This is a genomic window from Streptomyces sp. NPDC006879 (assembly GCF_042869595.1).
In the GTDB taxonomy this organism is placed as follows: domain Bacteria; phylum Actinomycetota; class Actinomycetes; order Streptomycetales; family Streptomycetaceae; genus Streptomyces.
The window spans coordinates 1-55831 of record NZ_JBIAGC010000029.1 but is presented as its reverse complement, the minus strand read 5'-3'; the positions used below and the strand labels follow the sequence as shown (position 1 = coordinate 55831).

The 55831-nt window shown below is 69.7% G+C and carries 55 protein-coding genes (1 of these 55 cut by a window edge); 34 read left to right on the top strand and 21 right to left on the bottom strand.

Annotated features, from left to right (window positions below):
- The 16 genes from prfA to ACFYMC_RS20715 form a co-directional block, all read left to right on the top strand.
- Window positions 1–333, top strand: the 3' end of a protein-coding gene (gene prfA, locus ACFYMC_RS20790) for a peptide chain release factor 1 (RefSeq protein WP_388527282.1). Its footprint begins 747 nt before the window's first position; 333 of the gene's 1080 nt are visible here — the last part of the coding sequence; its start codon lies off the left edge, out of view; its stop codon occupies window positions 331–333.
- A gap of 37 nt (window positions 334–370) precedes the next feature.
- Window positions 371–1216, top strand: coding sequence for a peptide chain release factor N(5)-glutamine methyltransferase (gene prmC, locus ACFYMC_RS20785; protein ID WP_388527280.1), 846 nt, complete (start codon window positions 371–373; stop codon window positions 1214–1216).
- Between the two features lie 58 nt (window positions 1217–1274).
- Window positions 1275–1925, top strand: a complete 651-nt coding sequence (locus ACFYMC_RS20780) for an L-threonylcarbamoyladenylate synthase (RefSeq protein WP_388527277.1) — start codon at window positions 1275–1277, stop codon at window positions 1923–1925.
- A gap of 44 nt (window positions 1926–1969) precedes the next feature.
- Window positions 1970–2608, top strand: coding sequence for a protein-tyrosine-phosphatase (locus tag ACFYMC_RS20775; RefSeq protein ID WP_388527332.1), 639 nt, complete (start codon window positions 1970–1972; stop codon window positions 2606–2608).
- Window positions 2609–2749: 141 nt separating this feature from the next.
- Entirely contained in the window at window positions 2750–4006 is a 1257-nt protein-coding gene (gene glyA / locus ACFYMC_RS20770; RefSeq protein WP_388527274.1) for a serine hydroxymethyltransferase, read from the top strand.
- 133 nt (window positions 4007–4139) lie between these two features.
- Window positions 4140–5453 (top strand): MraY family glycosyltransferase, encoded by a 1314-nt coding sequence (locus ACFYMC_RS20765; RefSeq protein ID WP_388527271.1) that lies wholly within the window; start codon window positions 4140–4142, stop codon window positions 5451–5453.
- A 444-nt stretch (window positions 5454–5897) separates the two neighbouring features.
- The gene (locus ACFYMC_RS20760) at window positions 5898–6335 is read left to right on the top strand and encodes a hypothetical protein (RefSeq protein WP_388527268.1); all 438 of its coding nucleotides are present in this window, start codon (window positions 5898–5900) and stop codon (window positions 6333–6335) included.
- Window positions 6336–6548: 213 nt separating this feature from the next.
- The gene (gene atpB / locus ACFYMC_RS20755; protein WP_388527329.1) at window positions 6549–7385 is read left to right on the top strand and encodes a F0F1 ATP synthase subunit A; all 837 of its coding nucleotides are present in this window, start codon (window positions 6549–6551) and stop codon (window positions 7383–7385) included.
- Window positions 7386–7459: 74 nt separating this feature from the next.
- Window positions 7460–7702: a F0F1 ATP synthase subunit C gene (locus ACFYMC_RS20750; RefSeq protein ID WP_363148439.1), complete on the top strand. Its 243-nt coding sequence runs from the start codon at window positions 7460–7462 to the stop codon at window positions 7700–7702.
- Between the two features lie 42 nt (window positions 7703–7744).
- Complete coding sequence (locus ACFYMC_RS20745) at window positions 7745–8287, top strand: F0F1 ATP synthase subunit B (RefSeq protein WP_388527265.1); 543 nt, start codon at window positions 7745–7747, stop codon at window positions 8285–8287.
- Window positions 8284–9099 carry a F0F1 ATP synthase subunit delta gene (locus ACFYMC_RS20740; RefSeq protein ID WP_388527262.1) on the top strand — a complete coding sequence of 272 codons (816 nt, stop codon included), beginning with the start codon at window positions 8284–8286 and terminating at the stop codon, window positions 9097–9099. Before ACFYMC_RS20745 ends, ACFYMC_RS20740 begins: the two co-directional genes overlap by 4 nt.
- 151 nt (window positions 9100–9250) lie before the next feature.
- Window positions 9251–10843, top strand: a complete 1593-nt coding sequence (gene atpA / locus ACFYMC_RS20735) for a F0F1 ATP synthase subunit alpha (RefSeq protein WP_388527260.1) — start codon at window positions 9251–9253, stop codon at window positions 10841–10843.
- Window positions 10844–10863: 20 nt separating this feature from the next.
- The gene (locus tag ACFYMC_RS20730; protein ID WP_388527257.1) at window positions 10864–11781 is read left to right on the top strand and encodes a F0F1 ATP synthase subunit gamma; all 918 of its coding nucleotides are present in this window, start codon (window positions 10864–10866) and stop codon (window positions 11779–11781) included.
- Window positions 11781–13223 carry a F0F1 ATP synthase subunit beta gene (gene atpD / locus ACFYMC_RS20725; RefSeq protein WP_388527254.1) on the top strand — a complete coding sequence of 481 codons (1443 nt, stop codon included), beginning with the start codon at window positions 11781–11783 and terminating at the stop codon, window positions 13221–13223. The genes ACFYMC_RS20730 and atpD overlap by 1 nt, the downstream gene beginning before the upstream one ends.
- Window positions 13224–13367: 144 nt before the next feature.
- The gene (locus tag ACFYMC_RS20720; protein WP_388527251.1) at window positions 13368–13742 is read left to right on the top strand and encodes a F0F1 ATP synthase subunit epsilon; all 375 of its coding nucleotides are present in this window, start codon (window positions 13368–13370) and stop codon (window positions 13740–13742) included.
- 146 nt (window positions 13743–13888) lie between these two features.
- Window positions 13889–14332 (top strand): DUF2550 domain-containing protein, encoded by a 444-nt coding sequence (locus ACFYMC_RS20715; protein WP_388527326.1) that lies wholly within the window; start codon window positions 13889–13891, stop codon window positions 14330–14332.
- Between the two features lie 146 nt (window positions 14333–14478).
- On the opposite strand, the gene ACFYMC_RS20710 is transcribed toward ACFYMC_RS20715, so the two are convergent.
- The 3 genes from ACFYMC_RS20710 to ACFYMC_RS20700 form a co-directional block, all read right to left on the bottom strand.
- Window positions 14479–16335, bottom strand: coding sequence for a glycosyl hydrolase family 18 protein (locus ACFYMC_RS20710; RefSeq protein WP_388527249.1), 1857 nt, complete (start codon window positions 16333–16335; stop codon window positions 14479–14481).
- A gap of 171 nt (window positions 16336–16506) precedes the next feature.
- Window positions 16507–17166 carry a response regulator gene (locus tag ACFYMC_RS20705; RefSeq protein WP_388527246.1) on the bottom strand — a complete coding sequence of 220 codons (660 nt, stop codon included), beginning with the start codon at window positions 17164–17166 and terminating at the stop codon, window positions 16507–16509.
- Entirely contained in the window at window positions 17166–18347 is a 1182-nt protein-coding gene (locus tag ACFYMC_RS20700; protein WP_388527243.1) for a sensor histidine kinase, read from the bottom strand. The genes ACFYMC_RS20705 and ACFYMC_RS20700 overlap by 1 nt, the downstream gene beginning before the upstream one ends.
- 159 nt (window positions 18348–18506) lie before the next feature.
- Here ACFYMC_RS20700 and ACFYMC_RS20695 point away from each other — a divergent pair, with 159 nt between their 5' ends.
- Window positions 18507–19061 carry a hypothetical protein gene (locus ACFYMC_RS20695; RefSeq protein WP_388527241.1) on the top strand — a complete coding sequence of 185 codons (555 nt, stop codon included), beginning with the start codon at window positions 18507–18509 and terminating at the stop codon, window positions 19059–19061.
- 47 nt (window positions 19062–19108) lie between these two features.
- Here the strand turns inward: ACFYMC_RS20695 and ACFYMC_RS20690 are convergent, their stop codons facing one another.
- On the bottom strand, window positions 19109–19681 hold the full coding sequence (locus ACFYMC_RS20690; protein WP_388527238.1) for a cob(I)yrinic acid a,c-diamide adenosyltransferase: 573 nt from the start codon (window positions 19679–19681) through the stop codon (window positions 19109–19111).
- A 350-nt stretch (window positions 19682–20031) separates the two neighbouring features.
- Here ACFYMC_RS20690 and ACFYMC_RS20685 point away from each other — a divergent pair, with 350 nt between their 5' ends.
- The 3 genes from ACFYMC_RS20685 to ACFYMC_RS20675 all read left to right on the top strand — a co-directional run bounded on the left by ACFYMC_RS20685 (window position 20032) and on the right by ACFYMC_RS20675 (window position 24107).
- Window positions 20032–20880 (top strand): 3-hydroxyacyl-CoA dehydrogenase family protein, encoded by an 849-nt coding sequence (locus ACFYMC_RS20685; protein ID WP_388527235.1) that lies wholly within the window; start codon window positions 20032–20034, stop codon window positions 20878–20880.
- A 191-nt stretch (window positions 20881–21071) separates the two neighbouring features.
- A complete protein-coding gene (locus tag ACFYMC_RS20680; RefSeq protein ID WP_388527233.1) occupies window positions 21072–21395 on the top strand; it encodes an STAS domain-containing protein in 324 nt (107 codons plus the stop codon).
- A gap of 150 nt (window positions 21396–21545) precedes the next feature.
- Window positions 21546–24107 carry an ATP-binding protein gene (locus ACFYMC_RS20675; protein ID WP_388527230.1) on the top strand — a complete coding sequence of 854 codons (2562 nt, stop codon included), beginning with the start codon at window positions 21546–21548 and terminating at the stop codon, window positions 24105–24107.
- Between the two features lie 133 nt (window positions 24108–24240).
- Here ACFYMC_RS20675 and nucS read toward each other — a convergent pair whose 3' ends face one another.
- Window positions 24241–24912, bottom strand: coding sequence for an endonuclease NucS (nucS, locus tag ACFYMC_RS20670; RefSeq protein ID WP_388527228.1), 672 nt, complete (start codon window positions 24910–24912; stop codon window positions 24241–24243).
- Window positions 24913–25128: 216 nt separating this feature from the next.
- On the opposite strand from nucS, the gene ACFYMC_RS20665 reads away from it, so the two are divergent.
- A complete protein-coding gene (locus ACFYMC_RS20665) occupies window positions 25129–25521 on the top strand; it encodes an SCO5389 family protein (protein WP_388527225.1) in 393 nt (130 codons plus the stop codon).
- 255 nt (window positions 25522–25776) lie between these two features.
- Here the strand turns inward: ACFYMC_RS20665 and ACFYMC_RS20660 are convergent, their stop codons facing one another.
- The gene (locus tag ACFYMC_RS20660; RefSeq protein ID WP_388527222.1) at window positions 25777–26808 is read right to left on the bottom strand and encodes an LLM class flavin-dependent oxidoreductase; all 1032 of its coding nucleotides are present in this window, start codon (window positions 26806–26808) and stop codon (window positions 25777–25779) included.
- A gap of 233 nt (window positions 26809–27041) precedes the next feature.
- Here ACFYMC_RS20660 and ACFYMC_RS20655 point away from each other — a divergent pair, with 233 nt between their 5' ends.
- Window positions 27042–27368, top strand: coding sequence for an ATP/GTP-binding protein (locus ACFYMC_RS20655; protein ID WP_388527219.1), 327 nt, complete (start codon window positions 27042–27044; stop codon window positions 27366–27368).
- Between the two features lie 33 nt (window positions 27369–27401).
- Here ACFYMC_RS20655 and ACFYMC_RS20650 read toward each other — a convergent pair whose 3' ends face one another.
- From ACFYMC_RS20650 to mce, 7 genes are all read right to left on the bottom strand, one after another.
- Window positions 27402–28241, bottom strand: a complete 840-nt coding sequence (locus ACFYMC_RS20650) for an ABC transporter permease (protein WP_388527216.1) — start codon at window positions 28239–28241, stop codon at window positions 27402–27404.
- The gene (locus ACFYMC_RS20645; RefSeq protein WP_388527213.1) at window positions 28241–29356 is read right to left on the bottom strand and encodes an ABC transporter ATP-binding protein; all 1116 of its coding nucleotides are present in this window, start codon (window positions 29354–29356) and stop codon (window positions 28241–28243) included. Before ACFYMC_RS20645 ends, ACFYMC_RS20650 begins: the two co-directional genes overlap by 1 nt.
- Before the next feature lie 115 nt (window positions 29357–29471).
- Complete coding sequence (locus ACFYMC_RS20640; RefSeq protein WP_388527210.1) at window positions 29472–30251, bottom strand: ABC transporter permease; 780 nt, start codon at window positions 30249–30251, stop codon at window positions 29472–29474.
- Window positions 30248–31234 carry an ABC transporter ATP-binding protein gene (locus tag ACFYMC_RS20635; RefSeq protein ID WP_388527207.1) on the bottom strand — a complete coding sequence of 329 codons (987 nt, stop codon included), beginning with the start codon at window positions 31232–31234 and terminating at the stop codon, window positions 30248–30250. The genes ACFYMC_RS20640 and ACFYMC_RS20635 overlap by 4 nt, the downstream gene beginning before the upstream one ends.
- A gap of 92 nt (window positions 31235–31326) precedes the next feature.
- Window positions 31327–32265 (bottom strand): cellulose-binding protein, encoded by a 939-nt coding sequence (locus tag ACFYMC_RS20630; protein WP_388527205.1) that lies wholly within the window; start codon window positions 32263–32265, stop codon window positions 31327–31329.
- Window positions 32266–32380: 115 nt separating this feature from the next.
- Window positions 32381–36709 (bottom strand): polarized growth protein Scy, encoded by a 4329-nt coding sequence (gene scy / locus ACFYMC_RS20625; RefSeq protein ID WP_388527203.1) that lies wholly within the window; start codon window positions 36707–36709, stop codon window positions 32381–32383.
- Between the two features lie 188 nt (window positions 36710–36897).
- Window positions 36898–37362, bottom strand: coding sequence for a methylmalonyl-CoA epimerase (gene mce, locus ACFYMC_RS20620; protein WP_388527200.1), 465 nt, complete (start codon window positions 37360–37362; stop codon window positions 36898–36900).
- A 135-nt stretch (window positions 37363–37497) separates the two neighbouring features.
- Between mce and ACFYMC_RS20615 the strand changes: the two genes are divergently transcribed.
- Window positions 37498–38700, top strand: a complete 1203-nt coding sequence (locus ACFYMC_RS20615; protein WP_388527197.1) for an acetyl-CoA C-acetyltransferase — start codon at window positions 37498–37500, stop codon at window positions 38698–38700.
- Window positions 38701–38777: 77 nt separating this feature from the next.
- On the top strand, window positions 38778–39737 hold the full coding sequence (meaB, locus tag ACFYMC_RS20610) for a methylmalonyl Co-A mutase-associated GTPase MeaB (RefSeq protein ID WP_388527194.1): 960 nt from the start codon (window positions 38778–38780) through the stop codon (window positions 39735–39737).
- A gap of 89 nt (window positions 39738–39826) precedes the next feature.
- Here meaB and ACFYMC_RS20605 read toward each other — a convergent pair whose 3' ends face one another.
- The 4 genes from ACFYMC_RS20605 to ACFYMC_RS20590 form a co-directional block, all read right to left on the bottom strand.
- On the bottom strand, window positions 39827–40300 hold the full coding sequence (locus tag ACFYMC_RS20605; RefSeq protein WP_388527191.1) for a MarR family winged helix-turn-helix transcriptional regulator: 474 nt from the start codon (window positions 40298–40300) through the stop codon (window positions 39827–39829).
- A gap of 84 nt (window positions 40301–40384) precedes the next feature.
- Window positions 40385–41224 (bottom strand): AIM24 family protein, encoded by an 840-nt coding sequence (locus ACFYMC_RS20600; protein ID WP_388527188.1) that lies wholly within the window; start codon window positions 41222–41224, stop codon window positions 40385–40387.
- Window positions 41221–41871 carry an AIM24 family protein gene (locus tag ACFYMC_RS20595; protein ID WP_388527185.1) on the bottom strand — a complete coding sequence of 217 codons (651 nt, stop codon included), beginning with the start codon at window positions 41869–41871 and terminating at the stop codon, window positions 41221–41223. Before ACFYMC_RS20595 ends, ACFYMC_RS20600 begins: the two co-directional genes overlap by 4 nt.
- Window positions 41871–42509 (bottom strand): AIM24 family protein, encoded by a 639-nt coding sequence (locus ACFYMC_RS20590; protein WP_388527182.1) that lies wholly within the window; start codon window positions 42507–42509, stop codon window positions 41871–41873. The genes ACFYMC_RS20595 and ACFYMC_RS20590 overlap by 1 nt, the downstream gene beginning before the upstream one ends.
- A gap of 153 nt (window positions 42510–42662) precedes the next feature.
- Here ACFYMC_RS20590 and ACFYMC_RS20585 point away from each other — a divergent pair, with 153 nt between their 5' ends.
- Window positions 42663–43013, top strand: coding sequence for a DUF3817 domain-containing protein (locus tag ACFYMC_RS20585; protein WP_388527180.1), 351 nt, complete (start codon window positions 42663–42665; stop codon window positions 43011–43013).
- A 66-nt stretch (window positions 43014–43079) separates the two neighbouring features.
- Here the strand turns inward: ACFYMC_RS20585 and ACFYMC_RS20580 are convergent, their stop codons facing one another.
- Both ACFYMC_RS20580 and ACFYMC_RS20575 read right to left on the bottom strand, forming a co-directional pair.
- Window positions 43080–43610, bottom strand: coding sequence for a putative immunity protein (locus ACFYMC_RS20580; RefSeq protein ID WP_388527177.1), 531 nt, complete (start codon window positions 43608–43610; stop codon window positions 43080–43082).
- Between the two features lie 86 nt (window positions 43611–43696).
- A complete protein-coding gene (locus ACFYMC_RS20575) occupies window positions 43697–44686 on the bottom strand; it encodes a DUF5937 family protein (protein ID WP_388527174.1) in 990 nt (329 codons plus the stop codon).
- A gap of 160 nt (window positions 44687–44846) precedes the next feature.
- On the opposite strand from ACFYMC_RS20575, the gene ACFYMC_RS20570 reads away from it, so the two are divergent.
- The 4 genes from ACFYMC_RS20570 to ACFYMC_RS20555 all read left to right on the top strand — a co-directional run bounded on the left by ACFYMC_RS20570 (window position 44847) and on the right by ACFYMC_RS20555 (window position 47864).
- The gene (locus ACFYMC_RS20570; protein WP_388527171.1) at window positions 44847–45110 is read left to right on the top strand and encodes a hypothetical protein; all 264 of its coding nucleotides are present in this window, start codon (window positions 44847–44849) and stop codon (window positions 45108–45110) included.
- A gap of 21 nt (window positions 45111–45131) precedes the next feature.
- Window positions 45132–45641: a MarR family winged helix-turn-helix transcriptional regulator gene (locus tag ACFYMC_RS20565; RefSeq protein WP_388527168.1), complete on the top strand. Its 510-nt coding sequence runs from the start codon at window positions 45132–45134 to the stop codon at window positions 45639–45641.
- A gap of 101 nt (window positions 45642–45742) precedes the next feature.
- A complete protein-coding gene (locus ACFYMC_RS20560) occupies window positions 45743–46069 on the top strand; it encodes a DUF3817 domain-containing protein (protein ID WP_388527165.1) in 327 nt (108 codons plus the stop codon).
- Window positions 46070–46163: 94 nt separating this feature from the next.
- Window positions 46164–47864: a methylmalonyl-CoA mutase gene (locus tag ACFYMC_RS20555; protein ID WP_388527162.1), complete on the top strand. Its 1701-nt coding sequence runs from the start codon at window positions 46164–46166 to the stop codon at window positions 47862–47864.
- An 82-nt stretch (window positions 47865–47946) separates the two neighbouring features.
- On the opposite strand, the gene ACFYMC_RS20550 is transcribed toward ACFYMC_RS20555, so the two are convergent.
- Window positions 47947–48573: a TetR/AcrR family transcriptional regulator gene (locus tag ACFYMC_RS20550; protein ID WP_388527159.1), complete on the bottom strand. Its 627-nt coding sequence runs from the start codon at window positions 48571–48573 to the stop codon at window positions 47947–47949.
- Between the two features lie 260 nt (window positions 48574–48833).
- Between ACFYMC_RS20550 and ACFYMC_RS20545 the strand changes: the two genes are divergently transcribed.
- The 5 genes from ACFYMC_RS20545 (at window position 48834) to ACFYMC_RS20525 (ending at window position 54503) form a co-directional block, all read left to right on the top strand.
- Complete coding sequence (locus ACFYMC_RS20545) at window positions 48834–49814, top strand: tetratricopeptide repeat protein (protein WP_388527156.1); 981 nt, start codon at window positions 48834–48836, stop codon at window positions 49812–49814.
- 586 nt (window positions 49815–50400) lie between these two features.
- Window positions 50401–51036 (top strand): DUF6230 family protein, encoded by a 636-nt coding sequence (locus tag ACFYMC_RS20540; protein WP_388527153.1) that lies wholly within the window; start codon window positions 50401–50403, stop codon window positions 51034–51036.
- 193 nt (window positions 51037–51229) lie between these two features.
- On the top strand, window positions 51230–51787 hold the full coding sequence (locus ACFYMC_RS20535) for a DUF6114 domain-containing protein (protein WP_388527150.1): 558 nt from the start codon (window positions 51230–51232) through the stop codon (window positions 51785–51787).
- Window positions 51777–53210 carry a hypothetical protein gene (locus ACFYMC_RS20530; RefSeq protein WP_388527148.1) on the top strand — a complete coding sequence of 478 codons (1434 nt, stop codon included), beginning with the start codon at window positions 51777–51779 and terminating at the stop codon, window positions 53208–53210. Before ACFYMC_RS20535 ends, ACFYMC_RS20530 begins: the two co-directional genes overlap by 11 nt.
- 414 nt (window positions 53211–53624) lie before the next feature.
- Window positions 53625–54503, top strand: a complete 879-nt coding sequence (locus tag ACFYMC_RS20525; RefSeq protein WP_388527145.1) for a hypothetical protein — start codon at window positions 53625–53627, stop codon at window positions 54501–54503.
- A 111-nt stretch (window positions 54504–54614) separates the two neighbouring features.
- Here the strand turns inward: ACFYMC_RS20525 and ACFYMC_RS20520 are convergent, their stop codons facing one another.
- A complete protein-coding gene (locus ACFYMC_RS20520; protein WP_388527142.1) occupies window positions 54615–55571 on the bottom strand; it encodes a threonine/serine dehydratase in 957 nt (318 codons plus the stop codon).
- Between the last annotated feature and the right edge of the window lie 260 nt (window positions 55572–55831).

Genomic DNA, 55831 nt, shown 5'->3' with positions numbered 1-55831 from the left:
CACCTTCCCACCGGTGTCGTCGCCTCCTGCCAGAACGAGAAGAGCCAGCTCCAGAACAAGGAGCAGGCCATGCGCATCCTGCGGTCGCGACTGCTGGCCGCCGCCCAGGAGGCCGCCGAGCAGGAGGCCGCGGACGCCCGGCGCAGCCAGGTGCGGACCGTGGACCGTTCGGAGAAGATCCGTACGTACAACTTCCCGGAGAACCGGATCTCGGACCACCGGGTCGGCTTCAAGTCCTACAACCTCGACCAGGTCCTCGACGGGGAACTCGACGCGGTGATCCAGGCCTGCGTGGACGCGGACTCCGCCGCGAAGCTCGCCGCCGCGCAGTAACCCCCTCGTACGGATCGACGGACTCGCTGGAGGAAGCGTGAACCTGCTGCTTGCCGAGGTGGCCCAGGCCACCCAGCGGCTGGCCGCCGCCGGCGTGCCCTCACCGCGGTTCGACGCGGAGGAGCTCGCCGCGTTCGTGCACGGGGTCAAGCGCGGTGAGCTGCACAACGTCAAGGACGCCGACTTCGACGCGCGCTACTGGGAGGCGGTCGCCCGTCGCGAGGCCCGCGAGCCGCTCCAGCACATCACCGGCCGGACCTTCTTCCGCTACCTGGAGCTCCAGGTGGGACCCGGTGTCTTCGTGCCGCGTCCGGAGACCGAGTCCGTGGTCAGCTGGGCCATAGACGCCGTGCGCGCCATGGACGTCGTGGAGCCGCTCATCGTCGACCTGTGCACCGGCTCCGGAGCGATCGCGCTGGCGATGGCACAGGAGGTGCCGCGCTCTCGTGTGCACGCCGTGGAGCTCAGCGAGGACGCGTTGGTGTGGACGCGCAAGAACGCCGAGGGCTCCCGGGTCTGCGTGCACCAGGGTGACGCCCTCTCCGCCCTGCCCGAGCTCGACGGCCAGGTGGACCTGGTCATTTCCAATCCGCCCTACATCCCGCTCACCGAGTGGGAGTACGTGGCGCCCGAGGCCCGTGACCACGATCCGGAGATGGCCCTGTTCTCCGGCGAGGACGGTCTCGACACCATTCGCGGAATCGAGCGCACCGCACACCGGCTGCTGCGCCCCGGCGGCCTCGTGGTCATCGAGCACGCCGACACCCAGGGCGGGCAGGTGCCGTGGATCTTCGCCGAGGAGCGGGGCTGGGCCGACGCGGCAGACCATCCGGACCTGAACAACCGCCCGCGGTTCGCCACCGCCCGCAAGGCGACGCCGTGACCGGCTGGCAGCGCCCCGTAATCACCATGACCATGACCATGCACGAGGAGGCCCGCTGATGGCCCGGCGATACGACTGCAACGACGCGACGGACCGCAAGACGGGACTTCGTGAAGCCGCCGCCGCGGTTCGCCGTGGCGAACTGGTCGTGCTGCCCACCGATACCCTGTACGGCATCGGGGCGGACGCTTTCAGCTCCGAGGCCATCGGGGACCTGCTGCGCGCCAAGGGACGTGGCCGCAACATGCCCACCCCCGTGCTGATCGGGAGCCCGAACACACTGCACGGCCTGGTCACCGACTTCTCCGAGCATGCCTGGGAGCTGGTCGACGCGTTCTGGCCCGGCCCCCTGACCATCGTGGCCCGCCACCAGCCCTCGCTGGCCTGGGACCTTGGGGAGACCCGTGGCACCGTGGCACTGCGGATGCCGCTCCACCCGGTGGCCATCGAACTGCTCACCGAGGTCGGCCCGATGGGGGTTTCCTCGGCGAACCTGACCGGGCACCCGGCCCCGGAGGACTGCGACGCCGCGCAGGGGATGCTCGGCGACGCTGTTTCGGTCTACCTCGACGGTGGCCCCACCCCGGGCATCCAACCCTCCTCGATCGTCGACTGCACCGGGAAGGTACCGGTCCTGGTGCGCGAGGGTGCGCTCAGCGCCGCCCAGCTGCGTGAGGTCGTACCCGACCTCGTAGAGGTGGCTCCGTGAGCCCTGAGGGCCGTGGCATAGCGGAGCCCCTGCACGCCGGTCAGATGGGTTCCTCGGCCCTCACCGGCACGTTCCGCATCCTCCACGTGAGCACCGGCAACGTCTGCCGCTCGCCCATCACCGAGCGGCTGACCCGGCATGCCCTCAGGGACCGGCTGGGGGAGCGTCCACAGGCGTGGGGGACCCAGGGCCTGATCGTGGAGAGCGCGGGCACCTGGGGCCACGAGGGGGCGCCCATGGAGGCCAATGCGGCAGCCGTGCTTGCCGACTTCGGTGCCGACGCCTCCGGTTTCACCGGACGTGAGCTCCTCGACGAGCACGTGATCCGCGCCGACCTGGTCTTGACGGCCACCCGGGACCACCGGGCGCAGGTGATCTCCATGGGGCATTCGGCGGGGCTGCGCACCTTCACCCTCAAGGAGTTCACTCGACTGGTGCGCGCCATAGACCCGGCCACCCTGCCCGACCCGCTGGACGACGGCATGGTCGAGCGCGCCCGCGCGCTGGTGCGGGCCGCCGCGGCCCTGCGCGGGTGGCTGCTGGCGCCGAGCGCCGAGGCCGACGAGGTCTTCGACCCGTACGGGGCGCCGATCACCTTCTTCCGGTCCATCGGCGGTGAGATCCAGGCTGCCCTGGACCCGGTCGTGACCGCTCTGACGGGCATCCCCGCCCACCGCTCCTGAGGCCGCCACCGGCCCCGACCGTTTCCCGTGCAGGTCCCTCTGCGGGCCCGGGCGCGGAGGAGATCTGTTTTCTAACCGGCAGGTAGGGACAATCCGTCCTAGAGTGGCGGTACTCGCCCCCCTTCGCGCCGGAGTCGCGCCATGACGGTCACCCACTCACCGGCAATCGACGTCCAGCCCTGGCCCGCCGACTTCGAGGCGCTACAACGCCAGGATCCGCAGCTCGCGGACGTGCTGGCGGGCGAGACGGAGCGGGTCTCGACCACCCTGCAACTGGGCGCGGCGGAGAACTTCAGCTCGCCGGCCGTGTTGGCGGCGCTCGGGTCGGCGTTGGCGAACAAGTACGCGGAGGGATATCCGGGCGCCCGCCACCACGGCGGTTGCGGTTACGCGGACCTCGCCGAGGAGATCGCCGTGCAGCGGGCCGCGGCGCTGTTCGGCACCGAGCACGCCAACGTCCAACCGCATTCGGGCTCTTCTGCGGTCCTGGCAGCGTATGCGGCCCTGCTGCGCCCCGGGGACACGGTGCTGGCCATGGGGCTCGGCGTCGGCGGCCACCTCACGCATGGCTCGCCGGCCAACTTCTCCGGCCGCTGGTTCGAGTTCGTCGGCTACGGCGTCGAGGCCGAGAGCGGGCTCGTCGACTACGCGCAGGTTCGCGAGCTCGCCGACCGGCACCGGCCCAAGGCCATCGTGTGCGGGGCGATCTCGTATCCCCGCCACCTCGACTACGCGGCCTTCCGGGAGGTCGCCGACGAGTGCGGCGCATACCTGATCGCTGACGCCGCCCACCCGATCGGGCTGGTGGCGGGAGGTGCTGCGCCCAGTCCGGTGCCGTACGCCGACCTGGTCTGCGCCACCACGCACAAGGTGCTGCGCGGACCGCGTGGCGGGATGATCCTCTGTGGGGCGGAACTGGCCGAGCGGGTGGACCGGGCGGTCTTCCCGTTCACCCAGGGCGGTGCGCAGATGCATACCATCGCGGCCAAGGCGGTGGCCTTCGGCGAGGCCGCCGGGCCGGCCTTCACCGGCTATGCCCACCGGACCGTGGCCAACGCGCGGGCCCTCGCGGAGGGGCTGGCGGAGGAGGGACTCTCGGTCATCACCGGGGGGACGGACACCCATCTGATCGTCGCCGACCCGGCGCCGCTGGGAATCGACACGGCCACCGCCCGAGGGCGGCTGGCCGCTGCCGGGCTGGTGCTGGAAACCTGTGGGCTGCCCTACGGGACCGAGCGCGGCCTGCGCCTGGGCACCGCCGCGCTCAGTACCCAGGGGATGGGTCGGCCTGAAATGTCCAGGATCGCGGGGCTCTGTGCGGCGGCGCTCCGTGAGGAGCCCGGCGTTCGGCAGGCCGTCAGGGAACTGGCGGGTGACTTCCCGCCGTATCCCGGGTAGCGCGCCGGGGCCCCTCGCCGCGGCCCCGAAGCACCCTGGGAACCGCTGGGGGCTGCCGGTATGTCCTCAAGCACGAGCACATCGAAGCTAGTGTGTGGGGCTGAGATGGCCGGCGATACATCTGGGGCAGCCCGTGCGTGATTACCTGCTGACGCTTTGCGTCACGGTCGCGGTTACCTATCTGCTGACCGGACCGGTGAGGAAGTTCGCGATCGCGGCCGGCGCTACGCCGGAGATCCGCGCGCGTGACGTCCACCGGGAACCGACTCCGCGGTTGGGTGGCATCGCCATGTTCGGCGGTCTGTGCGCCGGGCTTCTGGTCGCCGATCACCTGCAGAACCTCAACGGGGTCTTCGAGTTGTCGAACGAGCCACGGGCGTTGCTCTCGGGAGCCGCCCTGATCTGGCTGATCGGCGTCCTTGACGACAAGTTCGAGATCGACGCGCTCATCAAGCTGGGCGCCCAGATGATCGCGGCGGCCGTGATGGTGATGCAGGGACTCACCATCCTGTGGCTGCCGATCCCGGGATTCGGGACGGTCTCGCTCACCCAGTGGCAGGGCAACCTACTCACCGTGGCCCTGGTGGTCGTCACCATCAACGCGGTGAACTTCGTGGACGGCCTGGACGGTCTGGCCGCCGGACTGGTCTGCATCGCCTCGGCGGCCTTCTTCCTCTACGCCTACCGGCTCTGGTTCGGCTACTCGATCGAGGAGGCGGCTCCGGCCACCCTCTTCGCCGCCATCTTGATGGGCATGTGTGTGGGCTTCCTCCCGCACAACATGCATCCGGCGCGCATCTTCATGGGCGACTCGGGTTCGATGCTGATCGGCCTGGTGCTGGCCGCCGCCGCCATTTCCATCACCGGTCAGGTGGACCCGGACGCGATGGAACTGTGGGCGGGTGGCGAGCGCAACGCCACCCATGCGATGTTGCCGGTCTTCATCCCGCTGGTGCTGCCGCTGACCATCATCGCCATCCCGGCCGCCGACCTGGTGCTGGCGATCGTGCGCCGTACCTGGAACGGGCAGTCGCCCTTCGCCGCCGACCGGGGTCACCTGCACCACCGGCTGTTGGAAATCGGCCACTCGCACAGTCGGGCCGTGTTGATCATGTACTTCTGGGCCGCCCTGATCGCCTTCGGTGCGCTGGCCTACTCGGTGCACTCGGCCTCGACCTGGATCGTGCTGATGATCATGGGTTTGAGTGCGGTCGGTCTGGTCCTCCTGCTGCTGCCACGGTTCAGCCCGCGGGCCCCGCGCTGGGCGCAGGCCCTGGTTCCGCCGCGCTACCGACACTCCACGCGTCAACTGGAGGGCGACGCTCCGGAGTTCGGGGAGCTGGAGGCGGAGCCCGTCACCGTCGGCGTCTCGGGCGTGAACGGTGCGACGGCGGTCGGGCCCCGTTCTCGGTTCCCGGACCGCAGGAAGGTCGACTCCGCGCGTTGACGGGCCGCCCCCAGAGGGGCGGTGCGGTGTCGTTCTCGCCAATCCCCGTCGGGGGGAGGCCCGTTGTGGCGCGGCCAGGACGTGCGCCGGGGTGTCAGCCGGACCGCTCCGCGGGTTTCGGCGGTGTCGGGCAGCGGGTGGCGTCAGCTTGAGGGCTTCACTGAGGGGCTTTTTCGGGTGTATCAATTCGGAGAAGCTGCCCCAATACCAGACATTCAGGAGTCCTGTCGCGCGCAAACGCGCAGGGTCACTCTCATGTGTGACAGTCAGCACACTCAGCAGGTAAAGACCTCATCAAATAGTTTGTGATACCGTTCACTAAACCCGGCGACAGAGCCGAAGGACCGTAGTGCGACGGTCCCTTGGCCCGAGGCTCGCTCTCGGACCGGGCTTACGCTCGTCCTTGACGAACCCCCGTGCCCCCACGACCCGCGGAGCTCCGCCATGCGGTCAGATGACACCCGTGCTCTCTTGCAAACCGCTGTACCCACCGCTGCCGCCGGCGCCATCGCCGCCGGAGTCAGCGCTGCGGTGGCCGGCGGCAAGGGGGCTGTTGGTGCCGTTGTCGCGACGTTGGTCGTGATCCTGTTCATGGGGATCGGGTTCGTCGTTCTGCAGCGCACGGCGAAATCGCTACCGCACCTGTTTCAAGCCATGGGGCTGATGCTCTATTCGGCCCAGATCCTGTTGCTCTTCGTCTTTGTCGCCGCTTTCAAGAACACCACGCTCTTTAACCCGAAGGCCTTCGCCATCACCTTGGTCGTGACGACCCTGGTGTGGATCGGGGCGCAGACCCGCGCGCACATGAAGGCCAAGATCCTTTACGTCGAGCCTGACTCCGCGAAGGGTGAGAAGCCCGAAAACACGGGGCCGAAGTCGTGAGGGGTAGGGGCGGGATAAGTGGGCGTTCGAGATCCTGCTATCGTCCGGTGCCAACTGCGGCATCGCGGGCGCGGGCATCTGAGCTGACGCCTGCACGATCGCGAGGCTCATTGCCTGACGACGGCCGCCCCCACATCCGTAACACCAGTCCCGTGCCGAACCGCGGCTGCGCGCCGCGCCGACACAACGAGGTTGCCGTACCTATGCGCCACGCTGAAGGAGCCCGCGGTGAGTGCTGACCCGACGCAGGTCCTCGCCTTCGAGACCGACTGTCACATCTTCGATGGGTGTGGCTTCCCGGCTCCGGGCCTGCACTCGTTCCTCTTCGAGCCGATCTTCGGTGACGCTGACAGCAGCCTGTACTTCAACAAGACGATGCTGCTCGCGTTCCTGGGCACGGTCATCATCGTCGGTTTCTTCTGGGCCGCCTTCCGTAAGCCGAAGGTCGTTCCGGGCAAGCTGCAGATGGTCGCCGAAGCCGGCTACGACTTCGTACGCCGCGGCATCGTCTACGAGACCCTCGGCAAGCGGGAGGGCGAGAAGTACGTGCCTCTCATGGTCTCGCTGTTCTTCTTCGTCTGGATGATGAACCTCTGGTCGATCATCCCGCTCGCCCAGTTCCCGGTGACCTCGATCATCGCGTACCCGGTCGGCCTCGCTCTGATCGTCTACGTGATCTGGATGAGCCTGACCTTCAAGAAGCACGGCTTCGTCGGCGGCTTCAAGAACCTCACCGGCTACGACAAGTCGCTCGGCCCGGTTCTCCCGATGGTCATGGTCATCGAGTTCTTCTCGAACGTCCTGGTCCGCCCCTTCACCCACGCGGTCCGACTCTTCGCGAACATGTTCGCGGGCCACACCCTGCTGTTGCTCTTCACGATCGCCAGCTGGTACCTGCTGAACGGCATCGGCATCGCCTACGCCGGCGTCTCCTTCGTGATGGTCCTCGCGATGACCGCCTTCGAGCTCTTCATCCAGGCTGTCCAGGCGTACGTCTTCGTCCTCCTGGCCTGCAGCTTCATCCAGGGCGCGCTCGCCGAGCACCACTGACCGCTCCCCCATTCCCCCTTTAGTCGTCCGGTGGCCAACCCCCACCGGTCCGTGAAAGAGAAGGAAGAACTGGCATGTCCGCTCTCCAGACCCTCGCCGCCGATGGCGTCACCGGCTCCCTCGGCTCCATCGGTTACGGTCTCGCCGCCATCGGCCCCGGCGTCGGCGTCGGCATCATCTTCGGTAACGGCACCCAGGCTCTTGCTCGTCAGCCCGAGGCGGCCGGTCTGATCCGCGCCAACCAGATCCTCGGCTTCGCCTTCTGTGAGGCGCTCGCCCTCATCGGTCTGGTCATGCCGTTCGTCTACGGCACGTGATCCTCGGATCCACGACCAGTCCACTAGACGAAAGGCACTGAAGTGAACCTCCTGGTTCTCGCGGCTGAGGGCGGGGAAAACCCCCTCATTCCGCCGATCCCCGAGCTTGTCATCGGTCTGATCGCCTTCGTCATCGTCTTCGGTTTCCTCGCCAAGAAGCTCCTCCCGAACATCAACAAGGTTCTGGAAGAGCGTCGCGAAGCCATCGAGGGCGGTATCGAGAAGGCCGAGGCCGCTCAGACCGAGGCCCAGAGCGTGCTGGAGCAGTACAAGGCCCAGCTCGCCGAGGCCCGCCACGAGGCCGCGCGCCTGCGCCAGGAGGCGCTGGAGCAGGGCACTGCGCTCAAGGAAGAACTGCGCGCAGAGAGCCAGCGGCAGCGTGAGGAGATCATCGCTGCCGGCCACGCCCAGATCGAGGCCGACCGCAAGGCCGCCTCGCAGGCGCTGCGTCAGGACGTGGGCAAGCTCGCCACCGACCTGGCCGGCAAGCTCGTCGGCGAGTCCCTTGAGGACCACGCCCGGCAGAGCCGCACCATCGACCGCTTCCTCGACGAGCTCGAGGAGAAGGCCGAGGCCGCGCGATGAACGGAGCGAGCCGCGAGGCGCTGGCCGCCGCACGTGAGCGTCTCGACGCGCTGACGGACTCCACGTCCGTCGACGTGGCGAAGCTCGCCGGCGAGCTGGCCGCCGTCACCGCTCTGCTCGACCGCGAGGTGTCGCTGCGTCGGGTCATCACCGACCCGGCGCAGGCTGGTGAGGCCAAGGCCGAACTGGCCGGACGCCTGCTGGGCGGTCAGGTCGGTGGGGAAACCCTCGACCTGGTGTCCGGCATGGTCCGCTCCCGCTGGTCGCAGTCGCGTGACCTGGTGGACGCGCTGGAGGAGCTGTCGGACACCGCCGACCTCACCGCCGCGCAGCAGGGCGCCACGCTCGACGACGTCGAGGACGAGCTGTTCCGCTTCGGACGGATCGTCGCCTCCGACACGGGGCTGCGCGCCGCACTGACCGACCGGTCGGCGACCGCCGCCGCCAAGAGCGAACTGCTGCGCAGTCTGCTCGGTGGCAAGGCGAACCCGGTCACCGAGCGTCTGGTCACGCGTCTCGTCACGCACCCGCGGGGACGTAGCCTGGAGTCGGGACTGGAGTCCCTGTCCAAGCTCGCCGCGGATCGTCGCAGCCGCATGGTCGCGACGGTCACCACCGCGGTGCCACTCAGCGACGCCCAGAAGCAGCGCCTCGGCGCCGTACTGGCCAAGCTGTACGGCCGCCCGATGCACCTGAACCTGGACGTGGACCCCTTGGTCCTCGGCGGGATCTCGGTGCGGGTCGGCGACGAGGTCATCGACGGCTCCGTTTCGGAGCGGCTGGCCGCGGCGTCGCGCCGTATGGCCGGCTGACCGGTCACCAATTCAACAAGCATTGCTAGCGGCCCGGTTGGGCCGTGCAGAGATTGCAGAAGTAACTGGGGGCCCGCGGCCAAGCCGCTAGGCGACACAGCCCCAGACCCCTAAGAAACTTCGGGCCCAACAAGGAGAGCAGGGAACCCAGATGGCGGAGCTCACGATCCGGCCGGAGGAGATCCGGGACGCGCTGGAGACCTTTGTCCAGTCGTACAAGCCGGACGCGGCCTCGCGCGAGGAGGTCGGAACGGTCAGCGTTGCCGGCGACGGCATCGCAAAGGTCGAGGGTCTGCCCTCGACCATGGCGAACGAGCTGCTGAAGTTCGAGGACGGCACCCTCGGTCTCGCCCTCAACCTTGAGGAGCGCGAGATCGGTGCGATCGTCCTCGGCGAGTTCAGCGGCATCGAGGAAGGCCAGCCGGTGCAGCGCACCGGTGAGGTTCTCTCCGTCGCCGTCGGCGAGGGGTACCTCGGCCGTGTTGTCGACCCGCTCGGCAACCCGATCGACGGTCTCGGCGAGATCGCGACCGACGGCCGCCGCGCCCTCGAACTGCAGGCCCCGGGCGTCATGGTCCGTAAGTCGGTGCACGAGCCGATGCAGACCGGCTACAAGGCCGTCGACGCCATGGTGCCGATCGGCCGCGGCCAGCGTCAGCTGATCATCGGCGACCGTCAGACGGGTAAGACCGCCCTGGCCGTCGACACGATCATCAACCAGCGCGACAACTGGCGCTCGGGCGACGTGAACAAGCAGGTGCGCTGCATCTACGTCGCCATCGGCCAGAAGGGCTCCACCATCGCCTCCGTGCGCGGTGCCCTGGAAGAGGCCGGCGCGCTGGAGTACACGACCATCGTCGCCGCCCCGGCGTCCGACCCGGCCGGCTTCAAGTACCTGGCGCCGTACACCGGTTCCGCCATCGGTCAGCACTGGATGTACCAGGGCAAGCACGTCCTGATCATCTTCGATGACCTGTCGAAGCAGGCCGACGCCTACCGCGCCGTGTCGCTGCTGCTGCGCCGCCCGCCGGGCCGTGAGGCCTACCCGGGTGACGTCTTCTACTTGCACTCGCGCCTGCTGGAGCGCTGCGCGAAGCTCTCCGACGACATGGGTGCCGGTTCGATGACCGGTCTGCCGATCGTCGAGACCAAGGCGAACGACGTGTCGGCGTTCATCCCGACCAACGTCATCTCGATCACCGACGGCCAGTGCTTCCTGGAGTCCGACCTGTTCAACGCGGGCCAGCGCCCGGCGCTGAACGTCGGCATCTCGGTCTCCCGTGTCGGTGGCTCCGCCCAGCACAAGGCCATGAAGCAGGTTTCCGGCCGTCTGCGCGTGGACCTCGCTCAGTACCGCGAGCTGGAGGCGTTCGCCGCCTTCGGTTCCGACCTGGACTCCGCCTCGAAGGCCGCGCTGGAGCGCGGCAAGCGCATGGTCGAGCTGCTCAAGCAGGGCCAGTACCAGCCGATGCCGGTCGAGGAGCAGGTCGTCTCCGTCTGGGCCGGTACCACCGGCAAGATGGACGACGTCCCGGTCGCGGACATCCGTCGCTTCGAGTCGGAGCTGCTGGAGCACCTGCGTCTGAACCGCAAGGAGCTCCTGACCTCGATCGTCGAGGGCGGCAAGATGTCGGACGACACCCTGCAGTCCATCGCGGACGCCATCGCCGGCTTCAAGAAGCAGTTCGAGACCTCGGACGGCAAGCTTCTGGGCGAAGACGCGCCGGTCAGCACCAGCAAGTGACGACGGAAGGGACCTGACTCATGGGAGCGCAGCTCCGGGTCTACAAGCGTCGCATCCGATCCGTCACCGCGACCAAGAAGATCACCAAGGCGATGGAGATGATCGCCGCCTCGCGCATCGTCAAGGCGCAGCGCCAGGTGGCCGCCTCCACGCCGTACGCGACCGAGCTCACCCGTGCGGTGACCGCGGTGGCGACCGGTTCCAACACCAAGCACCCGCTCACCACCGAGGCCGAGGTCTCGTCCCGTGCCGCTGTTCTGCTCGTCACGAGCGACCGCGGTCTGGCTGGTGGCTACTCCTCCAACGCCATCAAGGCGGCGGAGCGGCTGACGGAGCGGCTGCGCGGTGAGGGCAAGGAGGTCGACACGTACATCGTCGGCCGCAAGGGTGTCGCCTACTACGGCTTCCGCGAGCGCAAGGTCGTGGACAACTGGACCGGCTTCACCGACAGCCCGAGCTACGCGAACGCGAAGGCGGTCGCGGCGCCCCTGATCGAGGCCGTTTCGACGGAGACGGCCGAGGGTGGCGTCGACGAGCTGCACATCGTCTACACGGAGTTCGTGTCGATGATGACGCAGAATCCGGTGGACAGCCGGATGTTGCCGCTCAGCCTCGACCAGGCGAAGGAGGAGAGCAGTGCGAAGGGCGAGATCCTTCCGCTGTTCGACTTCGAGCCGTCGGCGGAGGACGTCCTCGACGCCCTGCTGCCGCGCTACGTCGAGAGCCGTGTCTACAACGCCCTGCTTCAGGCGGCTGCCTCTGAGCACGCCGCCCGTCGTCGAGCGATGAAGTCGGCTACCGACAACGCCGGTGAGCTCATCAAGAGCCTCTCCCGGCTTGCCAACGCGGCCCGCCAGGCCGAAATCACCCAGGAAATCAGCGAGATCGTCGGTGGCGCCAGCGCCCTGGCCGACGCGACCGCGGGGAGTGACAAGTAATGACGACCACTGTTGAGACGGCCGCCGCCACGGGCCGCGTCGCCCGGGTCATCGGCCCGGTCGTCGACGTGGAGTTCCCCGTCGACGCGATGCCGGAGATCTACAACGCCCTGACCGTTGAGGTCGCCGACCCGGCCGAGGACGGCAAGCTCAAGACGCTGACCCTTGAGGTCGCCCAGCACCTGGGCGACGGCATGGTCCGCACCATTTCAATGCAGCCCACCGACGGTCTGGTCCGCCAGGCCGTGGTGACCGACACGGGCGCCGGCATCACGGTTCCCGTCGGTGACTTCACCAAGGGCAAGGTGTTCAACACCCTGGGTGAGGTGCTCAACTACCCCGAGGCGAACGCCGAGGTCGGTGAGCGCTGGCCGATCCACCGCAAGGCGCCCAACTTCGACGAGCTTGAGTCGAAGACCGAGATGTTCGAGACCGGCGTCAAGGTCATCGACCTCCTCACCCCGTACGTCAAGGGTGGAAAGATCGGTCTGTTCGGTGGTGCCGGTGTCGGCAAGACCGTTCTGATCCAGGAAATGATCTACCGCGTCGCCAACAACCACGACGGTGTGTCGGTGTTCGCGGGTGTCGGTGAGCGTACCCGTGAGGGCAACGACCTCATCGAGGAGATGACCGAGTCCGGCGTCATCGACAAGACGGCGCTGGTCTTCGGACAGATGGACGAGCCCCCGGGCACCCGTCTGCGCGTCGCCCTGGCCGGTCTGACCATGGCGGAGTACTTCCGCGATGTGCAGAAGCAGGACGTGCTCTTCTTCATCGACAACATCTTCCGGTACACCCAGGCCGGTTCCGAGGTGTCGACCCTGCTCGGCCGCATGCCCTCCGCGGTGGGTTACCAGCCGAACCTGGCCGACGAGATGGGTCTCCTCCAGGAGCGCATCACCTCGACCCGTGGTCACTCGATCACCTCGATGCAGGCGATCTACGTCCCTGCGGACGACCTGACCGACCCGGCCCCGGCCACCACCTTCGCCCACCTCGACGCGACGACGGTTCTGTCCCGTCCGATCTCCGAGAAGGGCATCTACCCGGCCGTGGACCCGCTGGACTCCTCGTCCCGGATCCTGGACCCGCGGTACATCGCCGCGGACCACTACGCCGCCGCGACCCGCGTCAAGGGGATCCTGCAGAAGTACAAGGACCTCCAGGACATCATCGCGATCCTCGGTATCGACGAGTTGGGCGAGGAGGACAAGCTCGTTGTCCACCGTGCCCGTCGTGTCGAGCGCTTCCTGTCGCAGAACACCCACGTCGCCAAGCAGTTCACCGGCGTGGACGGTTCGGACGTGCCGCTCGACGAGTCGATCGCCGCGTTCAACTCGATCTGCGACGGTGAGTACGACCACTTCCCCGAGCAGGCGTTCTTCATGTGCGGTGGTCTTGAGGACCTGAAGCAGAACGCCAAGGAGCTGGGCGTCTCCTGAAGTCGTTGAAGGGCCGCCCCTGACGGGGCGGCACCGAGACTCCTGACGGAGAGGGGCGGGGTGTGTCCCGTCCCTCTCCCCACGCCCATTAGAATTTGACCCAACACCCGGCTGACCCGCCGGGTGGAGACCCGAGGAGCCACCTTGGCTGCTGAGCTGCACGTCGAGCTGGTCGCGGCGGACCGGAGCATCTGGTCCGGCGAGGCCACCCTGGTTGTCGCCCGCACCACGTCCGGCGACATCGGCGTCATGCCCGGTCACCAGCCGCTGCTCGGTGTGCTGGAGTCGGGCCCGGTGACCATCCGCACGAGCGGTGGTGACACCGTCGTCGCCGCGGTGCACGGCGGATTCATCTCCTTCGCGGACAACAAGCTCTCGCTGCTGGCGGAGATCGCCGAGCTCGCGGACGAGATCGATGTCCAGCGCGCGGAGCGGGCACTGGAGCGCGCCAAGTCGGACGCCGATGCGGCGGCCGAGCGGCGCGCCGATGTCCGGCTGCGTGCGGTGGCGGGGCACTGACCCCGCGCCGAAGAGTACGACCCTCAGCCGCGGCCCGAGCTGGAATTCTCCAGACCGGGTCGCGGCTGAGGCGGTGCAGGTGCGTTTTTCGTTTGCTTGACCGGTACCCGTATCCCGGTCGTGGATGAGCGAGGAGGTCGGTGGCTTTGTTCCTCGCTCTGCTTGTGAGCAGCCTGGTCGTCCTGTTGGTGGTGGTCGGGCTGTTCGTCTTCGGACTGCGCCGCCGACTGATCCAGCGGTCGGGCGGCACCTTCGACTGCAGTCTGCGCTGGGACGCCTCCGACGGGGACACCTCCGGCAAGGGCTGGGTCTATGGCGTGGCCCGTTATGGCGGCGACCGGATCGAGTGGTTCCGGGTGTTCAGTTATGCCCCGAGGCCGCGCCGGCTGCTGGAGCGCTCCTCGATCGAGGTACTGGCCCGCCGGGCCCCGGCGGGCGAGGAGGAGATGGCGCTGCTCTCCGACGCCGTGGTGCTCGGCTGTCTGCACGGCAAGACCCGTCTGGAGCTGGCTATGAGCGAGGACGCGCTCACGGGCTTCCTGGCCTGGCTGGAGGCGGCACCGCCCGGCCAACGGGTCAACGTGGCCTGAGCGAAGCGGTGCCGGTGGGCCGCCACGCGTGCGGCTCCTGGGGCTGGGCCCCGCTTCAGGACGGCTGGCGCGGATGAAGACGGAAGAAGCCGGGGAGCGGGGGGCGGACCCCGCTCCCCGGCTTCGTCTCCGGGGTGCTGCGGTGGTCAGCCGAGCCCGTTGTGGATGGCGCCGGCCAGTTCACCGTTGCTGGTGTCGCCGCTGAACTCCCAGAAGAACGCTCCACCGAGGTTCTGGCTCTTCACGTAGTTCATCTTTCCGGCGATGGTGGCCGGGGTGTCGTAGCTCCACCAGTTGCTGCCGCACTTGGCGTAGGCGGTGCCGGCGATGGTCCCGGTGGCCGGGCAACTGCTCTTGAGCACCTTGTAGTCCTCGATGCCCTGTTCGTAGGTGCCCTGGGCCGGTCCGGAGGCGGTGCCGCCGGGCTCGGCCTGGGTCACGCCCGTCCAGCCGCGGCCGTAGAAGCCGATGCCCAGGTTGAGCTTGGCGGCCGGAACTCCCTTGGCACGCAGCTTCTGGATGGCGGCGTCGGAGTTGAAGCCGGACTGCGGGATGCCTGCGTAGGCGGTGAGCGGTGAGTGCGGGGCGGTGGGGCCCTGCGCCGCCCAGGCGCCGAAGAAGTCGTAGGTCATGACGTTGTAGAAGTCGGCGTACTGGGCGGCACCCGCGTAGTCGGCGGCGTCCAGCTTGCCGCCGGTCGAGGCGTCGGCGGTGATGGCGGCGGTGACCAGGTTGTTCGCTCCGAACCTGGCCCGCATGGCCTGCATCATGTTCTTGAAGGAGGCCGCGCCGCTGGTGTCACAGGACAGGCCGCAGGCGTTGGGGTACTCCCAGTCCAGGTCGATGCCGTCGAAGACGTCGGCCCAGCGCGGGTCCTCGACCAGGTCGTAGCAGGACTGTGCGAACGCCGTCGGGTTGGCTACGGCCTGGCCGAAGCCACCGGACCAGGTCCAGCCACCGAAGGACCAGAGCACCTTGATGTGCGGGTAGGCCTTCTTCAGCTTGCGCAGCTGGTTGAAGTTGCCGCGCAGCGGCTGGTCCCAGGTGTCGGCCACACCGTCCACGCTCTGCGCGGCGGAGTAGGCCTTGTCGTAGTCGGCATAGGCGTCACCGATGGTGCAGCGACCGCCGGTGACGTTGCCGAAGGCGTAGTTGATGTGGGTGATCTTGGCGGCGGATCCTGAGGTGACCAGGTTCTTGACGTGGTAGTTGCGTGCGTAGACGCCCCAGTTGGTGAAGTACCCGAGTTTGACCTTGCCGCCGGGGCCGGGGCCGGGTCCGGGGTCGCCGCCGGTGGTCTGCACACTCAACATGCGGGAGGAGGGCCCGGTCTGGCCGCTGGTGTCGCGGGCGGTGACGGTGTACGTGTACGTGGTGCCGGCCGTCAGGCCGGAATCGGAGTGGCTGGTGCCGCCCACGGTGGCGATCTTCGAGCCGTCGCGGAAGACGTCGTAGTTCTTGATCCCCACGTCATCGGTGGCGGGTGCCCAGGACAGGTTGAGCGTGGTGTCGGTGATCGCGGAAGCGCTCGGGGTGCCCGGGGCGGAAGGGGGAGCGTCACCGGGCTGCGAACCGTCGCAGGAGGCACCGTTGATCTTGCAGCCGGAGGGGGATCCGCTGCCGGAGCCGTTGAAGCCGAAACTGATGCTGGCTCCGGGGGAGAGCGTGCCGTTCCAACCGGCGTTCTTGCCCGTCCAGTGGTTGCCCGAGTTGGTGACCTGGGCGTCCCAGGCCGAGTTGACCCGGGTGCCGGTGGGATAGTCCCACTCCACGGCCCAGGAACTGATGGTGGTGGTACCGGTGTTCTTGACCGTCCACTTGCCTTCGAAGCCCGATCCCCAGTCGGAGACCTTGGTGTAGGTGGCGGTGGCGGAGGTGGCGGCCTGTGCGGGGGAAGCGAGACCGACCAGTCCGGCGAGGGGCAGGGAGAAGACGGCGAGGGCTGCGGCGAACTTCGCGCGGAGCCGTCCGTGGCGTGGGGGTGCTGTACTCGCTGTGCTCAAGGGGTACTCCTCCGTAGGTCCGTCGGCATCGGTGGGGTCGACACGACATGGGGGTGGGACCTGCGCCGCCCGTGAACACGCATCGTCATCGCATGCTCACCACAGTTGTGCGTGAGATTAGAAAGGTCTGGACCAACCGTCAAGAGGTCCAGACCTCAGGGGTCCGGCGGATCAGACACCCAACTCCGCGGCCAGTACCGCTGCTTGCGCTCGGCTGCGAAGGTCGAGCTTCCCCAGCACCCGACTGACGTGCGTTTTCACGGTCCCCTCCGCCATCTGTAGGCGGAGCGCGATCTCAGCGTTCGCCAGTCCCTCGCCGAGGCAGGACAGCACCTCCCGTTCCCGAGGGGTCAGTGCCTCCAAGGTCGTGGCCGCCTCCTTCGTCACCCTGCGCACCGGACCGGCTGTGCCCGCGGAGGCGAACTCCGCAATCAGACGACGCGTCACCGCAGGTGCGATCAGCCCCTCGCCGCGGGCCACCGCCCTTACCGCTTCGATCAGTTCGCCGGCCTCGGCGTGTTTCAACAGGAACCCGCAGGCACCCGCCCGCAGCGCCCCGAAGACGTACTCGTCCAGATCGAAAGTGGTCAGCACCAGTACGTCCGCCAGCCCCCCGGCCACCACCTGGGCGGTGGCCGACACCCCGTCCAACTTCGGCATCTGGACATCCATCACCACGACGTCGGGACGCAGCTCGCGGGCTCGCCGTACGGCCTCCTCGCCGTCCGCCGCCTCTCCCACCACCTCGATACCGGCCGCGCTGCGCAAGATGAGCACCAGCCCCGCCCGTACCGCCGACTGGTCCTCGGCAACCAGCACTCGGATCGCCATCAAGCCCCCGCCTTCTGTCCTAGGGGCAGGCTCGCCCGCACCCGCCACACGTCCCCGGTCCGCGCACTCGCCGTGAACTCCCCACCCAACAAGGCCACCCGTTCGCGCATGCCCACCAGGCCCGCTCCGGACCCGGGCGCCCGTGGCCCGGAGCGGGGGCCGTAGGGGCTGTCCACGCCGATCTCCAACGACCCTTCCACACAGGCCAGACGCACCCGCACCAGGCCCGGTGCCGCATGCTTGAGCGCGTTGGTCAAAGCCTCCTGCACGATCCGGTAGGCGGCCAACTCCACCGGGGCGGGGAGCACGGTCTTCTCGGGGCGTTCATCGGCCAGCGAGACCTCCACGCCACTGGCGGCGCCGTTCGCCCGTGCCTGCGCCACCAGGGTTTCGAGCCCCGCCAGGCTCGGCGCCACGGCAGGCTCCCGCTCCCCTCCGGTCTCCCGCAGCAGGCCGATCAGACGGCGCATCTCGTCGAGTCCCTCGACGCTGTTCGTCCGGATGACCGACAGGGCCTCGCGGCTGGTTCCGGGGGAGTCGATGGACAGTGCGGCGGACGAGTGGATGGCGATGGCGGAGAGGTGGTTGGCGACCATGTCGTGCAGTTCGCGGGCCATCCGGGCGCGTTCGGCCATCACCGCCTGGGAGCGATCCATTTCGGCCAACAGGGCAGTCTGCTCCGCCCGCAGGGACGCCGCCGCGGCTGCTTCCCGATGGCTGCGCAGGGCGGCGCCGCTCAGTGCCGGGGCGAAGGCGACCAGACCGGTGACCACCCCGATCTGCAGCGCCTCCGGTCGGCGCAGCCACACCAGTGCGGCGAGGGCCACCGCCACCGTGATCAGGGCCGTGGCGATCGGCAGGCGCCGGGCCAGCGCGGGCGAGCCGTAGACCATGCCGGCGTGCATGAGGTCCGTGAAGAGCAGGACGGTGGCCAGTGACCCGACGGTGAACTGGTCGGCGATCAGCAGCCCCGTGCCCAGCAGGAGCGCGGGACGGGGGCGGCTGCGCCGCAGCAGGTCCAGTCCCGACATGGCGACCAGCGGGACCAGCGCCGCCCATTCGGGCAGGAGGGAGGGCTGTGGGTTCATGTACAGCCCGAGGGACCACATCAGCGTCCCACCGGCCAGACCGGCCGTCGCGCCGATGACGTCATGGGGGTGCGGGCGGGAGATGGTAAACACCCCCTCAACTAACAGGTCTTCGGAGCGCGTTGCCTCCCCCGCCGGGCGGATGATCAACTGTATCGAAGGGTGTAGTCGGTCCGGCCGGAAGTCATCCGCACCCCCGAGGTCGACGGCCCCCCTCAATGGCACGCTGGTGCGGGACGAGAGGGGGAATGCGTGGTCGTCACGCTGATCATCGCTTGTGAGGTCGGGTTCTGGGTGTTCTTGGTCCTAGGGCTGGCCCTGCGCTACCTGGCGCGCAAACCGCGTTGGGGGGCCGCGGTCCTGTTGTGCGAGCCGGTCTTGGAGATCGTCCTGCTGGTGGCCACCGCACTCGACCTCAAGTCGGGGGCGGAGCCGGACGGCAAGCACGGACTGGCGGCCCTCTACCTCGGCTACACGGCGGCCTACGGCCACTACACGATCACCTGGCTGGACGCCCATGCGGCCCATCGCCTCGCGGGCGGCCCCAAGCCGGCCGGTGCGGGCCACGGCCGGGCACGTGCCGTCCACGAGTGGCGGCTTTGGGCGCGCACCCTCCTCGCGGTGCTCGTTGCCTGTGGGTTGCTCCAGGGTGCGATCTGGTACGTGGGTGAAGCGGGTGACACCGGCTCACTGACCACCTGGCAGCGCACCGCCGTCCAGGTCCTCGTCCTGCACGCCCTGATCGCCGTCGGCTACACGGTATGGCCGAAAAAGGCCCCCGCGGCGAAGGTCCCGGACCCGGGCTGAACCACAGAACCTGCCCGCTGACCTCCGGCGTCCCGGGCCCGTCCGCTCTAGCGTTCGCCGCCCGGGACCCACAGGACGTCCCCGAGTTCCTTGTTGGCGGTGCGGGCCAGGATGAACAGCAGGTCGGAGAGGCGGTTGAGGTAGGTGGCCGTGAGCGGGTTCATGGTCTCGCCGTGCACCTCCAACGCCGCCCAGGTGGAGCGCTCCGCCCGTCGTACCACGGTGCAGGCCTGGTGGAGGAGGGCCGCCCCCGGTGTCCCGCCCGGGAGGATGAAGCTGCGCAGCTTCTCCAACTCCTCGTTGAAGCGGTCGCAGTCCGCCTCCAGCTTGTCCACGTAGAACTGCTCGACCCGCAGCGGTGGATACGCGGGGGACTCCACCACTGGGGTGGAAAGATCGGCGCCCACGTCGAACAGGTCGTTCTGGACCCGGACCAGCACCTCGGCCACCTCGGTGGGAAGGTTGCCCAGGGCCAGCGCGGTGCCGATGACCGCATTGGCCTCATTGACGTCGGCGTACGCCGAAATGCGCAGATCCGTCTTGGCGGTACGGCTCATGTCGCCCAGGGCCGTCGTGCCCTTGTCGCCGGTGCGGGTGTAGATGCGGGTGAGATTGACCATGTCGCCAGAGTAAGGGCTGGCCTGCGACCTCCGGCGGGCACGCGAGATCAGCTGCCGCGATGCCTGCGTACCGTCGCCACGTCCGGGTAGAGGTGGCACGGGGGCCCGCCGCTCCATCGGGGAACGCGGGGCCGCCGGAGGTCGGGGCCGCTGCGTGCAGGTCCCGGTGCGGGAGGTGCTCGGCCCGCGAGCGGTGCTCGGCCCGCGAGCGGTGTGATGTCCGCCATCTGGGATGTGACGCGTGCCTCCAAACACCCAACGGGCCCGTCCCGGGCGCTAATCTCCGCCGGGGAAGCAGGGTCGTGTCCATTGCGTGGACACCGGGCCGTACACACAAAGGGGCGTGAACAGTGGCCAGGAAGCTCGCCGTCATCGGGGCCGGACTCATGGGGTCCGGCATCGCGCAGGTATCAGCCCAAGCAGGGTGGGACGTGGTGCTGCGCGATGTCACCGAGGAGGCGCTGATCCGGGGTACGGACGGCATCAAGGCTTCCTACGACCGGTTCGTGGCCAAGGGGAAGCTGGCCGCCGAGGACGCGCAGGCCGCGCTCGCCCGGATCACCACCAGCACCGAGCTGGACGCCGTGGCCGATGCCGACATCGTGGTCGAGGCGGTCTTCGAGAAGCTGGAGGTCAAGCACGAGATCTTCCGCAGCCTCGACGAGATCGTCCGTGAGGACACGGTGCTCGCCTCGAACACCTCGGCCATTCCGATCACCAAGATCGCGGCCGTCACCAAGCGCCCGGAGCGGGTCGTCGGTACCCACTTCTTCTCCCCGGTTCCCATGATGCAGCTGTGCGAGCTGGTCCGCGGCTACAAGACCAGTGACGAAACCCTGGCCACCGCGCGCGAGTTCGCCGAGTCCGTGGGGAAGACCTGCATCGTCGTCAACCGCGATGTCGCCGGTTTCGTGACCACCCGTCTGATTTCCGCGCTCGTCGTTGAAGCTGCCAAACTGTACGAGTCGGGGGTGGCCTCCGCCGAGGACATCGACATCGCATGCAAGCTTGGCTTCGGCCACGCCATGGGGCCGCTGGCCACGGCGGACCTGACCGGCGTGGACATCCTGATGCACGCCACCAGCAACATCTACACCGAGTCGCAGGACGAGAAGTTCGCCCCGCCGGAGCTGATGCGCCGCATGGTCGACGCGGGCGACATCGGGCGGAAGAGCGGTCAGGGCTTCTACAAGCACTGAGTCGAGTGGCGCGGGGTTCCGGTCCACTCGGCGGCAGAACTGTTCACCCGAAGGGGTGAACTTGGTATCGGTTCGCTCACAGTCGGCAACTTCTCATCACCACTCGCAGTCAGTTGGGGTGGGGTTGCCGACGACGGGCCCTTCACACGTGAGATCGCGTGTACACGTACGCAGCACTGCCGGGAGTTCACATGCACATCAGGGGCGACCACGCCGAACTCGCTGTCGGGGGCCGCCTCGACGTGCGTAGCGCGGCGGACGCCCGTACGGTCTTGCACTCCGCGCTGGACGACGGGGCGGGGGACTTGGTCCTGGACCTCTCCGAGCTCGACTCCTGGGACGCCACCGGGCTGGGTGTGATCATGGGCGCGCACCGGCGGGCCGGCCGCACCGGGCGGCGGTTGGTGCTGCGCGGGGTCCCTCCGCAGATGCAACGGCTGCTGGTGGCCACCCGACTGCACCGCATCCTCGCCATCGAGGGTGGCCTGGCGGCGGAGTCACTGCCCCGAGTCTGAGCCACTCGCACCCCGCTGGCGGGCGCCGCCCCGCCAGCGGCTATGGAGCTACCCCGGTGCTTGCTGGATACTGGCCTCGGTCTAGGGTTCGGACGCCGGCCCAAGGTGAACCCTCGCGGCCGTGCACGAACGCAACGGGGGCGGAGAAACATGGAACGGATACCCGGGGGCGGACAGGATGCCCAAGGGAGTGAGAAGGCGCTGGGCACACCCGTGCCCGCAGGCCGGAGTCCACTGGAGAGCGACCGCGCAACGGGGGCGCCGGGCTCGAAGAAGGGCGACGGGGAGCGCGCGCCCACCCCACCCCCCGCCCGTGCGGCCGGCCCGGTCCGCGCCGTCGCGCTGGTCTCCGGAGACTTCACCGTCCTGGTCAACCCGGTGGACGGAAGCGAGATCGAGCCGAACCGTCCCGGCGCCGCGCCGCCCGCACCCGCGAAGCGCGACGGCGCCGGCCGCGCCGAGCTCACGCGCGCTGGTCGGCCACCGAAGCCGCCGGGCCCGGAAGTGACCGAGGCGCCCCTGCTGGGCCGTTCCGAAGAGCGGGCCGAACTGGTACGGCTGCTCGGCCGCGGCCGTTCGGTGCGGCTGTGCGGCAGCTCCGGTGCCGGGCGCAGCCGCCTCCTCGAAGCCGTCGCCGCCGACTGCGCCGAGCTGGCACCCGACGGCGTGGTCCGGCTCAGCGGCTACCGCCAGAGCCCCGCGGACCTGCTGTACGCGCTCTTCGCCACGGTGTACCAGGCGCCGAACCACCGACCCGACCGGGCCGAGCTGCAGACGGCCCTGCGCGGTATCGGTGCGATCGTCGTCGTGGACGACCTGGAGTTCGGAGGCTCCGGTCTGGAGGAACTGCTGCTGGCCACGCCGGAGTGTGCCTTTCTGTTCGCCGCGACCCCCGCCGTTCCTGCCGCACCCGCCACCTGCGGGCTGGAGGAATACCCCCTCGGTGGACTGGACCGCCTCTCGTCCATGGAGATGCTGGAGCAGGCCATCGGACGCCCTCTGCAGGAGGCCGAACGGGACTGGGCCGCCGATCTGTGGTTCGCCTCGGAGGGCCTGCCGCTGCGTTTCGTCCAGGCCGCGGCCCTGCTGCGGGCCCGTGACGCGCTCCTCGCGCCGCCCTCGGGCGCCGAGTCCGCTCGGGAGCCCGAGGTCTTCGAGGGGACCGCGCTGGATGCGGTGCCCGGCGAGGTGCCGCTGCCCACTTCCTCGCAGGGCTCCGCGCCGGTCACCCAACTCACCAAGGGACTGAGCGACTTCGCCCAGGAGGCTCTTCGCCTCGCGGTCGCCCTCGGCGGCGAGGTCGTGCACCACGCGCACCTGCCCGCACTCACCGGCGACACCGACTCCGACACCGCCGTGGGCGAACTCCTCGACAGCGGGCTGATCACGGCCGCCGGGGCTCACTACCGCCTGGCCGCGGGGGTTCTCGACGCACTGGAGGAGGCCGGACACGGCGCGGAAGGCATCGCGCGCGCACTGGCCGTGGCCCAGCACTACGCCTGGTGGACCGGGCACTGCGCGGTCACCCCGGAGCGGGTGCTCGCGGAAGCCGACGCCATCCTCGCCGCTCTGTCCGCTCTGGTCGCGGAGCCGGACGAGGCCAGCCCCAGCGCCGCGGTGCTGCTGGCCCGCACTGCCGCGCCGGTCTTCGCCGGCGGGCTCCAGTGGGGCCCCTGGGAGCGCATCCTGCGCTACGGCCAGGAAGCCGCGCGCAGGTCCGGCCAGGTAGCTGAGGAAGCCTACTTCCACCACGAGTTGGGAATCCTGGCGCTGTGTCAGGGGCAGTTGGACCGGGCCCGCGTCGAGCTCGATGCCTCCATCGCGATGCGCGGCGCCCTCGCCGACCGGCGCGGCACCGTCGCCGGCCGCCGCGCCCTCGCCCTGGTCGACGACCGCTCGGGGGAGCTTCCCGTCCCCGCGCCGCGGGTGCAGCTGCCGGGGGCCGGGCCGCGCAACCCCGTCGACATGCCCCCGGTACTGTCGCCCCCGGGCCAAGGGGCTCCGCGCCCGTACCAGGTCGCCACCACGGCGGTCCTCCCGCCCGTACCGGGGCGGGGCGGGGCGGGCAGCGCCGGGCGGACCACGCCCATGCCCGCGGGGGGCAGGGGCCCCCATGGTGCTCGTCCGCAAGGAGCCCCCCCGGCGCGGCGTTCCACGGGCGGCTCGGAGCGCAACGTGGTGGCTGCCGCTGCCGGTGCGTTGTTGGTCGCGGTGCTCGGTACGGTCCTCGCGCTCGGGATGAACACGGACGGCGACACCACCCGCGGTCGCCCCTCCGACCGGTACGTCACCGGGGACGACGGCGTGGGCACGCTCCCCACCGGGGACGAACCGCAGCAGGAGCAGCCCACCCCGGAACTCATCGGCACACGCGACCGGACGCCCGCCGTCCCGGCCGTCTCCGCCGCCCCCGTCGCCAGCGCCTCCACGAGCCCCTCGGCGATCCCGAGCGGCAGTCCCTCGCCGAGCGCCGCCACGCCGTCCGCCTCGGCCGGCTCCAAGACCCCCTCCTCGGGCGTGACCTCGCCTACCTCCACACCGGTATCACCGACGGGGAAGGCCACGGAGCCCACGGGCACGCCGAGCACTTCGGCCAAGCCTCCGGTGGAGACCACCCCGGTGACACCGCCGACGCAGGCGACTCCGGAGGCGTCCAGCCCGGCGGACACGGCGACCGAGGCCTCCTCGGAGGCCGAACAGGCTGCCACCTGAGCCCATGGGTGAAGGGGCGCTACCGGAAGGGACCCGGGCACGGTCCTCTCCGGTAGCGCCCACGAGGTACGTCCAGCATCCGGGCCGCCCCGCCGCGCTGTCCACGGCACCGGCGCCGCGCCCCGGCCGAGAGCTAGAACAGGCGTAGCTTGTCGTCCTCGATGCCGCGCAGGGCGTCGTAGTCCAAGACCACGCAGCCGATACCGCGGTCGGTCGCCAGCACTCTCGCCTGGGGTTTGATCTCCTGTGCCGCGAACACGCCGCGTACCGGGGCCAGATGGGGATCGCGGTTGAGTAGCTCCAGGTAGCGGGTCAGCTGCTCCACCCCGTCGATCTCGCCCCGCCGCTTGATCTCCACGGCCACGGTCGCGCCGTCGGCGTCCCGACACAGGATGTCCACCGGCCCGATGGCCGTCGGGTACTCCCGGCGGATCAGGGAGTAGCCCTCGCCGAGGGTCTCGATGCGGTCGGCGAGGAGTTCCTGAAGGTGCGCCTCCACGCCGTCCTTGATCAGCCCGGGGTCCACACCCAGTTCGTGCGAGGAATCGTGCAGGACCTCTTCCATGGTGATGATGAGTTTCTCGCCTGCTTTGTTGATGACCGTCCAGACGCCCTCATCGTCTCCCGTCCCCTCCTTGAGGGTGCAGGGGGGAGACATCCAGTTGAGGGGTTTGTACGCACGGTCATCGGCGTGGATCGAGACACTGCCGTCGGCCTTGACGAGGACCAGACGGGGTGCCGAGGGCAGGTGGGCGGTGAGCCGGCCCGCGTAGTCGACGGAGCAGCGGGCGATGACGAGACGCATGGTCGGCAACGCTACTCGACGCGAAGTGTTCCACGCGATTCGCCCCTGAAGACCCGGTTCGTTGGTGGCCGGTTGTATGTCCATTCTCCTGGTGCGGTTCCCACGCCGCGCCTAACGTGTAAGCGGGAGGTTGCAGACTGCGCACGCTGTGTCGCCGTCGCGCCCTTCCTGGCTGCCCGTAGGACCCCGCCTGGCGGGGTCGCGAGAGGAGAACCCATGTCGCTCGACGTCTCACCGGCCCTACTCGAACAGGCCGAGCGAGGCGAGGTCGACGAAGCTGCTTTCGTCGACTGCGTCCGGACCTCCCTGCCCTACGCATGGGAGATGGTCAGTTCGCTGGTGGCACAACTGAAGGTGGACGGTGGGGAGTTCGCCGACAACCAGACGCCGCCGCCCAACGAGCAGGCGCGTGGCCAGCTACTCCGAGCCCTCGCGAGCGATGCCATACGCGGTGCGCTGCAGCGGCACTTCGGAGTGCGACTGGCCTTCCAGAACTGTCACCGAGTGGCCGTGTTCCCGCTCGACGCCTCGGTCGACGAGCGGCTCGCCCGATTCACCTCTATCCGTGGTCAGTTGCTCAACCAGTCACCCGAACTCAGGGACTGCTGACCGCGGCTCCCGACCCCTGGTGGGTCGCGGCGAGGTGTCAGGTGTGGTGCACCGCAAGGTGGAGTAGCCCGCGCCGGGTGCGTGCGGACGTTCTGCCGAGATGGCCGGCGTCGCGTGCTCGCACTCGATCGCGAGCCGCCTCGTCCTTCGGCCTTCGGGCGGCCCGAGGAACAAGCGGGCGGCACGGCCGCACCTGGCATCCGTCCGGGGTAGGGCTCCGGTCCCCCCGGGCGGTTCGATCCACACGGGGAGCCCTCACCGCAGCCCCGGAAGCACCTCGGCGCCCAGCCGGCGTACGTTCTCCTCCGTCGCCGCCAGGTCGCCGGAGCCCTCGGTGAGGAGGGCGAAGCGAGTGATGCCGGTGCGCTCCGCGGTCGCCGCGATCCGATCGACCGCCAGTTTCGGGGTCCCGACCGGGTGGATTCGGCAGAGGTGCTCGGCGTACGGCAGCGGATCGCGCATGCGGCGGGGCCGGCCGTCGAAGGTGACATGGGCGTCCAAGCCCTGCCTCAGCCAGCCAGGCATCGCCTTCAGGAGCACTTCCGCGGCGTCGTGGTCGCGGTCGGCGAGCTGTACCACTCCGGCGGAGACGTGAGCGGCAGCCTCGATCTCCTCCGCCGAACGCCCGGCCTCGCGAGCGCACCTGCGCCACAGCGACACCATCTCGGCCTTTTCCTCGTCGCCGCAGTGCAGTCCGAGCAACATCGGAACTCCGCGCTCGGCCGCCAACCGAACCGAGCTGGGCGAGGTGCAGGCCACGATCACTTCGGGCCCCGACGCTCCGCCGTCGAGCGCCTCCACCGGCCTCGGCACGACGTCCACGGAACGGAACCGGTAGCGCCGGCCCGTGGCCTCGACCTGTGGCTCGGAGAGCCAGCGCAGCAACAGGTCAAGGGATTCAGGGAAGCCCTCCTCGTATGCCGCGAGTCCGGAGCCGAACACTTCGAGGTCCACCCACGGCCCGCCGCGGCCCACGCCGAGCGAGAACCGGCCGCCCGAGGTCAGGTGCAACAGGGCCGCCTGCTCACCGAGGGTGACCGGGTGCGTGGTCGGAAGCACGCTGATGGCCGTCCCCACCCGCAGGCGCCGGGTTCGCCCCAGTAGCAGGGCGGCCAGCGTCACCGCCGAGGGACAGACCCCGTACGGTACGAAGTGGTGCTCCGCGAGCCAGACGGCGTCGAGTCCGGCTTCTTCTGCGGTCTCTGCCGTCCGAACGGCCCGGTGCAGTGCCTCGCCCGGCCCCTGGCCCGGGAACTGGGCCGAAAGTACAAACGCTCCTACGCGCATCGCCTCACGCCTCCTCTTGGCTGACGCGGCATACCCCTATGTCATTAACGTCTGACAAGTGCCAAGGGCACGGCCAGGGAAGGAAGTTATTGGGATTGTCGGTGGATTACTCCTTGCGGAGATGGCTCCCGCCCCGTGGAACTGGCCCTTCCTTGCGCCACCTTGCGCGCACCCGGAGCCACTGCGCGTAGGCTGGAGCAAATCCGTCCGGACCGGCCGCCCGTGAGGTATACGTGTCACCCCGCCACAACCGCCCCCGAGGCGGAGAGAAGCCCAGCGAGCGCGACAGCGCAGGAACCGACCGCTTCGGGCTGGAGCAGACGGTGACCTGGCAGGACGAGGAATGGCGGGTGCGGCACGTCGCCGGAGCAAGCGCCACGGGCAAGCGCTACCGCTGCCCGGGCTGCGATCAGGAGATCCCGCCGGCAACCCCGCACATCGTGGCCTGGCCCGACTACGGAGGGGTGGACGACCGCCGCCACTGGCACAAGGCCTGCTGGAACTCCCGGGACCGCCGTAGCTCACGGATCCAACGCTCCCGCAACGCACCCCGCTACTGAAGCTGGTGCACACGCGGCCCTCCGGCCGCCTGCTCAGACGTCTCGGCGCCGGAGCACCACGTACGAGGCCGTCACCGCCGCCCCGCAGAGCACGACCAGCAGGAGCAGCTGACCCAGCCCGGAACCGCTGCCCGACACCGGCATGCCGAACAGGAGCGAGAGCGCGACCGGCGGACTGAAGCGGAAGATCGCCTCACCGATCGGCTGGGTGGCCGTCCAGGGCATCAGCATCGCGGACATCATGAAGGGGCCCAGCAGTACGCCCATCATCGTGGTGAGAGTGCCCGCGGAGTGCCGCAGCATGGTGCCGAGCGCCAGGCCGAGCACGCCCAGCAGGGTGACGTACAGGCTGCCGCCGAGAGCGCTGAGCATCCAGTCACCCGCGCGGTGGGACCCCGGGGCGTTCGGGACGATCAGCTGGGTGGCCAGCGTCACGAAGGTGACCGTCACCAGGCACAGGGTGAAAGCGGCGGAGGAGAAGACCAGGTACTTCGCCGTGAGCACCCGGGACCTTCGGGGTGCCGCGGTGAAGGTGGTGCGGACCAGGCCGGTGCCGTACTCAGAGGTGATCACCAGCACCCCCAGCGTGACGATGCACAGCTGGCCGAGCATCATGCCGACCAGGGCCGGAGCGGTGTACGGCACCTTGGAGTAGTCCTGCGCGCTGGTCTGGAAGGCGGTGGTCAGCCCTACGGCGACCACGATCACGACCATCGAGGCCAGAGTCCACAGGGTGGAACGCAGCGAGGTGAACTTGGTCCACTCGGACGCCAGGGCGTGGCCCAGGTGAGGAGGGGCCGAGGGCAGCGGCGAACGGTACTCCGGGCCTGCCGGGGCCACCGGGGACGGCGTCGGCTGGTTCGGGGTGTCCATCAGGTGTCCTTGGCGTCGCGCTGGTCGGCGTACAGGTCGCGGGGTTGCCCGGGCATGAGGAAGGGCTGCCCGGTGGACTGCGGAGGGGGCGGCGCGAACCAGCCGTGCTGCGGTTTCGCGGCCTCCGCCGGGGCGGCCGGATCCGTGGCCGCGTCAGACGGCCGCTCGTGCTCCTCCCACAGCTGGGCCTTCGGGTCCTCCGTCGAGCGGTAGTCGACGGCGGCCTGCGTCATGCGCATGTACGCCTCCTCCAGCGAGGCGGTGTGCGGGGAGAGCTCCCACAGTCGGATGCCCGCCCGGTGCGCCAGCTCACTGATCCGGGGCAGTGGCAGGGCGGTCACCCGCAGTGCACCGTCGGGTTCGGTGAGGACCCGGGCACCGGCCTCGGCGAGTACGTTGCCGAGCCGCTCCCGGTCCCGGCTCCCGTCGTCGGGCACGCGCACCCGGGCGAAGCCCGCGGAGTTCGCGGCGATGAACTCGGCGACGCTCATGTCGGCGAGGAGCCGGCCACGTCCGATGACGATGAGGTGGTCCGCGGTCAGTGCCATCTCGCTCATCAGGTGCGAGGAGACGAAGACGGTGCGGCCCTCGGCAGCGAGCTTGCGCATCAGGTTGCGCACCCAGTGGATGCCCTCGGGGTCGAGGCCGTTGACGGGCTCGTCGAAGAGCAGTACCCGGGGGTCGCCGAGCAGGGCTGCGGCGATCCCAAGCCGCTGGCCCATGCCGAGCGAGAAGCCGTTGGTGCGTCGGTCGGCCACGTCCTGCAGGCCCACGACGCCGAGGACCTCCTCCACGCGCCGCTCGGGAATGCCGGAGAGCTGGGCGAGGGAGAGCAGGTGCCGGCGGGCCTTGCGTCCGCCGTGGACGGCCTTGGCGTCGAGGAGCGCGCCGACGTGACGCTGGGCGTTCGGCAGCTCACGGAAGGGGAGCCCGTTGATCGTGACCTGCCCGGAGGTCGGATGGTCCAGACCGAGGATCATGCGCATGGTGGTGGACTTGCCGGAGCCGTTGGGCCCCAGGAAGCCCGTCACATGGCCGGGCCTGACCTGGAAGGAAAGCCCGTCAACCGCAGTCTTGGCGCCGTAGCGCTTCGTCAGGCAGACTGCCTCGATCATGCACTTTCCTTACCGGGCCGGGGTGCGTCTCTCTCTCACAAGGGTAAGGACGTGAGCGCCGGGTCGACGGTTGCCTGTGTCACGTACCTGCCGCGGGCCTCCACTCCCCGGTCAGCTATGCGTCCCGGCGTGCGAGAACCAGGTACCCGCCGGCGAGGGCGGCGAGCACCCACAGCAGCATGATCCCCAGACCGCCCCAAGGCCCGTAGGGGGCTGGATCGCCGCCGAGGGCGGCCGGCACCACCTGCATGATCTTGGATCCGGCCTGGTCCGGGAAGTAGCGGGCGACGGACTTGGCGCCCGGCACCGCCGACAGGATCTGGGAGACCAGGAAGAAGAACGGCATCAGGATGCCCAGCGACAGCATCGAGCTGCGCAACATCGCGGCCACGCCCATGGAGAACAGGGCGATCAGTGCCATGTACAGGCCGCCGCCCACCACGGCCCGCAGGACGTTGGGTGCTCCGATGGTGGTGCGGTGCTCGCCCAGCAGGGCCTGGCCGAGGAAGAACGACAGGAAGCTCGTCGCCATCCCGATGACCAGGGCGAGCGCGGTGGCTACCGTGATCTTGCTGAAGAGGAAGGTGGCCCGCTGCGGCACCGCGGCCAGTGAGGTGCGGATCATTCCCGAGCTGTACTCCGTGCCCACCACCATCACGCCGAAGACCACCATGGCCAGTTGCCCGAGCACCATCCCGGAGAAGCTGAGGAAGGTCGGGTCGAAGGTGGCCCGCTCGACGGGGGAGAGGTTGCCGAACTGCGCGTTCATCACCGCGCACAGTGCGGCGCTGAGCGCCACCGTCACCACGAAGGCGCTGATCAGCGTCCACGTGGTGGAGGAAACCGTGCGGATCTTGGTCCACTCGGACTGGAGGACGGCGGCTACGGCGGTCATCGTCCGGCCCCCTTCTGCTGCCACTGGGCACCCCAGGGCGTGGCTGGTGCTGGGGGCGGTGATGTGTCAGGCGTACCGGGTGAGTGCGCGTGGTACTCCACGGCTCCGGCGGTCATCTGCATGAACGCCTCCTCCAAGGAGGCCTGCTGCGGGCTGAGCTCGTGCAGCACGATGCCGTGTGCGGCGGTCAGCTCGCCCAGGGCCTCGGCGGTGATCGAGTCCACCTCCCAAGCGCCGTCCCGGGAGTTGACCGCAGGAATTCCGGCGTTGGCCAGTACGTCCTGGAGACGTTCCTGTTCGGGCGTGCGGATCCGCACGTAACTTCGTGAGTTCTGCTGAATGAAATCAGCCATCGAGGTATCGGCCAGGAGTCTCCCCTGCCCAATCACGATCAGATGATCCGCGGTCAGGGCCATTTCGCTCATCAGATGAGAAGAAACGAAGATCGTTCTCCCCTCGTTGGCCAGACTTTTCATTAGATTTCGGATCCAGTGAATTCCCTCCGGATCGAGGCCGTTGACCGGTTCGTCGAAGAGCAGCACCCGAGGGTCACCGAGCAGGGCCGAGGCGATGCCCAACCGCTGCCCCATGCCGAGCGAGAATCCCTTCGCCTTCTGCCGCGACACCGCCGTCAAACCCACCGTGTCCAACACCTCTGCCACCCGGGCCGCCGGGATCCGGTTGGACTGGGCCAGACACAGCAGGTTGTTGTAGGCGCTCCTCCCGCCGTGCATCGCCTTGGCGTCCAGCAGCGCACCCACGTACCTCAGCGGCTCGTCCAGTTCACGGTAGTGGTGGCCGTCGATGCGCACCGTCCCGCTCGTCGGGTGGTCGAGGCCGAGCATCATCCGCATCGTGGTGGACTTGCCTGCCCCGTTCGGCCCCAGGAATCCGGTGACCATCCCCGGGCTGACGCGGAAGCTGAGGGAGTCCACTGCCGTCTTGTCACCAAAACGCTTCGTGAGGGCCTCAAGCTCGATCATGCCGTTCACGCTAGGACGACCAGGGGCCCCTCGCCACCTGAGTGACGAGGGGCCCCTGACCGTGCACGCGTCCGCGGACGGACATTGCGTCCCTAGCGGCTCTGCTGTGCCGGGACTCCACGAGTGATCGGCTCGTCGTCGACCGGGGAGCCGGCCGCGGCCACCGCGGCCCCGGTCAGCGTCGCGAGCATCTCGCGGACGTTGGTCAGCTGGGCGTTGATCGAGTCACGGCGGTTGGTCAGCGCGGCCAGCTCACGCTCGGACTCGCTACGGATGCGGTCCGCCTTGGCGTTGGCGTCCGCCACGATGTCCTCGGCCTGGCGCTGAGCGGTCTCCACGGTCTGACGGGCCCGGCGCTCGGCGTCCGTGCGGAGCTTCTCCGCCTCCAGGCGAAGCTGCTCGGCACGGTGCTCGATCTCGGCCAGCCGCTTCTCCGCCTTCGCCTGACGGGAAGCCAAGTCGCGCTCGGACTGCTCGCGCCGCTTGGCGAGGTTGGTCTCGAAGTCCGCGGCGGCCTGGGCGGCCTTGGCGCGGGTCTCCTCGAACAGCGCATCGGCCTCCTCGCGCTTGGAAGCGGCGTCCTTCTGCGCCTCCGCACGCAGGGTGGAGGCATCGCCCTTGGCCTTCTCGACGATCCGGATGCCCTCGTCTTCCGCCTTCGCCTTGCGGTCGGCGGCGAACGACTCGGCGTCGTTGCGCACCTGCTGGGCGGCGGACTCGGCGAGCTCGCGATGCTGTTCCGCGGCCCGACGGGCCTCCTCACGCAGGTCCTTGGCCTCCTCCTCGGCAAGGCGCAGGATCTTCTCCACGCGGGCGCCGAGACCTGCGTATGACGGCTCGGCATCACTGACCTGGGCCTGTGCATTCTGCGTTTCGAGGTGCAACTCTTCGATGCGCTTCTCCAGCGCGCCGATGCGGGTCTGTGCGCTGTCACGGTCGGCGACGAGCTTGGTAATGCGGTCATCCACCTGACCGCGGTCGTAACCACGCCGCACGAGCTCGAAGCCGAAGGGGGAGGAAGTGTCGCTCATGGGGTTCCTGTCGAATGAGACCGGCTGAGGTGTTAAGGGGAATCCTAGGCGCCCAAGCGGCGTGTCATCGAGCCGTTCCAGGTTTGATCTGGAGAATGACACTCCTTTTGAGTGGCTAGCCCTCCGAGGACTTGCCGCCCGAACGAGTGGATCCCGCCGCTGCGCCGGCCTTGACAGCGCCCGCACCCGAACCGCCCGACGACGACTTTCCGCCACCAGAAGGCGCTTCGAATGATTCCAACGCCTCAAGGACGTCCTGGACACGGGAGATCTCCGCCTGGATGTCCTCGCGCCTACGTACGAGAACCTCCAGTTCCCGCCGCCCCTCCGCCAGCAGGGCATCAGCCTCGGCCTGCGCCTGGGCGTGGACCCGCTCGGCCTCCCGCACCAGCTCGCTCTTCTTCTGCTCCGCTTCCTTGAGGAGTTGCTCCGCCTTCTTCACCGCCGCGATACGGACCTTGCTGGCCTCGCTGCTCGCGTCCGACACCATGGTGCGGGCCTTGGCCTCGGCGGCGGCGGCCTGTTCGGTCGCCGCCTTCACCAGTTTGTCCACCCGTTCGCCGGCCGACTTCATCTGCTCGGCCGACTCCCGGCGGGCCCGGTCGTGGAGTTCCTCGATCTCGCCTTCCACCCGGGCACGCATCTCCTCGGCGCGATCCCTTATCGCAGTCGCGTCCGAGCGGGCGCCGACCAGTAGTTCGTCCGCGTCCGAGCGGGCCTTCTCCACCAGCGAGTTGCCCTCCACGGTGGCCTCCGCGGTGAGCCGGGACGCCTCTTCGCGGGCTGCCGCAATCATCGCGTCGGCCTGCTCCTCGGCCGTCTGCGTGGTCGACTGGGCCTGCTCCAATGCCGCGTCCGTGAGCTGCTCGGCCTCGTTCGTCGCCTCCGTGATGAGTCGGTCCACCTGCTCGGCGGCTTCCGACCGCCGCTGGTTGGCAGACTCCCGCGCTTCGTCGAGCAGCCGCTCGGACTCGGCGCGGGCCTGCTCGCGCAACTCCTCAGCCGCGGCAGCCGCCTCCACCTTGACCCGATCGGCCTCCGAACGGGTACGACGGGCGTGCTCCTGAGCCGAGGCGACCGCCTCGGAGGCCTCGGCGCGAAGCCGCTCGGCCTCCATCTGGGCCTCGCTGAGGGTGAGTTCGTTGGCCGCGGCGGTTTCCGTCGTGAGCCGCTCGCTCTCCTTGACCGCCTCGGTGATGAGGCGGTCCGCCTGCTCGGCCGCTTCCGTACGCAACCGGTTCGCCTCGGCCCGCGCCTCGTCCAACGTCCGCTCGGACTCCTGCTCCGCGGTGGCCAGCGCCTCGGCGGCAGCCGCACTGACCCGCTCGGCTTCCGCCGTCGCCTCGCCGATGACGCGCCCGCCCTCGACCCGCGCCTCCTCCAAGGCATGCGCCGCCTCGGTGCGCAGCCGCTCCGCCTCGGACCGGGCCTCGCCCACCGTACGTTCGTTGGCCGCCCGGGTCTGCTCCGTCAGCCGCTCGGCTTCCGCCGTCGCCTCGCCGATGACGCGCCCGCCCTCGACCCGCGCCTCCTCCAGTGCCGCCGCTGCGCCGCGCTCCGCGTCCTGAAGAGCCTGGGTGGCAGCGCTGGTCAGCCGCTCCGCCTCGGCCGCGGCCTGTGCCTGCTGGAGCTCGACCGCCTCCAGAGTCTGGGTGGTGAGAGCCTCCGCCTCCTCCCGGGCGGTGCCCACGAGCTGGTCGGACTGGGCGGCTGCCTCGGACCGGATCCGGTTGGCGTCCTCACGGGCGTCGGCCCGGGTGCGCGCCGCGTCCCGCTCGGCAGCCGCGAGCGCGTCAGAGGCCTCGGTGCGCACCCGCTGCGCGTACTCCGAGCTGTCGCCGCGCAGGCGCTCGGCCTCGGCGATGGCGTCCGCCACCGTCCGCTCGGCCAGCGACTTCGCCGCTTCGGTCTCCTCACGGGCGGCAGTACGGATGCGCTCAGCGTCCCCGGTCGCCCGCTCCCGTTCGGCGTTCGCGTCCGTGCGGAGCCGCTCGGCCTCCTCCTGCGCCTGCGTGCGGACCCGGTCCGCCGCGTGCTCCGCGCCACTGCGCAGCGCGGCGACCTCCTCCTCGGCCGCCTGCTGGAGGCCGGCCACGGACTCTCGGATCGACTGGGCGGACTCCTCGGCCGCCGACACCAACTCGCTGGCCCGGGAATCCGCCTCCTCCACCAGGCGGGCGGCCTCGGCCTGAGCCTCTTCGGTGCGCTTGCGCGCCGAGGCCAGCAGTTCCTCGCTGCGCTCGCGGGCTGTGGCCCGCTCGCGGTCCGCCTCCTCGCGCGCCGAACCAAGGGTCTCCTCGGCTTCACGGTGGCGGCGGGCGGCTTCCTCCTGTGCGGCGGACAAGGTCTCCGCGGCCTCCGCCGCGATCCGCTCGGCAGCCGATCGGGCCTCCGCGCGGACCCGGTCCGCGCTCTCCTGCGCCTCGGACTTCAGTCGCTCCGCTTCCGCGGCGGCTTCGGTCTGGAGCCGCAGGCCGACGGACTCGCCCTCGGCCCGCGCGGTGGCCGCCTCCGCGGCGGCTTCGTTGCGGAGCCGCTCCGCCTCGGTCTCGGCCTGCGCCTGGAGGGTGCGGATACGCTCTGCCGCCTCCGCGCGCAGTCGCTCGCTCTCCTCTGAGGCCTCTCGACGGATGGCCTCGGCTGCCGTCCGGGCCTCACGCAAGGCGTCCTCGGCCGCGGACAGCCGTTGCTGGGCGTCCTGCTGGAGCCGGGCGATCCCTTCGGCGGCCTCCGCCTCCCGGGCGGCGACGGCCCGTTCAGCCTCTTCCCGCAGCTCCCGCGAGGACGCTTCGGCCTGCGCCGTCAGCGACTCGGCCTGCTCCTCGGCCTCCGTACGCAGCCGCTCGGCCTCGGCACGGGTGCGCTCCAAGGTCTCCTCGGCCTGACGGCGCAGGCCCGTGGCCCGCTCGATCGCCTCGCCGCGCACCCGCTCGCTCTCGGCGCTGGCGCTGCCCCTGAGCTCGTCCGCGTCCGCCTTCGCCTTGCCGAGGAGCTGCTCGGCGGTCCTGGCCGCCTCCTCGATCTGCTGGACACCCTCGCGCCGCGCCTCGCCGCGGATGCGTTCGCCCTCGGCGACCGCCTCCGCGCGCAGCTGCTCCGCCTCGCCGCGGAGCCGGCGGGCCTCTTCCTGGAGCTCGACGGTCTTGGCGCGGTACTCCTCGGTGTCGTCCTTCGCGGCGCCCTTGAGCTGCTCGGCGGTGTCCGCGGCCTGTGCCTGCAGGCGGTCGGCCTCGGCCTGAGCCTCACGCCGGATCCGCTCGGCCTCCTCGGCGGCGGCGCGGGTGGTGGCCTGGGCGTCCTCGGAGGCCTTGGTGAGTACTTCTTCAGCGGTCCGCGCGGCCTTCGCAAGCTGTGCCGCGGCGTCCTCGGCCGCCCGGGTCCGCGCCGACTCGGCTGCTTCCGTGATCTGGCGTTCGGCCTCGTTCTTGGCGTCCGCCAGGGCCTGCTCGGCCTCCGCCTTGAGTGCCTCGGCATCCTTGGTGGCTTCGCCGACCAGCCGGGCGATCTCGGCCTTGGCGGTCCGGGTGCGCTGTTCGTTGACCGATTCGGCGGTGCTCAGCTGCTTGGCGGCGGAGTCCTTGGCCTCGGTCAGCACCTTCTCGGCCTGGATGCGCGCTTCACGCAGCGCGAGGTCGGCCTCCTGGATGCGGGACTCGGCGACCCTGTTCAACTCGGCCGTCTGCTGCCTGGTCTGCTCGGCCTCGCCCGCACTGGCCGAACGCAACTGCTCGGCGTGCGCGGTGGCTTCCTGGGCCTGCGTGGACGCGGCGTTCAGCAGCCGCTCGGCGTCCTTGCGGGCCCGCAGCAGCAGCGCTTCGGCTTCGCCGCGGGCTGCCTCCGCTTCGGCGCTCAGCCGACGACGGGACTCCTCCACCACCCGGGTGGCTTCGGCTCGCGCGGTGGCCAGCGACTGCTCCGCCTCGGTGCGGGACTCCTCCATCAGCCGGCGGGCCTGCGCCTCGGTGCGGGCTCTCAGCTGCTCGGCCCAGGCCACGTTCTCGTTGACGTGCGCCTCGACGCTCTGGCGGCGTTCGGCCAGCTCCTGGTCGAGCTGCTGGCGGCGGGTGACGGCCTCGGTGTGCAGCTCGGCCTGGAGGCGGGCCTGGTGCTCGGCGTGCTCCTGGAGGATCCGCTGGGTCTGTGCCCGTACGTCGCGCAGCTCGTGTTCGGCGTCGCTGCGCATCTGGTCGGCCTGGATCTGGGCGTTACGCAGCAGCTGTTCGGCCTGGTAGCCGATGTCCGCCGTGTCATAGGCGGGGCGGGACGCGAGAGCGCGACGTGCCTCATGGAGCTTGGCGCGCAGCACCTCGACCTGGTAGCCCAGGTCCTCGGCGTGCTGGACGGCCTTCCCGCGCTCCTTCTTCAGCCGCTCCATCTCAGCCTCGAAGCGCGAGAGATGGTCGGCCTCAGGCTGATGACTCTCCTGGCTTTCGTAGCCCCGCACAGCGCGGTCCCATCCGTCCCCTGGTCGCAAGCTCTCTCCCAACGAGCACCGTCCGCCCGCTGAACGGCGCCCCGGGGGAATGGTGTCAGATTCCAGCCGGGACGGGGGTCACAGGCCCCAGACCCCGCTTATCCGCACCGAACCCCGGCCGAGCCGACCGCCACTCTACCGGCCGGGGAAAGCGGCGGTCAGTGCTCGGGGTGGTCCGTGGTCCTCGGCTCCGCTTCGGGCCCGGACTTGGAGGTGACGAGTTCGGTGAGTACCCCGTGGCAGTCCTTGGGGTGCAGGAAAGTGATGCGGGACCCCATGGATCCGATCCGGGGCTCTTCGTAGAGGACCCGGACGCCCTTGTCGCGGATGGACTGGGCATCGGCGTCCACGTCGGCGGTGCCGAAGGCGATGTGGTGGACGCCTTCGCCGTTCTTGGCCAGCCACTTGCCGACCGCGGAGTCCTCCCGGGTGGGTTCGAGGAGCTGGAGGTAGGAGGCGCCGCCGTCGGAGGTCTCGTTGATCTTGAGCATGGCCTCCCGTACGCCCTGCTCCTCGTTGACTTCGGTGTGGAACACCTCGAAGCCGTACGTGGCACGGTAGAACTCGACAGTCTTGTCGAGGTCGAAACAGGCGATCCCGATGTGATCGATTCGCGTCAGCATGTTCCCAGTGCAGCGCTCCGGAGGTCGTAACGCAACGTGCGCGCGATCACACCGGACGACCGGTGACGGCCGGCATACCGCTCAGTACATTCAGGTAAACCCTCGTTCACTCCTCATCCCAAGGGGCTGTGCCTCATGTCCGCAACGAACAGCACGACTTCGGTGATCGTCGCAGGGGCCCGCACGCCCATGGGGCGGCTGCTCGGCTCGCTGAAGTCCTTCTCGGGCGCCGACCTGGGCGGCTTCGCCATCAAGGCGGCGCTGGACCGGGCCGGGATCTCCGGTGACCAGGTCCAGTACGTGATCATGGGCCAGGTGCTCCAGGCCGGCGCCGGCCAGATCCCCGCCCGCCAGGCCGCGGTCAAGGCCGGCATCCCGATGAACGTTCCGGCGCTGACGATCAACAAGGTGTGCCTGTCCGGTCTCGACGCGATCGCGCTCGCGGACCAGCTGATCCGTGCCGGCGAGTTCGACATCGTGGTGGCCGGCGGTCAGGAGTCGATGACCAACGCCCCGCACCTGCTGCCCAAGTCCCGTGAGGGCTACAAGTACGGCGCCGTCCAGATGCTCGACGCGATGGCCCACGACGGCCTGACCGACGCCTTCGAGAACATCGCCATGGGCGAGTCCACGGAGAAGCACAACACCCGCCTGGGCATCGAGCGGGCCCCGCAGGACGAGTTCGCCGCCCGTTCCCACCAGCGGGCCGCCGCCGCGCAGAAGAACGGTCTGTTCGAGGCGGAGATCACGCCGGTGGAGATTCCGCAGCGCAAGGGCGACCCGGTGCTGTTCACCCAGGACGAGGGCATCCGTCCGGAGACCACCGCCGAGTCCCTCGGCAAGCTGCGTCCGGCCTTCAGCAAGGACGGCACGATCACTGCGGGCACCTCCTCGCAGATCTCCGACGGCGCCGCCGCCGTCGTGGTGATGAGCAAGGCGAAGGCCGAGGAACTGGGCCTGGAGTGGATCGCCGAGATCGGTGCGCACGGCAACGTGGCCGGCCCCGACAACTCGCTGCAGTCCCAGCCGTCCAACGCCATCGCGCACGCCTTGAAGAAGGACGGCCTGGAGGTCTCCGACCTCGACCTCGTGGAGATCAACGAGGCCTTCGCCGCGGTGGCCGTGCAGTCAATGAAGGACCTGGGCGTCGACCCGGAAAAGGTGAACGTCAACGGTGGCGCGATCGCCCTGGGCCACCCCATCGGAATGTCCGGTGCCCGGGTGGTGCTGCACCTCGCTCTGGAGCTCAAGCGGCGTGGCGGCGGCGTCGGCGCGGCGGCCCTGTGCGGTGGTGGTGGCCAGGGTGACGCGCTGATCCTGCGCGTGCACAAGGCCTGAGCCCCGCCCGGCCCCGCCCCGGCGGGTCCCCGACCGAACACCGCTAGAACCGTACGAGTCCAAGGAGCGCAGAGCGCATGACGGTGGACGTCCCCCAGCTGGTGGAACAGGCCCGTGAGGGCAAACCCCGGGCGGTGGCCCGGCTGATCTCACTGGTGGAGGGGGCGTCACCGCAGCTGCGCGAGGTGATGGCGGCCCTCGCGCCGCTCACCGGGAACGCGTACGTGGTGGGCCTGACAGGTTCGCCCGGCGTCGGCAAGTCCACCTCGACCTCGGCCCTGGTCACCGCTTACCGGCGGGCCGGCAAGCGGGTCGGGGTGCTGGCGGTGGACCCGTCCTCGCCGTTCTCCGGCGGCGCGTTGTTGGGAGACCGGGTCCGGATGTCGGACCACGCCTCCGATCCCGGGGTCTACATCCGCTCGATGGCGACCCGCGGTCATCTGGGGGGGCTCGCCTGGGCCGCTCCGCAGGCGATCCGGGTGCTGGACGCGGCCGGCTGTGACGTGGTCCTGGTGGAGACGGTCGGGGTGGGGCAGTCGGAGGTGGAGATCGCCTCCCAGGCGGACACCTCGGTCGTGCTGCTGGCCCCAGGCATGGGCGACGGCATCCAGGCCGCCAAGGCGGGCATCTTGGAGATCGGCGACGTGTACGTGGTCAACAAGGCCGACCGGGACGGTGCCGACGCCACCGCCCGAGAGCTGAACCACATGCTGGGGCTCGGCGAGGCGCGGGCTCCCGGCGACTGGCGCCCGCCGATCGTCAAGACCGTCGCGGCCCGTTCGGAGGGGATCGACGAGGTGGTCGAGGCCCTGGAGAAGCACCGGGCCTGGATGGAGGAACACGCGGTCCTCGGCCAGCGTCGTGCCGCGCGGGCGGCACGCGAGGTCGAGACGATCGCGGTGACGGCGCTGCGGGCCCGGATCGGCGATCTGCACGGGGACCGGCATCTGGACGCCCTCGCCGTACGGGTCGCCGGCGGCACCCTTGACCCGTACGCCGCCGCGGACGAGCTGATCGCGAGCCTCACCGAGGCCTGAGGGCCGCCGCGGCGCAGCGACGAGCCCGGTACCCGTCGACCTGCGGTCGGCGGGTACCGGGCTGGCCGCGTGGTGTCCGGGGCCTGCCCTCAGCCCTTGCGGGTCTCGCGCAGGTGGCGGGCGACCGGGCTCAGCGAAGCCTGGAGGTCGGCCAGCGCGGGTCCGTCGAGCAGGTCGATGAAGTGCCGGCGCACAGAGGCCACGTGGTGCGGAGCGACCTTGCGCATGGTCTCCATGCCCTCTTCGGTGAGTACGGCGAACAGGCCGCGCCGGTCGGACTCGCAGTTGACCCGACGCACCAACCCGGCGTTCTCCATCCGGGTGATCTGGTGGGACAGCCGGCTCTTGGACTGGAGCGTGGCCGCGGCGAGGTCGCTCATGCGCATCCGCAGCTCCTCCGACTCCGAGAGGTTGACCAGGATCTCGTAGTCGTTGTTGGTCAGTCCGAAGGGCTGGAGGTCCTTTTCCAACTGGTGCATCAGCAGTCTGCTGACGTCCAGGTGGGTGCGCCACGCGATCTGCTCGGTGTCGCTCAGCCAGCGGGTGGCGGTGTCAGTCTCCATACAAGGACTCTACCTAAGAAGTTGAATTGCGTATAAAAAGTGCGGGGTGCATATGCGTATGCATCACCCTCCGCAGATTAACGGTCACAGGCCGAAACGGCGCTGGAGATCCCCGAGTTGGCCGGGAAGGCGCGGTGCGCCGCCCGCTCCATACTGCCCCCCGGCACCAGGTCCGTGCCCCCCGTGTCCAGCACCTGGAACGCCTGGCTCCGCGCCGATCTGCCCCACCGGCTGCTCTGCCATCAGCGTTTCCGTTGACTGGAGCAGCACCGTCCCGGCCCCGACGAACTCGAACTGGTGTTCCTCGCCCGAGGCGCCACCCAGTCCGGTCAGCTGCCGCAACCCGCCCAGGACCCCCGACATATAGCCATGATCGTAATGGTGGCAGGGGGAGGGGCAGTCGGCCCAACCCACCAGCGCCTGCGGATCCACCCGCAGCGGGGGCTCCATGAAGACCACCGGCCCGTTGGAGGCGGCGACGAACTTTCCGGTCCCGATGAGCGTGAGGAATCCCGGCACGATCGACTGTTTCAGGGCGAGCGAGGGCTGGTAGGCCAGCAGGTTCCCGGCGCGGATCGTCAGGTTCCCCTCGTCCAGGTCGTAGGAGTTCACGTCGAAGGCGCGGTCCGCGAGCAGCATCTTGCCCTGCCCCTCGGCGACCACCCAGTCACTGGCGTGCAACGGGGAGTGGAAGCTGGTGCGCAGCAGTCGGTCGAACCGGCCGTTGCCGATCCCGTTGAAGTCGATGCGCCCGTAGTAGGCGATCATCTTGCCCTTCTGTAGGAACCACTGGCTCCCTTTGAGCTCCACGCAGAAGGTGTACGAATTGACGTTGTCGTCCGAAGGCAGGCTGTACGGGTCGAAGACCGTCGGGGCCCCCGGGCCGAGGACGGGGGCCGGGCCGAATCCTGGGCCGTGGTTCACAGCTTCTCCTCCGAGGCCTGTACGTAGACGGCTCCCTGGCCCGAGAGCTCCAACTGGAACGCCTCGCCCGAACCGCGTCCCACCATGTCGCGCCAGCCGAGCGCGGTGGACAGCTTGTTGCGCACCTCGCCGTGATGGGCGACGTACGCCTGCGGGTCCACGTGGACCGGCCGCTGCGGTGAGATCGGCAGCTCGATCACCCCGCCGTGGGCCATCACCGCCACCGAGCCGTGGCCCTTCAGGGTCGTGGTGAACAGGCCCTGGCCGGTGACCTGGCCGCGCACCATGCCCATCACGCCACCCTGCGAACCCATGAACATGGTCCCCTGCTGGAGGGTGCCGTCGAAGGCCAGCAGCCGGTCGGCCTCCACGTAGAGGGTGTCGCCCGCGAGCTGGATCACCTGGATGTGGTGACCGCCGTGCCCGAACATCACCGTCCCGCTGCCTTCCACGGACATCAGCGGAGTCTGCTCGTTGGTCACCCGCCGGCCGATCATCCCCATGACGCCCCCCTGCCCGCCGGAGATGTCCGGGGTGAAGGAGACCTCGCCGCGGTAGGCGAGCATGGCGCCGCGCTGGCTGTACAGCTTCTGACCGGGCACCACCTGGGCCTCGACCATCTTCGAGTTGATCTCACGGAACGGCACTACACGTCCCCCCCGATGGTGTTGCGCTCACTCGGCTGGACGTACACGAGCCCCTCGCCCTCGAAACGGATCTGGAAGGCCTCGCCGGAACCCTCGCCCATCAGGGTGCGGAAGTTCACACCCGACTGGAAGTGCTGCTGGAGGTTCCCGGTGTGCGCGATGTAGGCGCCCGGGTCCACCGAGAGCGGGTACTGGGCGCTCACCCGCAGCACCACGGCCGGGCCGTCCGACATGATCGCGGCCTGCCCGTTGCCCTCCACGGTGGTGGTGAACAGGCCGTTGCCCGTCGCTCCGCCGCGCAGGCCGGTGAAGGTGGTGCCGGTGCGCAGCCCACCGTCCGTGCACAGCAGGTTGCTGGACTCGACGTAGAGCTTGTCCCCGTGGAGGTTGACCAGGTTGATCTCGCTCGCCCGGTCGGCGAAGAAACAGGTGCCGTTGCCGCGCACCTCCATCATCGTCATCTGTTCGCCGGTCAGGCGGCGGGTCACCATCCCCCGGATGCCCTCACCGCCGCCGGTCATCTTCTTGAAGGCCATCTGCCCGTCGTACGCGACCATGGAGCCGTTCTTCGCTTTGACGGCGTCCCCGGTCAGGTCGACGGCCAGCACCTTGCTGCCTTGGAGTCGGAACTGAGCCACGGGCAAGACGGTATAGGCCCCGCGTGCACCCGAACAGGGCCTCGCCGCCGATAACCCCACGGTCTGCGTCACACCGGCCGACCCCGAGCCAAGATCAGGCAAACCGACTGCCACAATGGACCGGACCGCCACCCCCTGACGAAGGCCCGATCCGTGGACATCAAGACCGCCACCGCCGTCCGCCGCCTGCGACTGGTCTCCGCCGTCGAGGCCGTCTCCTTCTTGCTGCTGCTGGCCTGCTCGGTCCTCAAGCGCACCACCGAGTTCAACGGAGTCCCGGTCATGGGAGCCGTCCACGGAATCCTCGTCGTGCTCTTCGTGGTCTTCCTCGCGGACGCCTGGAACCGCACCCGCTGGGCCGTCAAGCGCCCGCTGGTCGTCTTCGTGCTCTCGCTGATCCCCTTCGGCGGGTTCTTCGCCGAGAAGTTGCTGCGCGCCGAAGAGCAGCAGCACGTGGCCGCCGCCCACGCCGCGGCCCGTGAACAGAGCGCGGCCACCGCCTGACCTGCTCGCCGCCCTCGCGAACGCCGGTGCTCGCCAGGGCACCGGGCGCATGGCGGAACCTGTCCGTCAGGCACGCAGGGCGGCGTCGAGCTCGCGCATGATCGCGCCGACCGGTCCGCCACCGGGAGGGGCGGCAGGCAGCCGGCCGAGGACCGCCCTGACCGAGGGCGGCGCCTGCTGACTCGCCCACGCCAGGGTTCCCGCCGTGACGGGCCGGTCCGCTGCGGCAGCCAGCTCCTCCGCCCGCGCCGCGTGCGCCGCCGCGCCGAGGACGTGCCTGACCTGATGGGCACTTGCCAGCGGGTGCAGGTACGCGGCGGCGGCTGCGTGGCTCGCCGCCCGCGCCGCGTCGACCGCGGCGGGCGAAGAGGCCGCCCGCGCCGCCCGGTAGGCCGCCCAGGCGCTCTGGCGCAGGGCGGAGTCGCGACGGCCACCGCCGGCGTAGCGCCGCGCTGCCTCCACGGCCTCGCGCGGGCGCGCGTCACCGGGGCAGCTGCCTTCGAAGACCGGCAGGACCCGACCTGCGCATGCGGCGGCGTAGCCGGTGATCTCCCGGAGTTCGTGTTGGCTCAGCTCGATCCGCGGCTCAGTGGGCACGGTCTCATCCTGCCGTAGGTCCTCGCCCGCGGTACCGGCCCCCGCACCCGACGTTGACCGCAGCCTCGCAGGGCCGTTCGGCTGCCTCATCCGGTTCCCTCGCCCGTGGCCAGGGCGAGCCCCAGCGGGGTGCGCTCGTACAGCACCTGGTGCCCGTACCGGCCTGAGACCAGCAGGCCAGCCCCGCGCAGAGCGGACAGGTGGGCGGAGACGGAGGACGGCGCGAGGCGCAGGCGCCTGGCCAGGGTCGTCGTGGAGGCTGGCTCGTCGAGGGCCAGCAGGACCTCGGCCCGGGCGCGCCCCAGCAGCCGTGCCAGCGCCTGCGGGGTGTGCGGGCCCTCCGTGTTCCACAAGCCGCCGATGCCGCGCGCCGGGTAGACCACGGTGGGCTGCCAGGGAGGGTCGAAGCCGCCGATCACCTCGGGCCAGGCGAAGGCGCTGGGCATCAGCACCAGCCCCTGACCGCCGAGTTCCCTTTCGTGCTCGCCGTCCCGGTGGAGGGTCAAGGTTCCCTCCCGCCAGCTCAGCCGCGGGTGCAGGCCGCCGAAGAGCCCTTCCAACCCGCCGTCCGCCAGGCGGCGGGCGTGGAAGGCCACGTCCGCTTCCAGCAGGGTCCGTAGCCGTGGCCACTGCGGGGCGACCAACAACTGCCACACCTGCTCGGTCAGGTCGGCGAGTTCGCGTACCGCCCGGGCCGGGTCCTCCAGCAGGGCCCGTCCGGTGGCCGATGTGGTGGCGCCGGGGGTGTCGGCGAGCGAGCGGGCGATATCGCGCCGGGCCTGCTGCGCGTCGGTGGCGCGGACGGCGGCCAGTTCCTCCTCGAAGGTCGAGGCGGTCCCGGTCGGCGGGCGCCCCAGGAAGTCCGGGGTGTAGCCGCGCAGCGGCATGAGCAGCAGGAGCGGCCCGAGGTCGAGGCCCTCAAGGGCCCCGCGGCTGTGGCGCAGCCAGGGCAGGTGGTAGGCGTGGCGCTCGGGGCGGGCCAGGGTCCGCACTGCCTCGTGTGCCTCCCACAGCGGGGAGATGGCGAACCGACAGCGCAACAGGTCCTCGGCCCCGAAGTGCAGGTGGAACGGCATGCGGTGCGCCCTTCGCGGCAGGATTCGGACCAGCCCGAAAGCCTAGTGGGGCCAGGGGCCCGGGCGGCACGCTCTGCCGCATGCTGAAGCCCGCTGCACCGTCGGATACCGCGCCCTGTTCGTCGTTCTGCGTCGTGCCGGAGGCGCTGATGGCCCCTACGTGGACCGGATCGGTGCGGGCACCACCACCCTCGGGCTCCTGGTGCGCGCGATGCCGTTGGGGACGGTACTCAGCACCGGGCTGATGACGTTTCAGGGGGCCGGGATGGCGCTGGCCGGGGTGGTGGCGGAGTTCTTCGCACTGACGGCTACGGTGACGGCGGCCGGCGTTGTGGGCACCTTGTGCGTGCTCGCCCTGCTGCGGGAGGTGCGCCTCAGCGGGGAGCGGGGACCGAAAGGCGAGACAGAGCTGACCGTCATATGACTGGCCGGTATGGTCGAGCCCGTGCCCAAACCGCTCAGCCTCTCCTTCGACCCGATCTCCCGCGCCGACGAACTCTGGCAGCAGCGGTGGGGGCCGGTGCCCTCGATGGCCGCGATCACTTCGATCATGCGGGCCCAGCAGATCCTGCTCGGCGAGGTGGACGCGGTGGTCAAGCCGTACGGCCTGACCTTCGCCCGCTACGAGGCGCTGGTCCTGCTCACCTTCTCGAAGGCCGGCGAGCTGCCCATGTCGAAGATCGGCGAGCGGTTGATGGTGCACCCCACGTCCGTGACGAACACCGTGGACCGACTGGTGAGGTCCGGCCTGGTCGCCAAGCGCCCGAACCCCAACGACGGGCGGGGCACCTTGGCGTCGATCACCGACAAGGGGCGTGAGGTGGTGGAAGCGGCCACCCGCGACCTGATGGCGGTGAACTTCGGGCTCGGCGCCTACGACGACGAGGAGTGTGGGGAGATCTTCGCCATGTTGCGCCCCTTGCGGGTGGCAGCGGGGGACTTCGAGGAGAGGTAGCGAACCGCAGCTCACCGCCGGTGCGGGCGCCGGGCCGCGGGCCTTGTGCGGTCGCACACCCCGGTCAGGGGCGCCGCCGTGCTGCGGTTAGGCTCGGCGCCATGAAGTCGAATGTTCTGACCCGGTACCGGGTGATGGCGTACGCCACGGCGGTCTGGCTGCTCGTGTTCACCGCCGCGATCATCGCGAAGTACGGGTTCAAGGCCGGCGACACCATGTTGATCTCGCAGATCCACGGCGTCCTCTTCATCATCTACGTGATCTTCGCCTTCGACCTGGGTTCCAAGGCCCGGTGGCCGCTGGGCAAGCTCGCCTGGGTGCTGGCGGCCGGCTGCATTCCCTTCGCTTCCTTCTTCGTGGAGCCGAAGGTCACCCGCGAGGCCCGGGCGCTTCTCGCTGACGGCGTCACCGCGCCCGCGAAGGCCTGAGTCCTGCTGGTCCGACCCCCGGGGATGCAACGGGTGTGCAACCTCCGGGGGTTTCCCATCGACATTTACTAGGACGTCCTAGTAAATTTGAAGCATGGAAGCTGATGCCATCGAGGAGGGTCGCCAACGCTGGCAGGCCCGTTACGACAAGGCCCGCAAGCGGGACGCCGACTTCACCACGCTCTCCGGCGACCCGGTGGACCCGGTCTACGGGCCGCGGCCGGGCGACACCTACGAGGGCTTCGAGCGGATCGGGTGGCCGGGCGAGTACCCCTACACCCGGGGGCTGCACGCCACCGGCTACCGCGGCCGGACCTGGACCATCCGTCAGTTCGCCGGCTTCGGTAACGCGGAGCAGACCAACGAGCGCTACAAGATGATCCTGGCCGCCGGCGGTGGCGGCCTCTCCGTGGCCTTCGACATGCCGACCTTGATGGGGCGGGACTCCGACGAACCTCGGGCCCTCGGCGAGGTCGGTCACTGCGGGGTCGCCATCGACTCCGCCGCCGACATGGAGATCCTCTTCAAGGACATCCCGCTCGGGGACGTCACCACCTCCATGACGATCAGCGGACCGGCCGTCCCCGCCTTCTGCATGTACCTGGTCGCCGCCGAGCGTCAGGGTGTCGATCCCGCGGTGCTCAACGGCACCCTCCAGACCGACATCTTCAAGGAGTACATCGCGCAGAAGGAGTGGCTCTTCGAACCGGAGCCGCACCTGCGCCTCATCGGCGACCTGATGGAGTACTGCGCCCAGGGCATCCCGGCGTACAAGCCGCTCTCCGTCTCCGGATACCACATCCGTGAGGCCGGCGCGACGGCCGCGCAGGAGCTCGCCTACACCCTCGCCGACGGGTTCGGCTACGTGGAGCTCGGCCTGTCCCGCGGCCTGGACGTGGACGTGTTCGCGCCCGGGTTGTCCTTCTTCTTCGACGCCCACCTCGACTTCTTCGAGGAGATCGCCAAGTTCCGGGCGGCCCGTCGGATCTGGGCCCGCTGGATGAAGGAGGTGTACGGCGCCAAGACGGACAAGGCGCAGTGGCTGCGCTTCCACACCCAGACCGCGGGTGTCTCACTGACCGCCCAGCAGCCGTACAACAACGTGGTGCGCACCGCCGTGGAGGCCCTCGCGGCCGTGCTCGGCGGCACCAACTCGCTGCACACCAACGCCCTCGACGAGACCCTCGCGCTGCCCAGTGAGCAGGCCGCCGAGATCGCCCTGCGCACCCAGCAGGTACTGATGGAGGAGACGGGCGTGGCCACGGTGGCCGACCCGTTGGGCGGTTCCTGGTACGTGGAGCAGCTGACCGACCGGATCGAGGCCGATGCCGAGCGGATCTTCGACCAGATCAAGGAGCGGGGTCTGCGGGCCCATCCTGACGGCAGGCATCCGATCGGGCCCATCACCTCCGGCATCCTGCGCGGGATCGAGGACGGCTGGTTCACGGGCGAGATCGCCGAATCGGCCTTCCAGTACCAGCGCTCCCTGGAGAAGGGGGACAAGCGGGTCGTCGGCGTCAACGTCCACCACGGTTCGGTCACCGGTGACCTTGAGATCCTGCGGGTCAGTCACGAGGTGGAGCGGGAGCAGGTCCGGGTCCTCGGCGAGCGCAAAGACCGCCGTGAGGAGGCCCGGGTGGAGTCCGCGCTGGAGGCGATGTTGGCTGCCGCACGGAACGGCACCAATATGATTCCGGCCATGTTGGACGCGGTGCGCGCGGAGGCCACGCTCGGTGAGATCTGCGGCGTCCTGCGCGAGGAGTGGGGCACCTACACGGAGCCGCCGGGCTTTTGACCAGCGGTGGAGTGCGCGGCCGTCGGATGGTTCACCTTCCGGCGGCCCGGCTCTCTGCGCCCGGAGAGGGGCGTCGTTCCGGTCAGCCCGGGGTGGTTCCCCGAAGGCCGTGCACCAGCAGGGCGGTGAAGGTGGCCGTCCACAGCTCGTCCACCGGTTCCGCGCTGACCAGTGCACGGTGCACCACGGTGCCCGCGATCACGTCGAAGATGAGGTCGGTGGCCCGTCCGGCGAGCTCCGCATCCTCCTCGTCGGGCAACTCGCCACGCTCCTGGGCTCGTTGACGTCCCAGTAGGACGAGGTGCTTTTGCCGGTCCACGATGGCCGAGCGGATCCTCTCGCGCAGCGCCTCGTCCCTGGTCGACTCGGCGACCACGGCCATGAGCGCGGTCTTGGCCTCGGGGCGTTCGAGCAGTGCGGCGAACTGGAGTACCACGCCTTCGATATCGGCTTCCAGGCTGCCGCGGTCGGGGAGTTTCAGTTCGTCGAAGAGCTCCGCCACCGCATCGACGACCAGCTCGTTCTTGCCCGCCCAGCGTCGGTAGAGGGTGGTCTTGGCGACCCCGGCGCGCGATGAGACGTCCCCCATGGTCAGTTTCGACCAGCCCAGTTCGACCAGAGCCTCGCGCGTGGCCGCGAGGATGGCCCGGTCCGCCGCGGCGTTGCGGGGGCGCCCGGTCCGACCGGACTTGGTGGTTCGGGAGCACATGCCGGTGAACCATACCCGTCAGTAGCAGAAGTGCTGTGGCCCAAATCACCGGAGGTTGGGAGGCCCCGGTGGCGCGTCGGCGGCTTCCAAGAGTTACGCTACGGCTCGTAGCGTAAGAGCGACAGCCACTGGCATCAGGTGGGGACCCGGTGCCGAAGCCTTGGGATCTTCGTCGAGCCGGGAACCGTTCGACCGTGGGAGCGGCTCATTAGGCACATGGACTTTTCGTCCGTGTGCCCACCAGGGGGGAGGATAGGCGTATGCAGCCCAGAAACATGTCCATGAGCGGCGTCGTCGACCTCGCCGCGGTGAAGGCGGCCGGCGAGGCCAAGGCGAAGGCCGAGGCCGCGCGCGCGGAAACCGCCCGCCAGGGCGATGGAGGCGCCGTGTCGCCCTCCGCCCTCGTCATCGATGTCACCGAGGCGTCCTTCGAGCAGGACGTCCTCCAGCGGTCCGCCGAAGTCCCGGTCGTCCTCGACTTCTGGGCCGAGTGGTGCGAGCCGTGCAAGCAGCTCAGCCCCCTGCTGGAGCGGCTCGCCGTGGAGGCGAACGGCCGCTTCGTCCTGGCCAAGATCGATGTCGACGCCAACCAGATGTTGATGCAGCAGTTCGGCATCCAGGGGATCCCCGCGGTCTTCGCGGTCGTGGCCGGCCAGGCCCTGCCCCTGTTCCAGGGTGCGGTGCCCGAGCAGCAGATCCGCGAGACCCTCGCCCAGCTGGTGCAGGTGGCCGAGGAGCGTTTCGGGCTGACCGGCATCGCCGTGGACGCTGAGGCGTCCGCCGGACCGCTGGAATCCGAGGGTGCCGCGGGGGCTCCCGCCGGCCCGTACGACGCCCTGCTGGAAGCCGCGGTGGACGCGCTGGACGCGGGCGACCTCGGTGGCGCGGTCCAGGCCTACAAGAACGTGCTCGCCGACGACCCGGGTAACAGCGAGGCCCGGCTGGGCCTTGCGCAGGCCGAACTCCTCCAGCGGGTGGCCGAAATGGACCCGCAGGCGGTGCGTCAGGCGGCGGCCGAGGACCCCGCCGACGTTCAGGCGCAGATCGCGGCGGCGGACCTGGACCTGGCCGGTGGCCACGTGCAGGACTCCTTCGGTCGACTGGTGGAGACCGTGCGCCGGACGGCGGGTGAGGAGCGGGAGACGGTCCGACTGCGTCTGCTCCAGCTCTTCGAGGTCATCGGCGGCGACGACCCTCGGGTGACGCAGGCGCGGACGGCGCTGGCCCGGGTGTTGTTCTGAGGTCGCGCCCGAAACTTCTCGGGACACCGACGATTTGTTGACAAGATGACTGACAGCGGCTGCGCTTTGCCAAATCTTGGCAATCGCGGCCGCTGTTACTCGCAGTAAACCGAACTCCGTGTTCTGACCGGATTTCTAGCTGATCCTCCCCCTTCGCTTCACTCCTCGGCGCCACCCAGCGCGACCGCCCCTCGCCAGTGAATCGCATCCCGGTTATCGGGCCGTTACTAGCCAGTAACGACACCTCTTGTGCCCCGGCCCCGAATGCACCACGATCGGCCACGCTCGGTCCATTCCGGAGCCCCTCACCCAAGCGGGGCACGGATCCATGGGTCCCCACCGAGCCGGCCGGCGGCTGTGTTGCCGGCCGTGGACAGGGGGGTCTCTGCCACCGGCAGGGCCTGTCCACCCCGGTTACGCGGCGTGCGTGACCAGTGGTTGTCGCTCGGGGGTGATCGTCGGTGCTCCGCACGCGGTTCCCGCTTGCTCGGAGGCAGGCGCTCCTTCCCGAGGACGTAGCACTTCTCCCATCCCAGGACGGGCTCGTACCCGGACCGGAGATGTACGTCCGAGAAGGAGGAACAACATGAATTCCCAGGTTCGTGGCGGGACGAGATGGAAGCGCTTCGCGCTCGTCATGGTGCCCAGCATCGCGGCGACCGCGGCAGTGGGCGTCGGTCTGGCCCAGGGCGCCCTGGCGGCGTCCTTCAGCGTCTCCGGCCAGGACTTCAAGGTCCGAGCCGACAAGCTCGTCGGTGAGAACCTCATCCAGTACGGCGGTCTGGCCGAGGGGCACGACCTCAAGGGCAACAAGACCCTCAACCCGGTGACGGTGTCCGGCTTCTCCAAGGCCACCATCACCAACATGTGCCAGTCCGTCGTGACGCCGGAAGTGCCCATCTTCGGGAACATCACGCTGAAGCTGAAGACGGGCTACAAGAAGGACCGCCCGGCGGTCGCGACCAACATCTACCTCGATGTGGCCGACCTCGACGCCGACGCCTACTTCGAGAACCTGGACATCGGTGTCGCCGCCGGCGACAAGTCCCAGAAGACGCCGATCCAGCCCGGCACCAAGGCCAACCCGTACGGCTTCTCGCAGCGCGCCGACGTGGCCGTGCTGGAGAACGTCAAGCAGCGGGCGTGGGCGACCACGGCCGGCACGTTCAAGCTCAACGACCTGAGCCTGCGGCTCATCAAGGGCGTCGACGAGTGCTACTAGTGCCGCGGGCGGGCAGCGTCCGTAGCGTCGTGGCGCCCGGCACGCCGGAGGCCGCGCACCGGACGCTGCTCCTCGACGGGCGGACACCGCCCGCCGCAGCACTGGGCACCTGACCGGGAGGGCGGGCGGCACCTGCCGTCCGCCCGCTCGGAGCACCTCTTCTCCGTACCACCGTTTCCAGGGAGCTGTTTCCATGAACGCCGAGACCACGGGTTCCCGCGGATTCACCGACCTCAGGTTCCGTTTCCGCGTCTGGCGCGGCGAACGGCCTTTCTGGGCAGGGTTCTTCACTTTGCTCGGCGGCGTTCCGATCGCCTACTTCCCCTACGCCAGCCTCCAACTGGGAAACATGACCCTGGCCATGTCGACCACGGCAGGCGCGGGCTCCCTGATCATCGGCGTGCTCCTCGTCACGCTCGGCCTGACGCTCTGGTTCCAGCAGGCCGTACGGGTCTTCGCGGGCGTCGCGTCGATCCTGCTGGCCCTGGTGTCACTACCGGTCTCCAACGTCGGTGGCTTCCTGATGGGCTTCCTCTGCGCTCTCGTCGGCGGCGGTCTCGCCCTGTCCTGGGCGCCGGGAGAACCGGTGGAGGAGGCGGGCGAGGAGGCGGCCCCCGAAGGAGCCCACGAGGTAGCCGCTGCGGCGGACGGGGAGCAGTACGAGGCGGCGGGCCGGCACGAGGACGTGCCGCACCAGACCGCGACCGAGACGACTGCCCACGCCAATGGCGGGAGGAACAGTGCGGGGTGACCAGACGCAGTCGGCCGACGGGCCGGGTGCAGAGTCCCGTGAGCGCAAGGGGCCGCGCCACGCGGCCCCCAGGAAGTCGCTGCTGACGAAGCTTCAGATACCGGCCGGCAAGGCCATGGCCTTGGCCGCGATGCCCGGTGCCGTCCTCGTCGGGATGGGTGTGGCCCCACGCCTGGCTCTGGCGGACGAGAAGGACATCCCCTTCGCCCCGGGGCCCTGCGTGACGCGTTCGGACGAGCCGGTGGAGCCGGAGGAGCGCACCGAGCCGTCAGCGAAGCCGGAACCCTCCAAGTCCGCCAAGCCCAAGACCCGCAAGGCGACTTCGAAGCCGGAACCGAAGGAGACCGAGCGCCCGCAGCCCGACGTTTCCCCGGACGCCCGCAGCAACGAGGAGCCTCCCACCGCGGACTCCGTGGACGAGGCCGCGCAGGACTCGGCGGACGGGTCCACCACCCGCGCCGGCGACCGGACCGCGGTGGGCGACCTGCTCGACCCGGTGGATCCGAGCGGTACCGTCCAGCGCCTCGCCGACGGGGTGGGCGGGGCCGCGCAGGCCGTGCTCACCGCGACCCTCCCGAGCGAGGAGGAGATCCGCAAGGCCGCCCGAGACGCGGGGGTCGCAGTCGAGGACCTGCCCGAAGAGGTCAAGAAGACCGAGACCACGCCAAAGAACGAGACCGGCGAAAAGCGGGCCGGGGAGGCCGACGAAGCCCAGGACTCGCAGGAGCCCGAGGGTTCGAAGAAGTCCACCTCCGAGAAGTCCACCTCCGAGAAGTCCACCTCCGAGAAGTCCACCTCCGAGAAGTCCGGCGCCGAGCAGAACGAGGCGCAGGACGACAAGGCGCAGGACGACAAGGCCGAGAAGGTCGCGAAGAAGAAGGCTGCCGAGGAGGACGAGGAGGCGAAGTCCCCAGACGCCAAGAAGGAGAAGGACGGCAAGGAGCCGTTCCCCTGCCCCACCCACGACGCCAAGGCGCTCGCCGAAGCCGAACTGGAACCCGGCGCCCCGCTGCTCCCGGACGAGCCCTGGCACCTCGACAGCTCGCTGCTGACCCTCTACGGACTGGACTACCACGGCATCGTCGAAGTCAAGACCGGAAGCGGGAAGATCAAGAAGGTGCTGAAGTTCACCGCCTCCTCGGTGGACATCAAGGACCTCTACCAGAAGGTCGAGGGGGGCGGCAGGACCGCGCACCTCAAGGCCCGTTCCGGCTCCACCTCCACGATTCGCGGCGGCACGGTGACGATGTACACCGAGGAGCTCAAGGGCAACCTGTTCGGTCTGATCCCGGTGACCTTCAGCCCCCAGACGCCACCGCCACTGAACGTGCCCTTCGCGTTCTTCACCCATGCCAAGGTCACCCAGGCAGGTCAGTTCGGCGGCAACCTGACCGTCCCGGGTCTGAAGAACTGGATCGCCTGAGGGCGCTCCCGTAGCCCGCGGTCGATCAGCGCGCGGCGTCGGACGCGTACGTCACATGTCGCAGGGGCATCCCCGTGCCGGGCGTTTTCGGGCGATCCGACCCTTGCGGCGAGGTGCCGTACCCGCCCTCGTGCGCCCGCCAGGCCGCAGCCGCTTCGGCCCGCCCACAGGCGGACCCCGGGCGGCATACCGACCCGGTGAACAACCGGACGCGTACTTCCGCGCCGGACCCATGTACCGGACCGTCTGGCCCGCTCCCCGCGACACCCGCGACGGGCGGGCCAGACGGCTGGCCGGGGGAACACCTGGCCCCCAATCGGTTGACTGTGCCCCCGACGCTCCGAAGTGGTCATCCCACGATTCACCGGGACGTGCCTAGATTCTGGGCACCGATCGACGACTCTTGGAGCCCCCATGCCCCAGACGCATCGCCTGCCTCGCAGAACGGCCTCCGCCTTCGCCTTCGCCGCGCTCGCCGCCGCCGCGCTCGCCGCCGCCCCCGCCCAGGCCGCCGACTCTCTTCCCTCCCACCAGTGCACCCTCAACGGTGTGACGGTGGAACAGGGCGCTTCCGTGCTGGGCACCCCGGCCGACGACATCATCCTGTGCGAGAACGACTTCAAGAACGCGGTGCTCGACGGCCGCGGCGGAAACGACCACATCCGCGTCAAGGGCATGATCATCGACGCCCAGGTCCGTGGTGGGGACGGCGACGACACCATTCAGGTCAACAACCTCGTCCCGGACAAGGACGACGTTCAGGTGCGCGGCGGCGACGGCGACGACACGATCATCACCGGCACGGTCTGGGGCGTCGGGGCGCACGGCGCGGAAGTCCACGGGGACATGGGCGACGACCAGATCACCACCGGCAGCGTCTTCGGCCAGCCTGGCCCCTTCCAGCGCGGTGGCGGCCAGGTCTTCGGCAACGACGGCGCCGACTACATCGTCACCAAGCGGGTGGACTTCGGCGGCCGGGTCATCGGCGGCAGTGAGAACGACACCATCGAGATGACCTCGCTCGGCGAGGAGTCCTCCGGCATCGTCCAGGGCGGTCCGGGCGCCGACACCATTCGCGGTGTCGGTGGCGCCACCCTGGTCATCGGCCCCGGCTACGGGCAGGTGGACGGCAACCTGGGGAAGAACACCTGCAAGGTCAGGCACTTCTCGACCGGAGACCGGGTGCGCAGCACCCTCGCGAACTGCGATGAGCCGGCCGCCGAACCGGCCGCCTCCGAGAACGAAGCCGTCGAATCGGCGCCGGGCGACACCTCGGCGCACAAGAAGCCGTAGGTCACTCGCCTCCTGGCGCACCATCGACGAGGGGCTGCCCCGCACCGACCGTGCCGGGTAGCCCCTCGCGGCGCCGGCGGTCTGCCCGTACGACCGCCCCGGTGGCAGCCGTCAGGCGGGGAGCACCAGATCAGTCGGGTCGGTGTTCGCCCCGCACAGCACCACCGCCACCTTCTCCCCGTCGGACGGCGCATATCGCCCCGAGGCGATGGCGGCCAGCGCGGTGGCGGCGGCATGCTCCACTGCCAACCGGCCCTCATCCCAAAGCAACTGACGTGCCTTCACGATCTCCGCGTCGGTCACCAGCACCGCCTCGGTATGGCCGGCCCCGGCCGCCGCCAACGCGAGCGGTGTGACCCGCCGGGCGCCGAGCGCGTCCGCGGCCACCGAGTCCACCGTGACGTCGACCGGCTCGCCCTTCACCAGTGCGGCACCGAACGCCCGACAGTGCTCCGGTTCCACGGCCACGGTACGCAACCCGTGTTGACGGGCCGCCGTGGCGACTCCGGCGAACAGCCCGCCGCCTCCGACCGAGACCACGATCGTGTCCAGCCCGGGGACCCGAGCCAGGACCTCCTCGACCACGGTGCCCGCCCCGGCGGCGATCAGCGGATGGTCATAGGCGTGCGAGGCCAGCGCCCCGGTCCGGGCGGCGAAGTCCTGGCAGGCGGCCAGAGCGTCGGCGTACTGCTCGCCCACGAGTTGGACCTGCGCGCCGTAGGAACGCAGCCGGGCCACCTTGACCGTGGGCGCCGTCCGCGGGAGGAAGACGGTGGCGCGCACGCCCTGCCCGCGCGCGGCCCAGGCGCACGCCAGACCGGCGTTCCCACCCGAGGCGATGGTGACCCCGGCCTCCGGCAGGGTCCCCGACTCCCGGTGGGCCGCGAGGAAGTTGTACGCCCCGCGGGCCTTGAACGAGCCGGTGTGCTGCATGAACTCCAGGGCGTACCAGAGTCCGCCCGTCGGCAGACCGGCCGCGGGGGCCACGGTGGCGGGCCGGACCCGCCCCGCGATCCGCTCGCCGGCCTGCTTCACGTCCTCGTACGTCAACTGCGTGGAAGGCGCCATGGCCCAAAGCTATGCGGACTTGTGGGCTTCTGGGAAACAGCTCCCCTTTGCGGGTGGTGCAGCTTGCTGCCTTGCCCACCTACCACCGCCCGCCCACACACCGGCTGCGCGTCGTCACCACACCCGCGACCTCCCAGAGTGCCGGCGGACGACCGCGAACCCTCACTAGACGAGTCATTCCGAATGCTGACGGTGCGTTTGGGAACGCAGACAGGGCGTCCAAGATCGATCTGTGACGAATGACCTGGACGCCCTGCTCA

Excerpts from the sequence above, each read along its gene's own strand:
- ACFYMC_RS20680 (WP_388527233.1), top strand. The coding sequence starts at position 21,072 with ATGCACATCAGGGGCGACCACGCCGAACTCGCTGTCGGGGGCCGCCTC.
- ACFYMC_RS20660 (WP_388527222.1), bottom strand. The coding sequence starts at position 26,808 with ATGCGCGTAGGAGCGTTTGTACTTTCGGCCCAGTTCCCGGGCCAGGGG.
- ACFYMC_RS20560 (WP_388527165.1), top strand. The coding sequence starts at position 45,743 with ATGAAGTCGAATGTTCTGACCCGGTACCGGGTGATGGCGTACGCCACG.
- ACFYMC_RS20675 (WP_388527230.1), top strand. The coding sequence starts at position 21,546 with ATGGAACGGATACCCGGGGGCGGACAGGATGCCCAAGGGAGTGAGAAG.
- ACFYMC_RS20775 (WP_388527332.1), top strand. The coding sequence starts at position 1,970 with ATGGGTTCCTCGGCCCTCACCGGCACGTTCCGCATCCTCCACGTGAGC.
- atpA (WP_388527260.1), top strand. The coding sequence starts at position 9,251 with ATGGCGGAGCTCACGATCCGGCCGGAGGAGATCCGGGACGCGCTGGAG.
- ACFYMC_RS20645 (WP_388527213.1), bottom strand. The coding sequence starts at position 29,356 with ATGATCGAGGCAGTCTGCCTGACGAAGCGCTACGGCGCCAAGACTGCG.
- ACFYMC_RS20545 (WP_388527156.1), top strand. The coding sequence starts at position 48,834 with ATGCAGCCCAGAAACATGTCCATGAGCGGCGTCGTCGACCTCGCCGCG.
- ACFYMC_RS20665 (WP_388527225.1), top strand. The coding sequence starts at position 25,129 with ATGTCGCTCGACGTCTCACCGGCCCTACTCGAACAGGCCGAGCGAGGC.
- ACFYMC_RS20780 (WP_388527277.1), top strand. The coding sequence starts at position 1,275 with ATGGCCCGGCGATACGACTGCAACGACGCGACGGACCGCAAGACGGGA.
- ACFYMC_RS20760 (WP_388527268.1), top strand. The coding sequence starts at position 5,898 with ATGCGGTCAGATGACACCCGTGCTCTCTTGCAAACCGCTGTACCCACC.
- ACFYMC_RS20690 (WP_388527238.1), bottom strand. The coding sequence starts at position 19,681 with ATGGTCAATCTCACCCGCATCTACACCCGCACCGGCGACAAGGGCACG.
- mce (WP_388527200.1), bottom strand. The coding sequence starts at position 37,362 with ATGCTGACGCGAATCGATCACATCGGGATCGCCTGTTTCGACCTCGAC.
- ACFYMC_RS20650 (WP_388527216.1), bottom strand. The coding sequence starts at position 28,241 with ATGGACACCCCGAACCAGCCGACGCCGTCCCCGGTGGCCCCGGCAGGC.
- ACFYMC_RS20525 (WP_388527145.1), top strand. The coding sequence starts at position 53,625 with ATGCCCCAGACGCATCGCCTGCCTCGCAGAACGGCCTCCGCCTTCGCC.
- ACFYMC_RS20520 (WP_388527142.1), bottom strand. The coding sequence starts at position 55,571 with ATGGCGCCTTCCACGCAGTTGACGTACGAGGACGTGAAGCAGGCCGGC.
- ACFYMC_RS20575 (WP_388527174.1), bottom strand. The coding sequence starts at position 44,686 with ATGCCGTTCCACCTGCACTTCGGGGCCGAGGACCTGTTGCGCTGTCGG.
- atpD (WP_388527254.1), top strand. The coding sequence starts at position 11,781 with ATGACGACCACTGTTGAGACGGCCGCCGCCACGGGCCGCGTCGCCCGG.
- meaB (WP_388527194.1), top strand. The coding sequence starts at position 38,778 with ATGACGGTGGACGTCCCCCAGCTGGTGGAACAGGCCCGTGAGGGCAAA.
- ACFYMC_RS20705 (WP_388527246.1), bottom strand. The coding sequence starts at position 17,166 with ATGGCGATCCGAGTGCTGGTTGCCGAGGACCAGTCGGCGGTACGGGCG.
- ACFYMC_RS20555 (WP_388527162.1), top strand. The coding sequence starts at position 46,164 with ATGGAAGCTGATGCCATCGAGGAGGGTCGCCAACGCTGGCAGGCCCGT.
- ACFYMC_RS20535 (WP_388527150.1), top strand. The coding sequence starts at position 51,230 with ATGAACGCCGAGACCACGGGTTCCCGCGGATTCACCGACCTCAGGTTC.
- ACFYMC_RS20605 (WP_388527191.1), bottom strand. The coding sequence starts at position 40,300 with ATGGAGACTGACACCGCCACCCGCTGGCTGAGCGACACCGAGCAGATC.
- ACFYMC_RS20635 (WP_388527207.1), bottom strand. The coding sequence starts at position 31,234 with ATGATCGAGCTTGAGGCCCTCACGAAGCGTTTTGGTGACAAGACGGCA.
- ACFYMC_RS20750 (WP_363148439.1), top strand. The coding sequence starts at position 7,460 with ATGTCCGCTCTCCAGACCCTCGCCGCCGATGGCGTCACCGGCTCCCTC.
- ACFYMC_RS20740 (WP_388527262.1), top strand. The coding sequence starts at position 8,284 with ATGAACGGAGCGAGCCGCGAGGCGCTGGCCGCCGCACGTGAGCGTCTC.
- ACFYMC_RS20550 (WP_388527159.1), bottom strand. The coding sequence starts at position 48,573 with ATGTGCTCCCGAACCACCAAGTCCGGTCGGACCGGGCGCCCCCGCAAC.
- glyA (WP_388527274.1), top strand. The coding sequence starts at position 2,750 with ATGACGGTCACCCACTCACCGGCAATCGACGTCCAGCCCTGGCCCGCC.
- ACFYMC_RS20540 (WP_388527153.1), top strand. The coding sequence starts at position 50,401 with ATGAATTCCCAGGTTCGTGGCGGGACGAGATGGAAGCGCTTCGCGCTC.
- ACFYMC_RS20615 (WP_388527197.1), top strand. The coding sequence starts at position 37,498 with ATGTCCGCAACGAACAGCACGACTTCGGTGATCGTCGCAGGGGCCCGC.
- nucS (WP_388527228.1), bottom strand. The coding sequence starts at position 24,912 with ATGCGTCTCGTCATCGCCCGCTGCTCCGTCGACTACGCGGGCCGGCTC.
- ACFYMC_RS20630 (WP_388527205.1), bottom strand. The coding sequence starts at position 32,265 with ATGAGCGACACTTCCTCCCCCTTCGGCTTCGAGCTCGTGCGGCGTGGT.
- ACFYMC_RS20730 (WP_388527257.1), top strand. The coding sequence starts at position 10,864 with ATGGGAGCGCAGCTCCGGGTCTACAAGCGTCGCATCCGATCCGTCACC.
- ACFYMC_RS20640 (WP_388527210.1), bottom strand. The coding sequence starts at position 30,251 with ATGACCGCCGTAGCCGCCGTCCTCCAGTCCGAGTGGACCAAGATCCGC.